The following is a 57,671-nucleotide window of genomic DNA, read 5'->3' as shown; positions in this document are numbered from 1 at the left end:
CAATCTTCCGTAAAGCAGTGAATCACGCCGCCTACAGATTGATCTGCTTCACTACGAAGTAGCGCTAATGTATCTTCATTAGCATCCCGAGTATGAATAATAACAGGCTTTTTTAGGTGCTTAGACAGCTGTAAATGCGCTACAAATGCTTGTTGCTGTATGTCCGTGTTATCTTTTTGGTAGAAATAGTCCAACCCAGTTTCACCAATGGCAACTACCTTAGGGTGCTGAGCTTGTTGTTCTAACACGCTAAAATTGTCCAAACTTTTAACCCCCAGTGGATGCAATCCAGCTGAAGCATGGATAAAATTATAAGGTTCAATTTGACGCATCATTGGCTCAAAGTTCTCGGTATCAACACTAATGCATAACATTTGAGAAATACCGTCTGCTTGAGCTGCAGCAATTAGGCCTGGAAAACCATCTTCATAATGACTCGTGTCAAGTTTATCCAAATGGCAGTGAGAATCAATAATCATAGTGAAGTGTCAGACCTTACTAGCAAGTACCATTGGTGCAACAGTTCTTCACACACCAACTGGTTATTTAAATTACGCCGTTGATTAATAAAGCTAAGCTGCTCAGTTAGTCGATGTAATAAACGATACATCGCCTTAATACTGCTGCGCTGAGCTACGGCTTGGAGTAGTTTAATAATATCTGGGTTGGCTAAATGTGCCGTATTACCCGTCATTTTTAGTTTAATCAGATCATTAATCCACTCTATCCACCAGTTAAGCATTTGCTCTAGTGGTTGCTTGTGCCAGCTTTGGGCTACTTCTAAGGTGCTTGCGTTACCTCTGAGAATAGCGGTCAGTTGAACTAACATTTGATGACGTAACTCATGGGCTTTAGAGGCATGCAGTTGCAGTGCTTTTAGTGGGCCTCCATTTGCCAGCGCTATTAGCTTTTCAGCTGCAGCCCTAGGGTTTTTCTCATCCTCAGGCAACTGCTCCTCTAGCCAGCTTAACGCCTGCTCTGGCCTAGGAATAATGATATCTAACAACTGACAACGGCTGCGAACAGTCGGTAAAAGCATTTTTGGCCATTGATGTAGCAGCAAAAAAAAGCTGTTATCACCGGGTTCTTCTAACTGTTTTAATAAAGCGTTAGCAGCATTAAGGTTGAGGTCTGCAGCTCCATTAATAATAACCACGCGAGCACCACCTTGCTGCGCAGTAGTTGCCATGGCGTGTTGGATATTTCGGACTTGATCCACAAGAATTGCTTTACCCAACTCTTCTGGCTGCATTAATTTAAAATCAGGGTGACTGTGGGCTGCTAATAACTGGCAGGATTTACACTGGCCACAAGCATCGCTTCTTTCTCCTTGCTGACATAGCAAGGCAGCCGCGAGGCGTTTAGCAAAAGTTAATTTTCCAAGCCCCGGAACTCCACCGATAATCAGTGCGTGGGGCAAACGTTTCTGCCTCATCATCTGGCTCACCTGATGCCATTGATCTTGGTGCCACGGGTAGGTGTGTAATAATATATTGGGTTCTTTAGTCATATCGCTAGTCTCCAGAAGCAACTAACAATGGCGCAAGAAAATGGTCTAACTGATGTTCAACGTCAGCAATGGGTTGGGAGGCGTCAACAATACGATATCGTTCTGGCTCTTCTTCGGCTTGAGTTAAATAACCTTGTCTAACACGCTCAAAAAAGCTCATTGTTTCAGTTTCAATACGATCAAAATTAGCACGTTTACCTGCTCGTGCCATGCCTATAGTGATATCTAAATCGAACAGAACTGTCATGTTTGGATTTAAATCACCATGCACGTAGTGTTTAAGACTAGAAATAAACCCCTTGTCTAAGCCTCGGCCAAATCCTTGGTAGGCGAATGACGCATCTGTGAAGCGATCACAAATCACCCATTTCCCTGCTGCCAGAGCTGGCCTAATTACATTTTGTACATGTTGTCGACGCGAGGCAAACATTAGCAAAAGCTCAGTATATGGGTCGACAACTTCATCCCGGTGTTGCAACAACAGTTGGCGAATATCCTCTGCCATAGGTGTGCCACCTGGCTCACGCGTGACTAGGCATTCAATACTACAGGTTTCGAGTTTTTGTCTGATGTACTCGATACTTGTAGACTTGCCAACGCCCTCTCCACCTTCGATTGAAATAAATGATGCAGCCATGAAAAGTCTCTTAGTGTTTTAACTGGTATTTACGCACATTAAGCAGATGCTCTGGGTACGTATTGGCAAATTCGTGACTACCATCACCCCTTGCGACAAAAAATAAGCTCAGACCATCCGCTGGATGCAGCGCTGCATATATAGCAGCCCGGCCTGGCAAGGCTATGGGTGTAGGAGGCAAACCACGGTGAACATAGGTATTGTAAGGAGTATCTTCAGTTAGATCAGAACGACGAATGTTACCGTTAAACTTGGCTCCCATGCCATAGATTACAGTGGGGTCAGTTTGTAGCTTCATACCTTTTTGTAAGCGCCTTACAAACACTCCCGCAATAATTGGCCTTTCACTAGCCAAACCTGTTTCTTTCTCAATAATAGACGCCATTATAAGCACTTCATAAGGCGTCTTGTAGGGTAAATTTTCTGCTCTTTGGGCCCATTCCGATTGTAAAACCTGTAATTGCTTTAAGTAGGCCTGTTCAATAATGTCTATGGGCAAATTGTGACTAGCAAACCGATAAGTTGAAGGAAACAGCAAGCCCTCTGGATGCAGCCAGCGGCTGTGCATTTTACTTAGCCAATCTTGGGCATCAGGAACCGGTTTGCCTATCATTGCTGGATGTTGGCTTAAACGTGTCACAAAATCTCTATAGCGAAGCCCTTCTGGAACCGTAAACTGGTACTCCAAAACTTTACCAGAGACTAGTTGCGCAAGCACTTCTACACTATTTATAGAGCCATTGAACTGATATTCACCCGCCTTTATAAAACGATCTAACTGACGCCATTTGGCATAATACTTAAAACTATCAGCATGGGCAATAACACCTGCTTTGTACAAATTAGTGCTTATTTTTCCTAGCCCAGAACCAGCAGTAACCGTGACTAGTGTGGGTTCTGCTAACGGCATAGGTTCATACAACCACACCTGTATCTGTCGTATCATGCCATATGTAAACAATGACATCACTACAATGAGCATCATAAGAACCCAGAACCATACCCGCTTTATCATAAGTCAGCTACAGTCATTTGGGTTGACAAATGTTGTGAAATAATTTTTTGAAGTTTATTGATAAGTGGAGATATAGGCCAAAATGTAGCCACTGCATTAGGCTCAGTCTGTGCCGTATCAGGGGTAAATTCTATGACAGGCCAAATACCATTGAGGCTATTGGTGATAAAGACTGCATCGGCATTAAGGAGAGCGTCAAAGGTCACATCACGTTGGACTAGCTTGATGCCAGATTGCTTAGCAATAGCGCCCACTAATTCAGCCATAGTGCCATTAATACCACATTGGTCTAGCTTTGGTGTAATGAGCATACCATCTGCCTCTATGAATAGATTGCTCATTACACCAGAAATTACCAGGCCGTCTTGGTCGAGCATGATCCCTTCGTGGATATTTACATCATTCCACTCACTGCGAGCGATTACTTGATCTAAACGATTGAGGTGCTTAATGCCTGCTAAAGCAACATTGCTAGACCAGCGATGTTGGCATAGTCGAACGCGAACGCCTTCGCTAGATAACTCACTTCGACCCGATGGCTCGGGCATCATATAAACTATGCGTGTGGGCTGGGGCAACATTGGCACTGCATAGCCCCGCCCACCAGAGCCCCTGGTAACAATGATTTTAATCACTCCGTCAGAACGACCAAATAACGAGTAAGCCGCTTTAATGTCATTAATAATAGCATTAACTAAGGTTAGGGCAGCAGTTTCATCAGCAACAATACTTAAGGCTAATAACCCAGTGGCCAGACGTTGGCGATGGGATGGCCACAACTGTACCTGACCTTGTTTTAAAGCAATGGTTTCAAACACTCCGTCACCATAGGCTAAACCACGGTCACGAACATCTAACGCAGGTGATGACTGGCCATTAACTAAGGTTGTTATATCCATAGCGCCAGCCTCATTTGTCGGTTAAATTTTAGAGAAAATCAAAGTGCCGTTAGTGCCACCAAAACCAAATGAGTTAGACATTACTGAGACTATCTGCGCTTCTTGTGGCTGGTGTGCAACGTAGTTAAGGTCACACCCTGGTGAAGGGTTGTCCAAATTGATGGTGGGCGGTGCAACTTGATCTCGGATCGCCAAAACCGAGAAAATAGCTTCCACAGCGCCAGCGGCGCCTAGCAAATGGCCAATCATTGATTTAGTTGAGCTCATGCGCACATTTTCTGAAGCAGAACCTAAAACTAATTTAGCCGCATTAGACTCAGCAATATCTCCAGCTGGCGTAGACGTACCGTGGGCATTGATGTATTGAATGTCGTCACCATTCAAACCAGCATCTTTCATAGCATTACGCATTGATGCTGCGGCACCGCGGCCATCTTCTGGTGGGGAGGTCATGTGGTATGCATCACCACTCATGCCAAAGCCAGTAAGTTCAGCATAAATTCTAGCCCCACGAGCTTTAGCCAGTTCATATTCTTCCAGCACCATCACCCCAGCGCCATCACCCAAAACAAAACCATCACGGTCTGCATCCCAAGGACGACTTGCGGCTAAAGGGTTATCGTTGCGTGTTGACAGTGCACGAGCTGCACCAAAACCGCCTAAACCTAATGGCGTAGTAGCCATTTCGGCTCCACCACACACCATCACATCGGCGTCTCCATAAGCAATCATACGTGCTGAAGCACCTATATTGTGAGTGCCCGTAGTACACGCCGTAGTAATAGCTATATTGGGGCCACGTAGGCCATACATAATCGACAAATTGCCAGAGATCATATTGATGATGCTGCCGGGCACAAAGAACGGCGAAATGCGGCGAGGACCACTTTTATTAAGCGCATCATGACACTTTTCAATTAAAGGTAAACCACCAATTCCAGAACCAATCGCAACACCAATTCTGTCTGCATTTTCTTCTGTCACTTCTAAGTTTGCATCCTTAATAGCCTGAATGCCTGCAGCCATGCCATATTGGATAAACAAGTCCATTTTCTTGCCTTCTTTTGGTGGCAAGTAGTCGCTAAGGTCAAAGTCTTTTACACCCGCAGAGAAGTGCGTACCAAAACCTTCAGTATCAAAATGAGTAATATTTGCTACACCACTTTTTGAAGCGATTATATTGCTCCACGTTTCGTCCATGGTGTTTCCAACAGGAGTCAACATACCCATGCCAGTCACTACAACGCGTTTACGACTCATTTGAATCTCCTTTCAATGATAGCCTAGGTTAATTTCGCAACTAATGCTTCTATTATGGCATTTTTGAGCGATCAAACATCTGTTTTAAAAGCTATAGATGCAGAAAAGCCGCACCAAGTGGCGCGGCTTTTCTGACTTCAATTCGAAGTGCAAAAACTAAGCTAGCTTATTGGTTAGCATTAACGTAGTCGATTGCAGCTTGAACAGTGGTGATCTTCTCAGCTTCTTCATCTGGAATCTCTGTTTCGAATTCTTCTTCCAAAGCCATTACTAGCTCTACAGTGTCCAAAGAATCAGCGCCAAGGTCGTCAACGAAAGAAGCTGTGTTAGTGACTTCATCTGCTTTAACACCTAGTTGTTCAGCAACAATTTTTTTAACGCGATCTACAATACTCATAGTTTTTCCTAATGGGTTCTTATACGCCATCAACATTTAACAAATGTCAACGAATGTCCTAGAAAACAGTGGCCGGAGAATTCCGCTACATCTTTCTATTTTCTACTCAGTATAGAGTGGTGCTATTATCTACAAATCAGCCAAAAAAGCAACCTTAAAACAATAATATGTGCGACACAAGATGACTAAATAACGCTAAAAGCAAAACCGGGTGGTTTAGCTCATATACATACCACCATTGACGTGAATAGTTTCCCCAGTAATATACGCACCTGCATCACTGGCCAAAAAACCAACCAGCTGGGCAATGTCTTCTGGTGTACCTAGACGCTGTAATGGAATCTGCGTACGTAAGGCGTCTTTTTGCTCATCTCCTAACGCATCTGTCATATCCGTAGCGATAAAACCCGGGGCAATGGAGTTTACCGTTACATTACGTGATGCAACTTCGCGTGCCATAGCTCGGCTAAACCCTTCAACACCGGCTTTAGCAGCGGCATAATTTGCCTGCCCCATGTTACCCATGGACCCTACGACCGAACTAATGTTAATCACCCTGCCCCAGCGCGCTTTGGTCATACCACGCAAACACCCTTTGGACATCCGGAAAATCGAACTCATATTAGTATTAACCACATCATCCCATTCGTCATTTTTCATGCGCATTAATAAATTATCGCGAGTAATGCCTGCATTATTGACCAATATAGTGGGTGCACCGTAAGCTTCAACAATAGCTTTTAGCGCACTGGTTACTGATTCTGAATCCGATACGTTAAGCACCATGCCCATACCTGTATTACCTACTGCATTGAGTGCTGTAGAAATAGCATGAGCTCCTGCTTCAGACGTCGCTGTACCTATCACGACTGCACCTTGGGAGGCCAGTTGTAGCGCAATAGCTTTACCAATGCCACGTGTTGCGCCTGTAACCAATGCTATCTTGCCATCAATTGCCAACATAATTTAATCCGTCTTAGAGTTTTAGTGTGGCTGCAAGTGACGCAGCATCATTAATGGACGCAGATTGTAACGTCTTGTTAATACGTTTTGTTAAACCATTTAAAACTTTCCCTGGGCCGCATTCTACCACAAGGTCGACACCGCTCGCTGCAATAGACTCGACACACTGGGTCCACAGCACTGGTTGATGTAACTGAGCGACAAGATTGCTAATAATTGCCTCACTGGAGGAAGCTAATTTGGCATCTACGTTATGTACCACAGGTATCATGGGCAGGCTCATCTTTACCCCTGCAAGTATGGTGCGCAACTTTTCGGCTGCAGGCAACATTAGCGCACAGTGCGAGGGGACGCTTACCGGCAACGCTAAAGCGCGCTTAGCTCCTCCCGCTTTACAAGCAACCATGGCACGCTCTACTGCTAATTTAGAACCCGCAATTACTACTTGGCCTGGCGAATTATAATTTACAGGCGCCACAGTCTGCCCTTGCGCGCTAACTTCACAGGCTAAAGCAATAGCATCATTATCCAAGCCAATAATGGCAGCCATCGCACCCTCTCCTGAAGGAACTGCTGCCTGCATAAATTGGCCACGAGCTTCAACCAACCGAATAGCATCAGAGAAACCTAACGCTCCGGCACAAACTAACGCAGAATACTCTCCTAAACTATGACCAGCTAGCATAGTGGGTGTTCTGCCACCCTTCTCCAACCACAAACGCCACAAGGCAACGCTAGCGGAAAGTAACGCAGGCTGAGTAATATAGGTTTGGTTAAGCTGACCACTTTGATCATGTTGTACCAACTGCCATAGGTCATAACCTAACGCCTCGCTAGCTTGGGAAAAAGTCTCAACAACAACGTGATGATTAGCGCCTAACTCAGCTAACATGCCCACACTTTGGGACCCTTGCCCTGGGAAAACAAATGCAATATTAGCGCTCATTACGGTACCTTTTCTAAATTCAATATTATTTAAGTGTAAGCCTAACAGTCTTCCAGAAGGCGCTCTGTAACCTGCATTTCAACATAATCTTGGGTGGCCTCGATAGCATATTGCAACGCAGTGGCATTAGCATAACTGTGGGACTTAACAACTAGACCTTGTAAACCTAGTAAAAACGCACCATTTAAACGATCAGGGTCAAACTGCAGCTGCCAAGCTTGCATGATTTTGCCAATTTGAGTAGGCGTCAGATCACTGCTCGTTAAATTTTTTCTAAAGCTGTGAGCCAGCATATTGCTAACCCCTTCGCCTGATTTAATCAAAATATTGCCAGCATAGCCATCACAAACAACAACACTCGCCAAACCATCAAAGACTTCTTGTGGTTCTATGTAGCCTAGGTAGTTAAGTTTAGCATCTGATTCGAGCAGGTTATGAGCTGCTTGCACTTGGGCCTGTCCAGTGCCTGACTCAGTAGCAATGTTGAGTAGTTTTAAACTGACTTTAGGGTTTTGTTGCAAACTAGCTTCTAATGCCTGACCTAACTGACCAAATTGATACAATTGCTGGCCAGTGGAAGTAAGGTTAGCACCCATATCAAGCACTAAACACATGCCCTTGCGGGTCGGGATATGACTAGCAAATGCGGGTCTTTCATAACCCGGCAACATTCTTATTAAATGACGGCTGAGGGCCATAAGGGCTGCAGAACTTCCACAACTAACGCAACCATTAGCTTTACCTTGAGCTACTAGGGATAAAGAAATGTACATAGAAGAGTTTTGTTTTTGACGTAAAATTACCATCAAGTCGTCTGTTTTTTCCACAACTTGGGGAGCATCAATGAAGTATAGTCGCTGCAAGAGCGGCGCTTGTTTGTCAGTGACTGCAGCTATTAATGGTGCAAGTATGTCCTGAGGTCCGACCCAGAAAAGGCTCAAGCGAGGGTGGCGCTCGAGGCTAGCTAACGCCGCCTCGAGGCTGGTGCTGGGACCTGAGTCCCCACCCATAGCATCGACTGCTAGGGTGTAATACGACGACAAATTACTCGGCGTCTTGATTAACTACCTGACGGCCTTTGTAAAAACCATCAGCAGTTATATGATGACGACGATGCGTCTCACCCGTGGTGGCATCTACAGACAGAGTAGCTGTTTCTAATGCATCGTGTGAACGACGCTGCCCGCGCCTAGAACGGGTTACTTTGCTCTTTTGTACAGCCATGACTAAAAACTCCTAATTGGTAAACTAATCTTTTTGCAGTAAAGCCTGCAATCCCATAAAAGGATTTGGCTTTTCCTGCACGGTTTCTTTGTGACCATATTCAATTGCAACTTCGCAATCTGAATGATAAGCCACAATGGGTATATTCAAAATCATTTCGTGGTCAATAAGCTCACGCATATCAAGCTTCTTATCTTCCAATAACCAAGGGTCATATTCAGTCGGAAGTTTCTCAGCCTGCTCTTCGTTAAGCACTATAGCCACACTCATGTCGCCCATTATATCAATGCTAACGGCATCTAGACAACGCTGACAGCTAATTTGTACGTTTTTTATTTCGGCACTGCCCTTAATGATTGGGCGGTGAGCATTATCACGTGAAAAGTGCAGCTGCACACTCACTTGCCCTTGGTCCGATTGTAGGTAGCTACAAAAACCAGTTAACGTTGATAATTCAACGGCACCAGTAATGGTTTGCTGACCATCGCATAGCTTGCGCGGATCTAAAAAACGAGGTAATTCTGTTTCAAACATGGCGCGATATGATATTCATGTACCTTCCATATGTCAAAGAAAAAAGCCATTAAAAGTAAAATATATACACTTTTTAGGTGCGTTTTTTGTAATTAATGCTAAAAGTGTGGAAATATTACGTTTATCAAAGGTTTACTGGATTACCAAGGTTGGATTTAAGCCCCAGGTAATCGCAGTTTTAGTTTGTGCACCTAATTCGTCCATCACTGCTTCAAGAGGGGTTTTTTCGGGCGAATACCAAATCATATTAGCGCCACCAGCTTGATCTCTTGCCACAGTATGCAAACTACCTAACCCATCAATTAAACCTAACTCTAGTGCACGGGCGCCATTCCAAACGGCACCAGAGTACAAGTCTTCATGACGGATTAAGCGATCGCCTCTTCCCAGCTCTACTTGGGAGATAAACTGCTGATGAATTTGATCAAGCAAGCCCTGGAACATTTCTTTTTGTTGCGCTTTTTCTGGCAAAAACGGATCCAAAAAATCTTTATTGCCGCCAGCAGCATACGTTCGACGCTCTACACCCAATTTAGCAATCAACTGATCAAAACCAAAACCACTGCCAATAACACCAATTGAACCAACAGTACTGGCTTTGTCGGCATAAATATAATCTGCCGCAGCCGCAATGTAATATGCCCCTGAGGCACCCACATCTCCGATCACAGCGTAAAGGGTTTTTTCTGGGTGAGCCTGCTTTAAAAGCTGTAATTCATCGAACAATATACCCGCTTGCACGGGGCTGCCTCCAGGGCTATTAATATTAAGCACTACTGCCTTAGCATTTGGGGCAGCAAAGGCTTCCACTAAGGCCGGCAATAAACGCTCTGAACTGGCCTCACCACCCGCCATAATTGGGCCAAATACGTTCACCACTGCTACATGGTCTTGCGATAATGACAAGGTTTTAACGTCATCATCTGATAATACGATTGCGAGTATGCTAAACAGAAAAATAAAGCCTAAACTTTTAAAAAAGATACCCCAACGCCTCGACCTACGCTGCTCATCCTGAATACTAGTCACTAATTTACCAATCACTTGCCATTCTGGTTTGTTCGATTCTTCGTTCATTGACCCAGCCTGTGTAATATATCTTTCAATAACTATTTAATGGGCCCAAATGTTTGTTTTAAAAGCCCTCATGTTTGTATTTTTCTCTGTTATGCTAATGACCAAAGCCCACAGACAAACACATAAACCAAGACTCACTCAACGCCAGTGAAGTAAAGGAACTATATGCACACCATTGATGCCCTAATTTCGCCCCAGGGGAGCTTAGACATACTCACCCTAGAAGAGATCAACCAGCTACACAAATCAGCCTCTACTGGCTTACATGAGCTATTTAGGCAGTGCTGCCTTGCCATCCTAAACTGTGGCACAGAAGAAGATGACATAGAAGCATTACTGCAACGCAATAAGCAGTTCGACGTAGAGGTAGTGCCACAGACCCGTGGCGTGTTACTGCAGCTTAATAATGCTCCTATTAGCGCTTTTGTAGACGGCGAAATTATTTTAGGTATTAAGGAAAACCTTTATTCAGTGCTGCGTGACATTATTTATCTCAACAATAGTCTGCTCCATAACGATGAAAGTCACACTGGTACTCAGCTTACGGCGCTTGTATTTCAAATACTTCGCCACGCACAGGCCTTGGCGCCAAGGCGCAAACCTAACATTGTGGTTTGCTGGGGTGGGCACTCCATCAAAACTGTAGAGTACGACTATACTAAAAAAGTGGGTTACGATTTAGGGCTAAGAGGTTATGACATTTGCACAGGCTGTGGCCCAGGAGCAATGAAAGGCCCAATGAAAGGTGCCCATATAGCCCACGCTAAGCAACGCTGTCACGATTACCGCTATATCGGCATTACTGAACCTGGAATTATTGCAGCTGAGTCTCCTAACCCAATGGTGAATGAACTCATCATCATGCCTGATATTGAAAAACGGCTTGAAGCCTTTGTAAGACTTGGCCACGCCTTCATCGTGTTTCCTGGCGGCGTAGGCACAGCGGAAGAGATTTTGTATTTATTAGGCATTTTATTACACCCAAAAAACGATCAACTTACTGTACCCCTAATTTTTACAGGCCCAACCAGTGCAAAAGCATACTTTGAGCAAATTGACGCCTTTATTGGGGCCACACTTGGGGCAAAAGCACAGTCGAAATACCAGATCATTATTGAAGATCCAAGCGCTGTAGCTATCGCTATCAAGGCCCAAATGGAAGACGTAGTGGAACATAGGCAAAAAGTTGGTGACGCCTACCACTACAATTGGCAATTACACATCGAAGAGGATTTCCAACGTCCGTTTATTCCCACTCACACAAACATGGCAGATCTTAAGCTTGAATCCAGCTTGCCCACAGCAACACTTGCTAGCAATTTACGCAAAGCCATGAGTGGCATTGTAGCAGGCAATGTGAAAACATTTGGATTGGAACAAATACGCTTACATGGCCCGTACCAGCTTAAAGCAGAAGCTGAAATGCTTAATAAACTCGATGTATTATTGCAAAGTTTTGTCGCACAGGATCGCATGAAACTGCCTGGCAGCAAGGTTTACCAACCCTGCTACACAGTAAGTTAGGGCTAGACTAGGCTAAGCAATGGCCTGAGCACTTAACAAGGCTTTAAACTCAGGTTCTTTCATGGCCAGCCAGTCCTGTAAAACCTCATGAGTATGCTCTCCCAACATCGGTGGAGCTTGGTTATACTGTAATGGCGTTGCCGAAAGCTTAATAGGGTTAGCGACGCTTTCAACCCAACCCAGTTGGGTATGTTCAAGGGATATTTTCATTTCCCTCGCTTGAACTTGTGGGTTATCAAACACTTGGTCAATAGTGCAAATAGGCCCACAAGGAACACCCACTTTATTCAGTTCGGTTAACCACCATTGAGTATTTCGCTGCTTTAGCAAGCCAGACACTTCTGGCACCAGTGTATTTCGGTTAGCGACTCTAAGTGCATTACTTGCATATAGGGTACTAGTTGCCAACTCTTTTTTGCCAGCCACTTGGCAAAATCTTTGAAACTGGGCATTATTACCTACTGCCAAAATTAGATGTCCGTCACTGGTAGCAAAGGCCTGATAAGGAACAATATTAGGGTGTGCATTGCCAAGGCGCTGAGGGTTTTCATTGGTGGCTATGTAATTCATGGCTTGGTTTGCCAAGGCAGCCACCTGTACATCCAGCAAAGCTAAATCAATATGTTGGCCTTGCCCTGTGCGCAACTGGTGAATGAGGGCACCCTGGATGGCGTTAGAGGCATACAAACCGGTCATAACATCAGCCACTGCCACACCTACCTTCATTGGCTCACCATGTTCACTGCCAGTGACACTCATTAAACCGCCCATAGCTTGAATCATAAAGTCATACCCTGCACGATCTTTATAAGGTCCAGACTGACCAAAACCAGTAATAGAGCAATACACCAAACGTGGGTTAATGGCGTTTAACGTAATAAAGTCTAAGCCATATTTAGCTAACCCTCCTACTTTGAAGTTTTCAATCAACACATCAGCCTTAGCTGCCAATTGTTTTATTAGCAACTGACCCGCTGGCACAGAAATATCCACGCATAGCGAGCGCTTACCGCGATTTGCTGTTTGAAAATAAGCCGCTTCACGGGCTTCATTGGCTTCAAAACCCACAGCACACGGCATGTAAGGAGGCCCCCATGAGCGGGTATCATCCCCTGCCCCTGGACGCTCCACTTTAATCACATCAGCCCCCAGATCTGCCAACATTTGTCCAGCCCAAGGGCCAGCCAAAATACGACTAAGATCTAACACTTTAATGCCCTGCAAAGGCGTGGTGATGCTCATAGTTAAGGGCCTAGTAAAACGCTTGAATGCCAGTTTGAGCCCGGCCTAAAATCAACGCATGCACATCATGGGTGCCTTCATAAGTGTTGACCGCTTCTAGATTCATCACATGGCGAATAACACCAAACTCATCACTCACACCATTACCACCATGCATATCACGCGACTGTCGAGCAACGTCTAAAGACTTACCACAGTTGTTTCGCTTCATTAACGAAATAAGCTCAACAGGACAGTTATCATCGTCCATTAAACGACCCATCTGCAAGCAACCCTGCAAACCAATAGAAATTTCTGTTTGCATGTCAGCAAGCTTCTTTTGGATCAACTGGGTGGCTGCCAATGGTCGGCCAAACTGGGAGCGGTCTAAAGTATACTGACGGGCTGCATGCCAGCAGAATTCAGCAGCACCAAGTGAGCCCCAAGCAATGCCATATCGGGCTTTATTTAAGCAACCAAATGGTCCTGCAAGGCCTTTAATGGTGGGGAATAGGTTCTCTTGGGGCACAAATACATTATCCATGACTATTTCACCCGTCACAGAGGCTCGCAAAGAAAACTTGCCTTCAATCTTAGGCGTGGTTAAACCTTTCATACCACGCTCTAATATAAAGCCTCGAATGACACCCTCAAGCTTGGCCCAAACTACCATAACGTCTGCAATAGGCGAGTTGGTAATCCACATCTTGGCACCTGTAAGCAAATAACCACCATCTACAGCCACCGCACGTGTTGTCATACTGGCAGGGTCAGAGCCCGAATCGGGTTCAGTTAAACCAAAGCAACCCACCCACTCACCTGTAGAAAGCTTGGGTAAATATTTCATACGCTGCTCTTCAGTGCCGTAAGCATGAATAGGATGCATGACTAACGAAGACTGCACACTCATGGCCGAGCGATAACCGCTGTCTACGCGCTCTACCTCGCGGGCCACCAAGCCGTAGCTGACATAATTTACGCCAGCACAGCCATATTTCTCTGGAATAGTAGCACCTAGTAGGCCTAGCTCACCAAATTCAGTCATTATTTCGCGATCAAAAATCTCCTCTCGGTTGGCCTTTAGCACTCTACTTACAAGCCCATCTTGACAATACTCTCGCGCAGCATCACGAATCATGCGCTCTTCTGAGGTCAGTTGCTGTTCTAAAAAAAACGGATCTTGCCAAGAAAATTCGGTACGAGTTGCCATGATTAAGTCTCAAGTTTATTTATGTCAGTTAGTTTGTTCGCCATCCATAGTATGAATATATCGCCATTTAATAAAAATGTCGACATTTTTATTAAATGGCGAATAAACGCGAATTAATCGTATAGGCTATTTATCCACTAGAATTAGAACCTTAAACCACCGTCAAACTCTATCAACCTGCCGTTCATATAGTCATTTTCAATAATAAACATAACGGCGTCGGCTAGCTCTGTTCGGTCACCTAAGCGGCCTACGGGTATAACCTTTTCGATGCGTTCTAGGGCTTCTGGCTTCATAGAGTCGGTCATGTCTGTAGAGATGACCCCTGGAGCAATACCTACAGCCCGAATGCCGAACCTGTTAAGCTCTCCTGCCCACGTAGTGACAAGGGCAGCCACGCCTGCTTTGGTGGCGGCATAGTTGCTTTGGCCAATGTTACCTGCCTTTGCAATGCTGGAAATATTAACAATAACACCACCATTGCCCGCTTTTGCCATGGCGATAGCGCCTTCACGGCCACACAAAAAGGTGCCTGTAAGGTTGACGTCGATGACTGATTGCCACTGGCTAAGGCTCATCTTGCCCTGCACTTGGCCATCTTTAAACTTGATTAACATGCCGTCACGCAGCAGACCTGCGTTATTAACTAGCCCATCTAAGCGACCAAAATCGGCTAATACCTGCTCAAATAACATTTCTACTTCAGGCTCTTGAGTGATATTGCAGACATAACCCTTGCTTTGGGTGCCACAAGAAGCAGCGGCTAAGTCGACTGCGGCTTGGTCTAAGTCGACCAAAGCACAAATGCCGCCTTTGTGAGTAATCGCTTGAGCAATGGCCAAACCTAAGCCGCGTGCGCCACCAGTAATAACAAATACCTGACCTTCAACCTTCATGAATCAAACCTTTTTACTGGAATAGTGTTGATAAATACTCGAAAAATCTAACCTGCCGTGGCCTTCTGCACCATGGTCTTTAAAAAGCTCGGCTGCTTTTTGACCCATAGGCACTGCAGAGTCTGACGCTTGGGCTGCTGCTAGCGCTAGGCCTAAGTCTTTGTTCATTAGATCGACCATAAAACCGCCTTGATAGTCATTACTTGCTGGCGTGCCATCCATTACGCCAGGCACTGGGTTATAAATTTCTAAGGCCCAGTTGCGGCCTGAGCTTTTTACCATAATATCTGACAACACTTTGGCATCTAACCCATTTTCTACACCCATACGCAGCGCTTCTGAGGTGCCTGCCATCAACACACTTAATAACATGTTGTTACACATTTTGGCCACTTGTCCGGCACCTGCTGGGCCAGCATGGAAAATATTTTTGCCCATGGCATTGAGGATAGGCTCAGCTAGTGCAAAAGCCTCCACTTCACCACCTACAATAAAGCTTAAGGTGCCAGCTTTGGCACCTGCTGTGCCACCAGAAACGGGGGCATCTACAAATTTTATGCCTAAGTCATTGGCGCAAAGGCCTACACTACGGGAGGTTTGCGCATCTATGGTACTAGAGTCTATTACTAAGCATCCCTTAGCAAGCAGCGTTAAAAGGCCATTTTTTTCTTGTTCATTACCTAAATAAAGGCCTGCTACGTGCTTTCCTGCAGGCAACATACTGATCACTACCTGGGCATTTTCAACCGCGTTGGCTGCAGACCTTGCTGCCACACCACCAATGTTTACAAACTCGTCTAAAGCAGTTTTCACTAAATCAAAGGCAACAACATTATGCCCCGCTTTTAGCAAGTTTGCGGCCATTGGGCCACCCATGTTACCTAAGCCTATAAATGCTATGTTTGTCATAATTATTACCCTAATTCGCTAAAAATGGGCCTTAGCCACATTCTCTGTTACAAAAAATTTTGCTATCCAAGCTTCTGGCGTGTTTTCAACAGTGTCGTAACGCCAAGCAGGATTACGGTCTTTATCAATGAGTAACGCCCTTACCCCTTCTTTAAACTCACCTAAGCGTGTTGCGTTGACACCTACTATGTATTCATGCAGCAGTGCGTCTGCCACATTGGTAAAGTTTTCATTGAATGCACGATAAAACAGATGCAAGCTGGTGGGTGAACCGTTGGCCATCGTTTGCAGGGCTTTATCTAGCCATTTATCTTGGCCCTTAAGCCCCGCCAAGCTAGTGACAATGGCAGCAAGGTCGTTTTGGCTTAGGGCAGATATAATATTTTGCCTGTGGGCTGCTAGATTAGACGCTGGTGCATTTGCACTTGCATCAGCCTCAAGGGCTGCGATTATTAGTGTGAGATGGCTTAGCGTGTCTGCATTAGACTGCTTAGGTATTTGGGTTAGTGACTGTATTACCTGTGAGTAATGGTTATCATCTAACAAACCATCTAATAGTCCTAGCTCACGAGCGTCTGTGCTATTTAACATCGCGCCTGTTAGACCCAAAAATAGCCCTATATTATCTGGCACCTGTCGTAGAAAGTAACTGGCTCCCACGTCTGGAAATAAACCAATTGTAATTTCTGGCATCGCTAAACGGCTAGAATGGGTGCCAATGCGCAAAGCAGCGCCTTGCAAAAGGCCCATACCACCGCCGATCACATAGCCGCTTCCCCACACCAACAAAGGTGTAGATAGCTTGTGCAACATTAAATCCATTTCATATTCGTGGTTGAAGAAAATTTCCCCAACGTTTTGGCTGCCTTTGGCCATTTTATGATACAGCTGGCGTATATCGCCACCTGCACAAAATGCTTTGGTGCCAGCACCTCGCATAATGATGGCGATCACATTTTCATCAGCTTCCCATACAGGCACATGCAACAATAGTAGGTCTACCATGTCGCCGTTTAGGGCGTTAAGGGCTTCTGGCGTGTTAAGGGTCACCTCTACCACATGTTGCCCAGCATCTGTGGTGTGGGCTTTTATCAGCAATGGTCCCTGGTTTAATTCGGTGATCATTATGAGTTAGTCCATTGTGGTTTGCGTTTTTCTAAAAAGGCTTGAACCCCTTCTTTTTGATCGTTGGTGTCAAACAAGTTAATAAACTCATCCCGCTCATACCCCATGCCTGCAAACATAGGCTGTTTACGCGCGTTTTGAATTAAGCGTTTGCATGCTGCAATGCTGGTAGGGCTTTGCCTTTGCGACTTTTCCGCCCACTCCATCGCCTTAACTAAGCCTTGGCCTCGTTCGGCTACCGCCTCTACTAAGCCAATGTCTAGCGCTTGTTGTGCGGTGACTCGCTCGCCACAAAGAATCATGCGCTTGGCCCAGCCTTCACCTACTAGCCATGCTAGGTTTTGCGTGCCTCCGGCACACGGCAGCAGGCCTACAGCAGCTTCTGGTAAGGCCATTTGGGCTTGGCTTTCAGCGATGCGCAAGTCACAGGCTAGCGCCACTTCTAGGCCACCGCCCATGGCAAAGCCATTGATAGCTGCAATACTTAAGCCTCTAAATTGGCTTAGCACTTCAAAAGCGCGACCAAAGGCCGTAGACATGTCTGCTGCGGTTTGTTTGTCGCCATCGGCAAACAACTTAAGGTCTGCTCCTGCGCTGAAAAACTTGTCCCCTTCACCGGTGATGACTAGGCTGTAGATGTTTTTATCCACATTAAACGCTTGTATCAGTTCCGCCAAGGCGTCTAGGCTTACACGGGTCCATGTATTGGCTGGTGGGTTTGACATAGTAATGACAGCGACGTGCCCTTCAATAGTATGTGGTATTGATGTGTTCATGGTTGATTCCTAAATTGGGTCCACAGCTTACTTTTAGCAGGTTTATGAGCCAAGCAAGCAGTTATAAAATGGCCTGTGAATCTTTAAGCAATATGCGTCTGGCAATGATCACGCGCATTATCTCATTAGTACCTTCCAAAATGCGATGTACTCGACTGTCTCGCAAATAACGCTCCATAGGGTATTCTTTAATGTAACCACTGCCGCCAAAACACTGCAATGCTTCATCACACACCTGGTAGCCAATATCTGTGGCAAATCGTTTGGCCATAGCACAATAGGTGGTGGCGTCTGGGTGTTTATTATCTAGCTTAAAGGCGGCCAAACGCACCATTTGGCGCGCAGCTACTAACTCGGTATTCATGTCGGCAAGCTTAAACTGAATGCCCTGAAAAGCTGCAATAGGCTTACCAAACTGTTTTCTGTCATTCACGAAGGCCAGGGCCTCACTTAGGGCTTGTTGTGCCGTCCCAAGACCCACTGTAGCGATATTTATACGGCCGCCATCTAAACCTTTCATCGCGATTGTAAAGCCATCACCTTCTTTGCCTAGTAGGTTGGCTGCAGGCACACGCACTTGGTCAAAATTCACCATGCGCGTAGGCTGTGCGTTCCAGCCCATTTTATCTTCTGCGCGCCCAAAGCTAATGCCAGCACTGTCTGCATCTACAACAAACGCTGAAATACCCTTAGCACCAGATTCACCAGTGCGGGCCATCACTACTAATACTTCAGTTTCGCCAGCGCCAGAAATAAAGATTTTATTACCCGTAATGACATACTCATTGCCAGTTTTTACCGCTTTAGTCCTTAAGGAAGCTGCATCGGACCCTGCATTAGCTTCTGTAAGGCAATAAGATGCCAACCAACGGCCACTAGTAAGCATTTCACCATAGTGTGCCTTTGCAGTTTCGGTGGCGTTGGCTGATACCATCCACGTGGCCATGTTGTGGATAGTCAACATAGCTGTGGTAGTAGTGCAGCCCATGGCTAGTTGTTCGAAAATAAGTGATGAGTCTAATCGAGACAAGCCCAGCCCACCCACTTCTGGGTCGCTGTATAAGCCACAAAAACCCAGCTCTCCTGCTTGCTTGAGCGTGGCTTTAGGGAAAATAGCCTCTGCGTCCCACAAGGCTGCATGGGGTGCTAGCTCATTGGCAGAAAACTGTGCCGCTAGCTCTACGTAAGCAATTTGGTCATCGTTTAAGTCAAAATTCATGTCTATTCCTAGTTAACTATTTGCGCTTTAAAACAGCTCTACCGCCACAGCAGTGGCTTCACCACCACCGATACACAGTGCAGCAACACCTCGTTTGAGGCCTTTATTCTTAAGCGCAGTGATAAGGGTAAGAATAATGCGAGAGCCAGTAGAGCCAATAGGATGCCCTTGGGCGCACGCACCGCCATATACATTTACTTTACTCGCATCGATACCCAGCTCTTGGGTGGCAAGCATAGTAACCATGGCAAAAGCTTCATTAATCTCAAACAAGTCTATATCGCCTACTTGCCAATCTAGCGTGTTTAAAAGCCCTTTAATGGCTCCAATAGGCGCAATGGTAAACTCACCAGGCTCGCGGGCAAAGCTTTGCACACCAAGTATACGGGCCATAGGTGTTAGGTTGTTTTGATCCACTGCATTTGCACTAGCAAGTACAAGTGCAGATGCGCCATCAGAAATGGAGCTGGCGTTAGCAGCTGTGATTGTGCCATCTTTTTTAAAGGCTGCTCGCAGTTGTGGTATTTTGTCGATACGAGCCTGACCTGGCTGTTCATCGATGGTCACCCTAGTGGTGCCCTTTCGGCTGGTCATTACTACAGCTTCAATTTCGTCTTCTAGCACACCATCTGCTATTGCTGCGTTGGCCTTAGATAATGAGTTAATAGCAAAGTCATCCATTGCCTGGCGCGTTAAACCATATTCATCAGCAGTGGCTTGAGCAAAGCTGCCCATTAAGCCACCTTCATAGGCATCTTCAAGGCCATCTAAAAACATATGATCTAACATTTGTCCGTGGCCCATACGCAAACCTTGGCGCACCTTAGGTAATAAATAAGGCGCATTAGTCATGCTTTCCATGCCACCACATACCATAATGTCTACAGAGCCTGCTTTAATTGCATTAAAACCCATAATGGTGGCCTGCATGCCAGAGCCACACATTTTATTTACTGTAGTGGCGGGTGTGCTTTTGGGTAGCCCAGCACCTAGAGCCGCTTGGCGAGCTGGTGCTTGCCCTTGCCCTGCTGCCAATACACAGCCCATATATACTTCGCTCACTTGTTCTGGGGTTATGTTTGATCGTGTTAAAGCGCCTTTTATTGCTACTGCACCTAGCTGTGCCGCAGTTTGACTTGCAAGGCTGCCATCAAGGCCTCCCATTGGTGTGCGGCTGCCACCGAGGATATACACGTCTTGACTCATTTGAAGGCTCCAATAAAAGCAAATTAAACAGAATGAACATTTTGCTTGACCTTTACGTCAACGTCAACCAAAATATGCACTATAAATCATAACTAGGGCGCATTATCCATGTCAGCCACCACATACACAATTAGCGAATTGTCGAAAGAGTTTGTCATTACTACTCGCAGCATCCGTTTCTATGAAGACCAAGGTTTGCTGTCGCCTGCGCGTGAAGGCCAAAAACGCATTTACTCTGCCCACGACAGAACTTGGCTAAAGCTAATACTGCGTGGCAAGCGCCTAGGCCTCACCTTGGCTGAAATTAACCAAATATTAGATCTTTACGACTCGTCTTCCACAAATAATGACCAACAACTACTTGTTTTTATTGAAAAAATAAATATTAGAAAACTGGCATTACAACAACAAATGGAAGATATCAAAGCCCTACAAGATGAGCTAAATGCCGCACACCTGCGCTGCACTAACGCCCTTTCTAGCACTCAATCTCTGGAGACTCAAGCATGATAAGCACCTACACCAGCCTCAATTTTGACCTAGGCGAAACTAATGACATTTTGCGTGATCACGTCAATCAGTTTGCTGCTGATCAAATCGCACCTTTAGCTCAGGCTACAGATCAAAATAACGAGTTTCCTAACAAGCTGTGGAAAAAAATGGGCGACATGGGTTTGCTAGGTATCACCTGTGATGAGCATTATGGTGGCGCTGGCATGGGCTATTTGGCCCACACCATAGCCATGGAAGAAATTAGCCGAGCTTCAGCAAGTGTTGGTCTAAGCTACGGCGCACACTCTAACCTGTGTGTGAACCAAATTCACCGCCATGGTACAGACCAACAAAAATCTACATACTTGCCTAAGTTGATTAGTGGTGATCACATTGGCGCCCTTGCTATGAGCGAGCCAGGTGCTGGTTCAGACGTAGTGAGCATGCAACTTAGAGCAGATATAAAGGGCGATAAGTATGTGCTTAACGGCAACAAAATGTGGATTACCAATGGCCCCGACGCTAATACTTATGTGATCTATGCGAAAACAGATATGTCAGCTGGAGCTAAAGGTATTACTGCATTCATTGTAGAGCGAGACTATCCGGGCTTTAGCCGCTCACCAAAGTTAGACAAGCTCGGCATGCGCGGTTCTAACACCTGCGAATTAGTATTCATAGATTGTGAAGTGCCAGTCGCAAACATTTTGGGCCAGTTAAATGGTGGTGTGCGCGTGTTGATGAGTGGCCTAGATTATGAACGTGTTGTGCTTTCTGGCGGGCCATTAGGCATTATGCAGGCATGTATGGATTTGGTAGTGCCCTACGTGCATGACCGCAAGCAGTTTGGTCAGGCCATTGGTGAGTTTCAGCTAGTACAAGGCAAGCTAGCCGACATGTACACCCAAATGAACGCTGCTAAATCATACGTTTATAACGTGGCAAAATCGTGTGACCGTGGCGAAACCACGCGCAAAGACTCAGCTGGTGCCATTTTGTATGCTGCTGAGCTTGCCACAAAAATGTCTTTAGATGCTATCCAGCTTTTAGGTGGCACAGGCTACACTAACGAATGCCCTACTGGCAGGCTTCTGCGTGACGCCAAGCTTTATGAAATTGGTGCGGGTACGTCAGAGATTAGGCGTATGTTAATTGGCCGTGAATTGTTTAATGAGTCGCACTAACATGGCCACTTTATCCAGCAGTATTAATACCCAAAGTGAAGCGTTTAAGCTTAAGTCTGACGCTATGCAGGTGTTGGTAGATGATCTACAGCAGCAGGTGGCAAAGCTGCAACTAGGCGGCGGCGAAAGCTATCAGGCCAAGCATTTGAGCCGTGGCAAGATGCTACCGCGCCATCGTATAGATGCCCTACTAGACCAAGGCTCACCCTTTTTAGAAGTGGGCCAACTGGCTGCCCATCAAGTGTATGACATGGCGGTGCCTAGTGCAGGCATTATTTGTGGTGTGGGCTTAGTGAATGGCCGTCATTGTATGGTGATCGCTAATGATGCCACGGTAAAAGGTGGCACCTACTTTCCACTTACAGTGAAAAAGCACCTACGTGCACAAGACATCGCTTTGCAAAATAACCTGCCTTGTATTTATCTAGTAGACTCAGGCGGTGCAAACTTACCGCAACAAGATGAGGTATTTCCAGACAAACTCCATTTTGGACGCATCTTTTACAACCAAGCCACTATGTCTTCCCAAGGTATTCCACAGATCGCTGTAGTGATGGGGTCTTGCACTGCTGGTGGTGCTTATGTGCCTGCTATGGCAGATGAATCCATTATTGTGAAACAACAAGGCACCATATTTTTAGCGGGCCCACCTTTGGTAAAGGCCGCCACAGGTGAAGAAGTAAGTGCTGAAGAGCTAGGTGGTGCAGACACCCACTGCCGTGTATCAGGAGTGGCGGATCATTATGCGCAATCAGATGAACATGCATTATTGATCGCCCGCCAGTGTATTTCCAACTGCCCAAAGACTGCAGGCAATCCCTTGTTACGCAGGCCCAGTTCGCTACCTCGTTACTCAAGTGAGCAAATATATGGCGTGGTGGGCACAGACCTGCGCAAGCCTTTTGATGTGCGCGACGTAATCGCACGGGTGGTAGATGACTCTGCGTTTGATGAATTTAAAGCTTTATATGGCACTACTTTAGTGTGTGGATTTTCTCATATTGATGGCTATCCTGTAGGCATTGTCGCCAATAATGGGGTTTTATTCTCTGAGTCAGCTCAAAAAGGCGCTCACTTCATAGAGCTGTGCTGCCAGCGCCAAATTCCTTTAGTGTTTTTGCAAAACATTACAGGGTTTATGGTAGGTAAAAAATACGAAGCACAAGGGATCGCTAAACACGGTGCAAAAATGGTAATGGCTGTTGCTTGTGCAAAAGTACCCAAGTTCACAATAATTATTGGTGGTAGCTATGGTGCGGGTAACTATGGCATGTGTGGCCGTGCCTTTGAGCCCAACTTTTTGTGGATGTGGCCCAACAGTCGTATTTCTGTAATGGGGGGCGAGCAAGCTGCTGGCGTGCTAACTCAGGTTAAACGCGATCAGCTGGCTGCTCGTGGTGAAGCGTTTAGCGACGCTGATGAAAAATCTATGCGCGAGCCTGTGCTGCAACAATACGAGCACCAAGGGCATCCTTATTACGCCAGCGCACGTTTATGGGACGACGGCATCATCGATCCTAAAGACACACGCAGCGTACTTAGCGTCGCTTTGGCAACTGCCCTCAACAAACCTGCACAAGACACACGCTTTGGCGTGTTTCGTATGTAATTTGTACATCACTTAAGGCGCCTAACATGACATCTTCTTCAACATCTACACACCCTTTTGCGCATTGGTTAAGCTGCACGCTAAACCCTTCTGGCATTGCGACGCTTACCCTTAACCGGCCAGAAAAACACAACGCCTTTGATGACCAGCTGATACAGCTTTTTATTACCCAGCTGCAACGCTTGGCTTTAGACACTAACGTGCGTGGCCTTATTATAACCGGTGCTGGAAAAAGCTTTTCAGCGGGTGCAGACTTGGCTTGGATGCAACGCATAGCAGGTTATGACGAGGCAGCTAATATTGCAGATGCCCAACAATTAGCGTTATTAATGCAGCTGCTGAATGAGTTTCCAAAACCTACTCTGGCTGTTGTTAACGGGGCGGCATTTGGTGGCGCGGTAGGCCTTATCGCTTGTTGTGATAGTGTGATCAGCGCAGACCATGTTTCTTTTTGTTTAAGCGAAGTGCGCATTGGTCTTATCCCCGCAGTTATCAGCCCATATGTGATGAATAAGGTCGGCATATCTTGGGGCCGCCACCTCATGACTAGTGCTCAGGTATTCACGGCAGAACAAGCCTTGGCTATGGGTTTAGTGCATGAGGTGGTGGCAGCCAGGGAATTAGAAAAGACTAAAGATCAATGGATTGTTGGCACAATAGGCAATAGCCCAGAGGCAGTAGCACAGATTAAACAGTTGCTTAATCGCGTAAATAACCACTCCCCCATAACTAAACAATCCTTAGTATATACCACAGCGCTCACCACGAGTGCTATTTCTAAAATCCGTGTCAGTGCCAGTGGTCAAGCAGGTTTGAAGGCCTTCCTTACTAAAACTCTCGCCCCTTGGAAATAATAAATACTATGCTAAAAACTGTACTAATTGCCAACCGTGGGGAAATAGCCTGTCGTGTAATGCGCACAGCTAAGGCTATGGGTATGCGTACCATTGCCATTTATTCGGATGCAGACGCCAACGCTTTACATGTAAAAGAGGCAGACGAAGCGTGGAATATTGGCCCAGCCACCGCCGCCCAGAGCTACCTTAGAGCAGATAAAATATTAGCTGTTGCGCTTGCAAGTAAAGCTGACTGCATTCACCCAGGCTATGGTTTTTTATCTGAAAACGCAGACTTTGTAGCCGCATGCCAAGCTAAAAACATCATATTCATTGGCCCCGATGTGCCTGCCATAGAGCAAATGGGTAGTAAGAGCGCTGCCAAAATAATTATGACCGAAGCAGGCATTCCTCTGGTGCCTGGTTACCATGGCACAAGCCAAGATGATGCATTGTTGCAGTATGAAGCTGACCAAATAGGCTACCCTTTACTCATCAAGGCAGTTGCAGGCGGCGGCGGTAAAGGCATGCGTGTAGTGGATAGGCCTGAAGACTTTCTTACTCACCTAGCAGGAGCAAGGCGCGAGGGCTTAGCCAGCTTTGGCAACAGTGATGTGTTAATAGAAAAATACCTCATTGCCCCACGTCATGTTGAAGTGCAGGTTTTTTGTGATCGCCATGGCCATGGCGTTTACCTTGGCGACCGCGATTGCTCTGCCCAAAGGCGCCACCAAAAAGTGATCGAAGAAGCTCCTGCTCCTAGCTTATCGGACGATTTGCGTCAAAAAATGGGTACTACTGCGGTAGAAGCAGCCCAAGCAATAGACTATGTGGGCGCAGGCACTGTAGAGTTTTTGCTAGACAGTAATGGTGGCTATTATTTTATGGAAATGAATACTCGCTTGCAGGTAGAGCACCCTGTTACTGAAATGGTAACCGGTGTAGACCTAGTAGCTTGGCAGTTTAAAGTAGCAGCCGGGCAGCCTTTGCCTCTAACTCAAGAGCAAGTATGTTTGCAGGGTCATTCTTTTGAAGCGCGTATCTATGCAGAAGACCCGACCCAAGATTTTCAGCCATCTACTGGCCATATTGGGCATCTGCGCACACCTAAGCAAGATGCCACTATTCGTATTGACACAGGGGTGGGCCAAGATGATGAAATAAGCCCTTTTTATGACCCCATGATCGCCAAGCTCATTGTGTGGGCACCAAACCGTGAAGAGGCACTAGCCAAGCTAGACATCGCTTTGCAAGACTATCACCTAGAAGGCATTCACACTAACATCGACTTTTTGCGCCGTTTAGCCAAATTACAAGACTTTCAAGATGCAAAGTTGCACACTAACATTATAGATCAACACCAAGACTACCTCCTGTCACCTTCGTTACAAAATGAACAGGTAATCTTAGCCATGGCAGGCTTAGTATTGGGCACACAGGCCTATAAAACCTATGGAGACTGCGCAGGGCTTAGGCTGAACATGCCACGAATAAGCCTTGCATTACGGGCACAGTATTTAGGTAAAAACTGCGTAATTACCACTCACACTTTGGGTAAAGTAGGCCCACATTCATTAGTGTTAGATTATGCTGGCAGCTTACATAAAGCAGGGTTTTGCTTAATGGGTGACCAGTTAAGCTTGTTTACACCACAAGGTAAAGCTGTGGTGTCCCTTAAAATCCCTAAAATTGGTGATTTTTTAGATAACAATGACCATAATACAGGCCAGATTACAGCGCCTATGAATGGTTGCCTGATAGCCTGCTTAGTCACCCCTGGTATATCTGTAGTGGCTGGAGATGCCCTTATGGTAGTAGAGGCTATGAAGATGGAACATACCATTGTGGCGCCCTCAGATGGCGTTATTGGCGAAATCTATTTTAAAGTAGGCGATTTGGTCGATGCAGATGCCCAACTATTAGATTTACAAGAGTCATAAGACACACAATAAACAAAAAAGAAGAATAAATAACATGCCTTTAAATACGTATAGCCCATCAACCACGACAAGGTCTCTAGCAAAGCACGTGAAGGTAGTGGAAGTAGGCCCAAGAGACGGCCTGCAAAATGAATCTGGCCCAATGCTCCATGCTGCTGTAAAAGCGAATCTGATTGATCAGCTAGCTGCAGCTGGGCTTACACACATTGAAGCTGCTGCTTTTGTGCACCCTAAATGGGTGCCACAGATGGCTAATAGCGCTCAGGTGCTGCAACTCATCACACGTCATAAGCATGTTTCCTACAGTGCCCTTACACCCAACATGAAGGGCTTAGAGCGCGCGATAGAGGCTGGTGTAGATGAAGTGTCTGTGTTTGGCGCAGCCAGTGAAAGCTTCAGCCAACGCAACACCAATTGCTCTATCTCCCAAGCACTTGAGCGTTTTAAGCCTGTGGCTAAGGCGGCATTAGATGCTGGCTTAAAAGTGCGTGGCTATGTATCTGTGGTAGTAGACTGCCCCTATGAAGGCCCCGTTTCTTCCTCTATCGTAGCCGATGTGGCTGAGCAACTGATAGATATGGGCTGTTATGAAGTGTCTTTAGGCGATACGATCGGTACGGCCACACCAGGGCGGATGTTGGAGATGGTTAATGTGGTGAGCCAACATGTGCCTGTGAGGCAACTTGCAGGCCATTGCCACAATACCTATGGCCAAGCACTTGCCAATGTGCTGATGCTGCTAGAAGCAGGGGTCACGACATTTGATAGCTCAGTGGCAGGCCTGGGTGGCTGTCCGTATGCTAAAGGCGCTAGCGGCAACTTAGCCACAGAAGACTTAGCCTATATGCTGCACGGTTTAGGTATAAAAACGGGTATTCACCTTGATCGATTAGTGCGAGTTGGCCAAAACATTAGTGATCTATTGGGCCGCACCAACGGCTCAAACGCTGGTCAAGCATTGAACGCGCAAGCGTGTTAATTTTAATCTTGGTGCTGATGACTTAATTTGTATAAGTTGTCAGGCTTTAGTACGCTTAAATGCGCAATTTTCCAACTAATTAAGGAGCAGTATGACTCAGCCTATGTGGCAGCCAAGTCAAAGCCGTATTGAACAGACTAACCTGTGGCGTTTTATACAATCCATCAATGCAACACACCAACTGGACATTACTGACTTTCATCAACTACACCAGTGGAGCATTGACTTTAGTGATCTATTTTGGGAGCAGATTTGGCATCAATGCAACCTTGTCACAAGTCATAAAGGCAACATTATTCTGCACGACAGTAGCAAAATGCCTGGGGCCTTATGGTATCCCGAAGCCAAACTGAACTTTGCAGAGAACCTTCTTAAGTTTCGTAATTCCTCAACTGCGCTGATTTACTGTGGTGAAGATGGAGAGCGTCAAGAAATTAGTTATGCAACGCTCTATCAAAGAGTAGCTGCGCTGGTAAGCGGTTTAGAAAAGTATAACCTTCAGCCTGGCGACCGTGTTGCAGGCTTTATGCCTAATGTTATTGATACTGTAGTGGCGATGCTGGCCACTACCAGTTTAGGCGCAGTATGGAGTTCCTGCTCGCCAGACTTTGGAATTAACGGTGTACTTGACCGTTTTGGCCAAATAGAGCCACGTATTCTTTTCACCACGGATGGCTACTTTTATAACGGTAAAACACTAAACTCACTGGAACGGGTAGCTGGCATTGCTGCTCACCTGCCGTCAATAGAAGCAATCGTAGTTTGTGACCATATCACTAAGACAGCAGACTTAAACCTATTGCATGAGGCCGTGCCTGGTAAAGCTGTTCATCTTAAAGATTTTATAGACCTGACGGCTACTGAAATTGCTTTTGTTGACTGTCACTTTGATGACCCTCTATACATTATGTATTCATCAGGCACGACAGGCGTGCCTAAGTGCATCGTTCACGGTATCGGTGGTACGTTGCTGCAACATAACAAAGAACACTTTTTACATACTGATGTAACCCCTAATGACGTCTTATTTTACTACACAACGTGTGGCTGGATGATGTGGAATTGGCTGGTTAGCGGCCTAGCGTTAGGGTGTACCGTATTACTCTACGACGGGTCACCGTTTAAGACCCCCAGTATTCTTATAGATATGGCAGAGCGTGAAAAAGTAACTATTTTTGGCACCAGTGCCAAATACATTGCTGCTATTGAAAAAGCAGGTGTTAAACCTTCTCAAAGCCATAATTTACAATACTTAAAGACAATTCTTTCTACGGGTTCGCCCCTGTCCCATGAGAGTTTCGACTTCGTTTACCGTGATGTTAAGCAGGACCTACTCCTTGCCTCTATTTCTGGTGGCACCGACATCGTCTCATGTTTTGCTCTGGGCTGCCCTATTCTTCCAGTATACCGTGGGGAGCTTCAATGCCGAGGTTTAGCGATGGCTGTCGATATATTTGACGACGATGGTCAGCCATTGCGCCAAGCCAAGGGCGAGCTGGTGTGCACTGCACCCTTCCCCGCCATGCCTATCTATTTTTGGCAAGACAAGGATGGTAAAAAATACCATGATGCTTACTTTGGTCAATATAAAAATGTCTGGGCACATGGTGATTATGGCGAGATAACTGAGCATGGGGGCGTCATTATTCATGGTCGCTCTGATGCAGTGCTCAACCCAGGCGGTGTACGTATTGGCACTGCAGAAATATATCGTCAGGTAGAGGTTGTTGAAGAGGTATTAGAGAGTATCGTCGTTGGCCAAACATGGCAGCAGGATGTGAGAGTTATATTGTTTGTTGTTTTACGGCCAGAACTAGTGTTAAGTGAGGACTTAATCCGAACCATTAAACAACAAGTACGTAGCAACACAACACCCCGCCACGTGCCCGCAAAAGTGATACAAGTGAGTGCTATTCCTCGCACCATCAGTGGTAAGATTGTAGAGCTTGCTGTCCGCAAGGTTATCCATGGCGAAGCAGTGACCAACAAAGATGCCCTAGCTAATCCTGAGGCGTTAGACTTGTTTGTTAACCTTCCTGAGCTGTTGAGTTAATTAAGGCTAATGCTCAGTACGTTATCGTTGTTACTTGAAAAAAGACCGCACAAACAGTGGCAAATCGAAGATTTTTCAGGCATTGATCAATTACATCTTGGGGGAATCCCTGCAACCCTTGCACTACTTGACTGGTTACCAAATGGAGCTAAGAGTGGCTTGGATATAGGTTGTGGCTTAGGTGGCACGAGTAGACTGTTATCAAATGAGCGTGACTGCAATATGGTGGGGTTAGACCTTAATCATCAATATATCCGCGCCGCCATGCTGCTAAATCAAAGCATTCAACCTGAACCACAGTGTCAATTCGTGATAGGAAACAGCCTGCGCCTGCCATTCTCAGAGCACAGTTTCAATTTTGTCATCAGCCAACACTCCACCATGAACATTAAGCAAAAAGAAGCCTTACTAAAAGGTTTGTACAGTGTTCTTAAACCTCAGGGTCACTTGTTGATCCATGAAATTATGTTACAACCACACGCTAGTGAAAATGATATCCTTTACCCAACGCCGTGGGCTCACGAAAAAGGTGAGAGTCACTTGTGTCATTGGCAGCTATTTAACGATTTAGCGCTGGCTATAGGCTTCAAAGTAGACCATTTTAAGGATGATACAGACGCTGCACTAACTTGGATACGGCAAACCCGTCAGCAAAAGGCACCACCCCCATTTAGGCCAACTTTAGCACTTGGAGCTAATGCAGCAATGATGAGCGCTAACGTTTTAGGCAACATAGAGGCCGGCTATTTACACGTTATCAGTGCGAGATTGTGCAAGCTATAGCCAGCTACTCCATGACCAGCACTGGGGTTAAACAGTCTTTTGAGGGCGCCAGTGGTTCACTAAGTTAGCCAGCAACATTAGCCCACCACCCAAGATCACTGAAACTTCAAAAGGTTCTCCATATAGCAGCATACCGATAATGGCAATAATAGGTAAGCGCAAGAAATCTAGACTAATAACTACACTTACTTCCGCAATCTGCATCGCTTTAACCATACAATAGTGAGCAGACAAGCCAGTTAACGCAATAGCCATCACCCACGGCCACATCCACGGTTCCGGCATAGCCCAATCAGGACCAGCCATCAATGCGCCTAGAGGTAACTGAATTAAGGTCATGTAAAACACTACAGTAAGCGGATGTTCAGTGGTGAGCAGTGACTTGCTCAAAATAAAAGTCACAGCAAAACACAAAGATGCAATGATCATCACCAGACCACCAACATCTATAATTTGTACACCAGGCTTGACTATAACTGCTACACCTATTAAACCTAAAGCGACAGAGACGAGCTTGCGCCTTGTGATGGCTTCACTAAGAAATATAGACGCTATAATCAACACCCACAATGGCACCGTAAACTCGATGGCAAACACTTGTGCCAAGGGCAACAATCCGATGCCTACAAGCCAACTGAACTGACCAATAAAGTGAAAAAAGTTACGCCAAAAATGGGTCTTCATGCGGCGACTGAACATCAAAGTAGGACGTTTGATAACGTTCATAATAATTACCAACAGCACAAAACCCACTAGGCTGCGAATCGCTAATAATTCAAACTTATCAATCTTGCCATCTAACTCACGCGCAGCGATAGCCATAAGGCAAAATGAGGCGATGGCGCCCAACATCCAAAACACAGCGCGCATGGTCGTTTCCTATCAGTGGTAGTGGGCAGATTTAGGTAGTTCCGGATTCACTAGGCTTGCACCCGTGCGCATGGCAACTAAGATATACCATCCAGTCACTGTTGCACCCCACAAGAGGCCAACAACAACACCCGCATCCATTATCGGCCGCCAAGGTTGAGGAAGATTTACAGCAATGGTTATAAATACCAAAACCATAATCAGAATGCTGTAAGAAATAATAATACGCTTCTTCGAGGCATAGATGAAACCCATAGCATATAAAGGCGCAAGCACCACGAGCCAAGCCTTCGGGTTCTGTTTAAGCCATATCAAACGGGCAGCGACTCGGGGAGAAAATGCTTGCTGGAAGCCCTTATAGCCCTCGGTATAAGCCATAAATGCAACCCAAATTATTAGCGCAAACCAATGCCAAATATTTACTGGGTAAAGGAAAAACTCTAGCGCTATGTTAGACAAGCGAACGGCAGACGCCATCAGCAAACCAACCACCCCAAGGCTGCCCCACATAAATCCAATGCGACCTAACATTAACAATCTACCTAAACTCAAAAAAGACAAAGTATTCTAACACACAGGCCTTTCCTGTGCGCTTAAGTCAGGCCATAATAGCAGCTTGAATATTAGCTAGATTCTTCACTATGCGCCGTCGACCACGCCCTATACGCAACATTGATAACACTATTCCCTCACCGTGTATAAAAGTGTGTCAGTTTAAAAAAGGCGAACTGGTCTGTAAGGGCTGCTATCGCAGTCAAGATGAGGTTCGCAATTGGATGATTATGTCCAAAGAAGATAAACAAGCTAGCCTAGCCCAAGTAAAAATTAGGCAAGCAACGGCACAAGGGTTAAGTTAAGTCGTTAAAAAACGCTTTTTACGACGATACGGGAATACATCTTTTACTTGGCCATCTTCAATATCTGCCTGTAAAGACTTCCAATAGTTAGCATCAAAAATATTGCTGTGTATTTGCCGGAATATTTTTGCAATCCGAGGCCTACCCGCTAAAAACACATGAAATTCTTCAGGAAAGACATCAAATGGCCCTACGGAATACCAAGGCTCACTAGCAAGTTCTTGTTCAGGGTACATTGCTTCTGGAATTTTACGGAAGTTACATTCTGTTAGGTAGCAAATTTCATCGTAATCGTAAAACACGACACGTCCATGGCGAGTAACACCAAAATTTTTAAATAACATATCACCGGGGAATATGTTGGCAGCTGCAAGCTGTTTTATAGCATTACCATATTCATCAATAACGTCGTACAACTGTTCATCACTGGCGGTATCAATATAAATGTTAAGCGGTATCATGCGTCGCTCAACATAGAGTTGCTCAATCACCACATATTCATCAACCATTCTAATCATGCTGGGTGCTACGGCCAGAAGCTCATCAATTAACTCTTCAGAAAACCTGTGTTTAGCAAATGCAAAGTGCTTAAATTCTTGAGTATCAGCCATACGGCCTACGCGGTCATGAATTTTCACCAAACGATACTTCTCTTTTACTACAGCCTTAGTCATATTTTTTGGTGGCGCAAACTTGTCTTTAATAATCTTAAATACAATGTCCAATGAGGGCAGAGTAAATACACTCATCACCATACCTTTGATACCAGGTGCAATAATAAACTGATCTTCAGAATCTTCCATATGCTGAAGATAATCCCGCATGAACACAGATTTACCATGCTTAAAAAAACCAATATTCGTATAAATTTCTGCTAAAGGTTTTGCTGGCAAAATTTGCTGTAAAAACCCAACAAACTCCGCAGGAACAGGGGCTTCCACCATAAAATAGGATCGCGTAAAACTAAAAATAATACTCACGTCATCAGAATCTGTAATCAAGGTATCTGTATATATACCCTGGTTTTCATCGTTCATCAAAGGGATTATGAAAGGCTGATGATGAAGTGGATTAACTAACTGCCCTACCAAATAAGCACCTTTATTGCGATAAAAAACAGACTTCAAAATTTGCACCCGAGTGCCTGCACTAATAGCCATTCGAAAATCAGTGTTTTCTTTAATATTACGAACTAAGTTAACGACATCCAAGCGTTTGTTTGCATAAGGTATGCTAAAGCTGTAATCCTCTAGTATTTGATTCACCATGCGGACCACCCCTTTATCAGCATAGTATTCACGATACATGTCTTGCGCCAACACTTTAGGCGCAGAATCTGTAGAGCTAAACAAAAACATTCGTTGTTCACGCAATGCACGGTGCCTAAAGGTGCGACAAAATATAGAGTTATAAAAGGTTTCCGCTAGCTCTGGGTCTGTGCGCTGGGGCATAAGCTGTTCAAATTTAGCTTTAATACCCTCCCACTCTTGGGCTTTTTCTTGGCCAATATTTTCAGCACGACGAAATTGGTCCACTCTTTGAGTAACTTCGTTAACCATTTCGCCATATAGGTCAATTCTTTGCATTCCACTTGCTTGGACGTCTTGCCATAACGCTTGCTCGAAACGCTGTTTTGCTCCCGATGAAATATCTTCAAACTGTCTTCGGTACTCACTAAAACCAGTGTCAATAATTTGAGCAATTTGGCTGCTTTGGTTATTATTCAAAGACATAATCATTCCCTATAATTCAGCTCGAAGTCGTTGTTGCTTAGCAACAATCTTATCTAAAACTCGAGCCACTGCAATAAAAGCGAAACTGCCTGTAACAAAACTCACAGCGCCAAAACCTCGGCTACAGTCCATTTTTGCTCCTGCAACGTTAGCACTTTTAGCCCAGTCCACACTACCATCAGGTTGCGGATAATATAACTGCTCAGTTGAGCACACACATTCAATACGGAACCGGCTTTTAAGGTTTTTACTAAATCCGTATTGGCTACGTAACACAGACCTTAACTTCGCAGCCAAAGGGTCTACCCGGGTCATGGCTAGATCCATAATTTTAATTTTGCTCGGGTCTTTCTGCCCACCCGCTCCACCAATAGTAATAATGGGCACACGCCTATGTTTACACCAAGACACCATCATAGCCTTGGCTTTAATTGAATCACAGGCATCAATAACGTAGTCATAACCTCTATTCAAACATGCCTCAAGGTTATTTTCGCCAACAAAATCTTCAATTAAATTAACTTTACAATGAGGATTAATATCTTTAATTCGATCAGCCATGACATCAATCTTAGATTGATCGATAGTTGACAAGAGTGCCACTAATTGCCGATTAATGTTAGATTCGGCGACATCGTCCATATCAATTAAGGTAATCTGTCCTACTCCAGAACGAGCTAGAGCCTCAGCTACCCACGTGCCAACACCACCAATACCCACTACGCAAATATGGGCTTTGCGAATCGCAGTGTAGTCTTCAACACCATATAATCTTTCGACGCCGTCGAAACCTTGTTGCTCTTGAGTCATTAATTAAATTGCATGTCTATGAAACTAAGCTGTATTGTACCTTTTTGTTAAGGCATACCACCAGAATACAAGCGCATTTTGAAAGTATTTAAACAATAAACTTAAGGCCTATTTTGAGCTATCAGATTCCACAATTGCACGGCAAAGACCTAGAATTGACACTCGTCATCAAAAATAGTCACTTTATTGCTAACTTACGCCATACCGTTGGTCGAGGAGAGTGCGATATTCACTTAAATGACATGCGTAAAAAATACCCAGATGCCAGCCACCATTGTTGGGCGGTAGTCGCGGCTTCACCCGAAAACAGTACTTTTTGGGGTTTAAGTGATGCTGGGGAACCATCGGGTACTGCAGGAAAACCTATGCTACAAGTACTTAGCCATTGCGGTATTGGTGAAGTGAGTGTGGTGGTATGCCGCTACTTTGGTGGCACTAAGCTTGGCACTGGAGGCTTAGTGAAAGCCTACTCTGATGCGGTAAAATTAGTTGTGGACGCTTGCCCTAGAGAAGTTAAGCGCCAACTTAGCCATATTAAGTTAATTTGCCCTTATGACCTTAGCGGTCGCATTGAGCATTTGTGCCACAAACATGAGGCTATTATTGACGAGTGGATATACGCCGATGAACTCACTCTAGCCTTGGTCATACCCACAAGCAACATTCCTGCCTTGCAAACAGACCTTGGCCCTATGCCACTGGCCAATATTTTACCTGCACAGAGCATATAGCTGGCTATCAAAGTTAACGCTTAGGGGCAACAGCTATTGTTTTTTAACAAACTGCGACTTGAGCTTCATAGCGCCAATACCAGGAATTTTGCAATCAATGTCATGATCACCCTCGACAAGGCGAATACCTTTCACCTTTGTACCGACTTTAACAATTAAAGAAGAACCTTTAACCTTGAGGTCTTTAATGACGGTAACCGTGTCACCATCCTTTAAAAGGTTACCATTGCTGTCGTGGATTTCTTTGCTATCTGTTTCATCGTCAGGCCCATCCATAGACCATTCATGGGCACATTCTGGGCAGACGTATTGTCTACCATCTTCATAGGTGTATTCGGAACTACATTTTGGACACTTAGGTAAATCAGCCATAGTAATATCTCAGTAAATGTATATAAAATGGCCAAGTGACTTGATCATAAAAGTAATAGTGCAACTCTACGAACGGCCCTTAAGTAGCTTGTAATGCCTAAACTGCAATGCTGCTATGGCAGCAGTGTACATAGCAATTACAAATGTCACTCTTATACCTAGTGGATCAATAATAACTGCATCTGCACTAATAAGTGCAACTGTAAGCACGGTCCAACCATAACCACCCATGACAAAGAATAATACCTCATGGGGCTTAATCTGTTGACGTAACGATGCGACCAACAAGAGAACTCCATTAACCACTAAAATGATGCCAATGGAGTGCATCAACATGGTCTTTTCAGTACCAATAAGCAGGTTGACCGAATCTGTTTTGAGCAACATTACTAGGCCAAGGATTAAACAGGACGAACTGTTAATGCGTAACAACAGATTTAAACTCATACTAACCTCGTAACCGTCTTACTTTAAAATTGCGCCCTTTAAGCTTGCCTTCACTTAGCTTATTAAAGGCTGTGTTGCCATAAGCTTGAGTAACAGCCACATAGGCCCACTGATCGCCCACTTGTATGCGGCCAATTTCTGCACCTGGAATACCATCAGCACCTGTTAATGCACCGACAATGTCCCCTGCTCTAACTTTTTGCTTTTTGCCACCACCAATTTGAATGGTCACCATTGCAGGGGAAAATGCTGGCTGGCGTAAAAGCTTAATTGGTGGCAAGTCGTCACGCTCAAGCTTTTGCTTTAAGTAATCTTCTAACAAACCAATTTTGTGATTTTCTTTTTGCGTATGCAAAGTGCAGGCTAAACCTTGAGCACCCGCGCGGCCGGTTCGACCAATACGGTGAGTATGCACCTCTAGTTCACGAGCCACCTGATAGTTAATCACTAAATCTAGCGCTTCAATGTCTAAACCTCGCGCTGCCACATCAGTAGCCACCAGCACAGAAGCACTTCGATTAGAGAATCGCACTAAGGTTTGATCACGCTGCTTCTGCTCTAAGTCGCCATGTAACGCTAAAGCTTCATAACCCACTGCACGTAATTCGTTGGCAACCTGATCAGTTTCAACTTTGGTATTACAAAAAATTAATGTTGTCTCAGGCTGATGTGCTTGCAATAACAACCGCACTGCCTCTATGCGAGCGTCATCACTTTCGACCTGATAGAGGGTTTGTACGATACTTTGTTTGCTGTGGCTATCTTGTACTTCCACAATAACTGGTAATTGCATGATGCGTTTGGCAATGTTTTCAATCTTAGAAGGATAAGTGGCGCTAAACAGCATAGTTTGACGCTTCGTAGGCATGTAACTAATAATATTGTCTAGGGCTTCCTGAAAACCCATATCTAACATTCTGTCTGCTTCATCCAATACTAGCGTGGTGAGGTTATCAAGGTTAAGGTTAGACTTACGCAGGTGTTCTTCAACCCGTCCTGGTGTCCCTACAATAATATGAGCACCGTGTTCTAATGAACCCACTTGAGGCCCAAAGGACATACCGCCGCAAAGTGTTAGTACTTTAATGTTATGGATGCCGCGGGCCAATTTACGTATTTCTACAGACACTTGGTCTGCTAGTTCGCGAGTTGGGCATAGCACCAGAGTTTGCACACGAAAGCGTTTTACATCAAGCTTGTTGAGTAGACCTAGAGCAAAAGTAGCCGTTTTTCCAGAACCTGTTTTGGCCTTGGCAATAACATCTTTGTTAGCCAAAATAGGTGGCAAACCTTGCGCCTGAATTGGCGTCATTTCTGAGTAGCCTAAGCTTGCAAGGTTATCTAATAGGGCAGAGTCTAAACCCAAACTGGCAAAATCATATTGTGACAAGTGAATTCTCGTGTATTATTGAGGGGGATATTAAGGCCCTTATTCTAACAGAATAACGTCTCATTAGTTGCTTATCATCTCGTCCAACAACTGCGTTCGCTGATCTACTTGATCACCCTGTAAAACAAAACCACATACTTTACCTTCCAGGTTATTAAATCGAGCGATCATGCCCTTTTTACTATGCCGTACCTGCCATTGGCCAAGGAGACCTATAGGAGGCGGCAGTATAGTAATCGGGCAAACTGGCGTCTTAACCACTACGGTCATTTGTGGATAACTTACCTCGGTAAATACACCAGTAAGGGTTTGTGATAAAGCTTGGATACCCCAGTAAATCGGCGCAATATACGGTTGCAACTGGCCGTCAAACTCAATGCAGTCTCCTAAGGCATAAACGTGAGGCATGTTGGTCATTAAACGAGCGTCAGTTTTGATACCCACACCGCAGGTAATTCCATTATTGATTGCAAGTTTGGTACGCGCTTTTAGGCCAACCGCCGAAACAATGACGTCTATCTCTAAAACATCACCTGTTTTTAGTGTCACCGAGTAACCAGCCTGTGGGTGTGTTGGGTCAATATAATTGACAGTCTTAACCTCATTATCCAACCACCAACTCACCCCTATCTCAGATAATGAATCCTGTAGTTTCTTACCCACAGCTTCTGGCAACAAACGATCCATAGGCCAAGAGGTAAGCCCTACAAGGTTCACTTTTTTACCGACGGCAGCCAGATCATTAGCAAATTCACAACCAATTAATCCATTTCCGATCAACAATACGCGCTGTTTATCTTCTAGCAAGTTCCTATAGTGGTGATAGTCTTGTAGGCTGTTAACACTAACAACATCTGCGCTAGCATCACCTTCAAAGGGTATTTTAATTGCTTGCGCTCCCTGAGCTAAGACCAACTGGCCATAGGGTTGCTGGCCGATATCAGTAAATAATTGTTTAGATTGGGGGTCTATGCGCTCAACAGTACACTGGGTAACAATACGAATATTCAAACGATTCGCTCGATCTAGCGGCAGTTCTATCACCAAACTTTCGGCTGTTTGCTGCATTGTTAAGCCGGTTGATAAAGCGGGTTTGGAATAGTGTTTACCTGCATCTTGGGTTAATACAACTACCTCTACCTGCGCATCAAGCTTGCGAATAGCTTCGGCAAGATTATAGCCAGCATAGCCTGACCCTACAATAACAATAGGGCCTTGAGGCTTATCTAAAGCTGACAATACTGATGCTGCTGCAGTTGTATTTGCGCCTGATTGGATCGGTTCTGGAGGCAATTCAATCATTTCAAAATCTTCTTTGCCTACCAGGCAGTCAGGGCATAACCAATCATCAGGCACATCGTCCCAACGAGTTCCAGCCTCTATACCATCATGAGGCCAGCCTATGGCTTCGTCATAGATAAAACCACAAATAATACAAAGCCATTTTTTATAAGGCACAGATTGCTCAGCAGAAGACATACAAAATTCTCTAGGGTGTTAAACGAATTGCTATGTTTTTAGTACGGACATAATTATACAAAGCTTCTTGACCTTTTTCACGCCCAAACCCAGATTTTCCCACACCGCCAAAAGGAGTGCTAATACCGCCAGCAAACCATTCATTAACAAAAACCTGGCCAGCAACTAACGCACGACTAGCCCGCAACGCTAAACTCAAATTCTGAGTAAATACCCCAGCTACCAAACCAAAATCGGTGCCGTTGGCTATATCATAAGCTTCTTGAGGCGTATTGAATTTCATTAACACCAGTACTGGCCCAAACACTTCTTGTTGCGCTATTTCTGTGTTGGCATCGGCTTCTATAAGAGTTGGGGGCATAAAATAACCCGCTTGGTCCAACGGCATACCTCCCACTAAACAATGTGCACCCTGTTCTTTTGCCCGCGCACACATGCCTGCAATTTTATCAAGCTGAATGTTGGTAAGTATGGGAGTGACATCAGCTTCATCCATACCAGCTCCTATAGACTTAGTTGAGAAACAGGCAACTAAACGCTGTTTTACCTCTTCATAAACGCTCTCATGCACAATAAGACGTGACATGGCAGAACATACCTGCCCTGAGTTAAATAAATTACCCACATCAGCGCTGGAAATAACTTGGTCTAAATTGGCATCTGCAAAAACAACACCAGCAGACTTGCCACCTAATTCCATAACACATGGCACAACATGCTCTACCGCAGCCTTCATAATAGACTGCCCCGTTGCAACAGACCCTGTAAAGACGATTTGGTCAATATCACTATGGGCTGCTAATGCCACACCAGTGTCATGGCCATAACCACACAAAATATTCACCCCCCCTGGCGGCACCTTTGCATTAACCATAGCCTCTCCTAACAAGGCTACTGCCAAGGGCGTTAACTCAGGTGACTTTATTACCACACTATTACCTGCTGCTAAAGCAGGTGCTAAGGACCTAGCCACTAGGGACACTGGAAAATTCCATGGAATGATTTGAGCTGAAACACCAAATGGCTCGTACTCAGTAAAGTCTACTAGCCCTTCACCCAAGGGAATAGATTGACCTTCAATTTTGTCTGCCATACCAGCGTAGTATTCAAAGTAACGTGCTGCTTCCTCAAATTCCCACTCTGCTGCACTTAATGGTTTACCATTCTCCAAACACAAAAGCTTGCCACCGCGTTTAGCTAAGGTTCTAATTTGCTCAGCAATAGCATGGAGTAATTGCATGCGTTGATAGGGAGCCATACCTGCTATGAGGCGATCATTATGACATTGCCGGGCTGCGCTTACTGCCTGATCTACATGGGTCGGCATAGCACGCGCAATAGTGCCTACCAACATACCGTTGGCTGGGTTTTCTACCTTTATACGCTCATCGCTATCTACCCATTCGCCATTAATAAAATTGGTACTATGGGTAATGCCCTGTTGACGCTGATTCATAGCTTTAAACTCCGGTTGTTTGTATGCTTTCAATTAAGTGTTTCGCTGCCCATTTGTGAAAGTAGTGGGTAGGGTTGTCTAACACTGGGGAGAATTGACCTCCGTTAAAGCCAGGCGACGATCTACCAAGCTGCATGCCTTCCACCACCATGACGTCTTCTTGAAAAACTTCCTTCCACGCTGATAAAGTAGCATCTCTGCAGCCTTTATATTCAGGTGTAATAGCCTCATCACCCACGTACATTAACCTTAAGTGCTCAACAGTTTGATTATTAGCTACTGGCTCTAACACAATTGCAAAGGTGTGGTCGGCTTGGATACCCAGCAATACATTGGGGAATACGGTAATGTATTCGGCTTCTTTCATACGGTTTTGTTGCCATTCGGGGAACACTGGCAAACGTGTCCCTGCAGAATCAGCTAGGTTATAAACCATAGTACCCTGGCCAGCAAACTCATTGGCAAACATTATATGGTAATGATCTTGAATGCGTGAATAAACATTTAGGTTTGGATGTATCCATGGCAAATGGTAGCTTTCACAATAATTTTCTACAGCTAGCTTCCAATTACATGCCACTTTTAAGGTGAACTCACCTTGGGTTTGTCCTTCGCTGGGTATTTCTCTACGCATCCGGCTATAGCCAGTATCTCCCATGAATGGTTGCCAACGCTCCACAATGGGTGCAATAAACTCTTCAAAAGAGTTCGCACTGCCATCTAGATTTACAAACACAATATCAAACCAAACCGCGCTAGCCACTTCCTTTAAACCATGCCTGTCGTATACCAAGCTATTTACTTTGTGTACCCCTAACCCACCGATGTGGGGGGTGCCTTTTAGCTGACCAGTTAGATCATAGGTCCATGAGTGATAAGGGCAGCGGATACTCCCCTTAATAGGCCCTTCTTTATTGATTAATAACATACCACGATGGCTACAGACGTTATGGAACACGCGGATAATATTGTCATTATCACGGATAATTACCAGTGGTAACCCCATAAAAGAAACTGGCTTGACATAGCCTAGCTGTGGCATATCTCCAGCAAAACCAACGCCCGCCCATGTTTTACCTAGTAAAAGATCACGTTCGTGAGCAAACATGTCTGGGTCGTTGTATAAGGGGCTGGGCAGGCCACTGGCTTCTCCAATCGGAAGCATGGCTTTTTCTAGACTTGTGATAGGGATAAGGTCATAGGCGTTCATTGGTGGTCCTTAAGTTGACGTAAGGCAAATTATATAACCACAATGCCTGAAACCAGAGACAGCAACAAACGATTATTTATCATTCATTTCATGAAATAAACTCATAGATTAACTTATAAATTATTCATTAACCACAAGCGAAAATTATCTAAAGCTTGCTTCTTGCTACCCATCACAGACGTCATAAGATAGAAGCTAGCTTCGGTATCCAAAGTTTGGTCAAAAGCCTTAACTAAGCTACCTGTTGCCAAATAATCAGACAATAAATGATCCCATGCCAGTGCGACACCTTGGCCTTGTTGAGCTGCTTGAATCAACATATTGTAATGACTAAAAATCACTTTATGTTGCGGCACTACTGGCAACATATCCATGCCCTTAAACCAGTCTGGCCAGTTAAACCAACCAATGGTCGGGTTATCCAACACTAGCTGCCTTGTGGCTAGTAAATCCCTTGGAGAGAGCGACTTATGTTGGGCTAAAAATTCTGGGCTGGATACCACAAACACACGTTGTGAAAAAAGGTGATCGACCCTATAGGCAATAGGCTCAACTGCACTAAAACGGATGTTGCAGTCAAAGTCAGCTGCGTCCACCTCTAGCACGTTATCGGCTACTAACAAGCGTATATCAGTATCTGGATACGCACGCAGGTACTCGGTGATGCGTGGCATAAGCCACAAGGAGGCAACAGCATGACTAGCAGCAATAGTAATTTGTTTGGTTTGCACTGGGTTTTTAATCGCAAACGTTGCCATTGATATCTCACTTAAGGCATTAGCGATGTGCTGATGGTACTCACGGCCAGCCGCAGTCAAGCGCACTTGACGTTTTTTGCGATCAAATAAATCAATACCCAGACTTTTCTCTAAACTACATATTTGGCGACTTATTGCACCTTGTGTTACAAACAGTTTAGCTGCAGCTTGAGTAAAACTTGCACTCGTTGCAGCCACATCAAAGGCAACTAGAGCATTTAGAGGAGGTAAAGATTTTATGTTCAATGGCATGACTAAAACTCATTTGTTATCCGCTATTAGAGTATGACGTCACTTTGGTATTTATTAAACCTCAATGGATTAATTATTTTAATAACTTTTTATTCAACATTAATTTGTTTTATAATTTAATGATGAAAAATATCCCCACAGAACTTTTACGCACCTTTGTCACCATTGTAGATCTTGGAGGCTTTACCGTAGCTGGCACATTTTTAGGGCGCTCTCAACCCGCCATAAGTTTGCAAGTAAAGCGTCTAGAAGAACTGCTAGACATCACAGTATTTCAAAGAAATAACGGTCTTGAAGTAACAGAAGAGGGTGAAGTGCTACTTGGTTTCGCCAGACGACTGTTAGACATCAACGATAGCGCAGTAACTCGCTTAGCCAAAAGTAGAATTTCTGGACAAGTACGTTTAGGCATACCCAATGATTTTGAAGTGTCATTTTTGCCGCGACTACTGAGCCAGTTTGGCCAAGCCCACCCGGAAGTTACTCTGGAAGTGAACTGTGACTTAAGTGTGACGTTGTTAAAAGATTTTCAACAAGGGCACTATGACCTAGTTTTGGCCACAGATAGCCTAGCAGAAACACTACCCATTAGTTTGGGTGATGAATTTTATGAAACCATCGTTTGGGTTACCAACGGTCACTTTGACTGGCCCGAAGACCAACCCGTACCTTTGGTTGTTTACCCCAGTGGTTGCCGCTACCGCCAACAAATCATTAGTAAGCTCAATGCCGCTGGCATCGCCTGGCGTATTGCTTATAGCTCATCTAGTTTATTGGGCATTCAAGCTGCTATAGAAGCTGGCCTAGGCATTAGTGCCCTAGCCCGCAGCACTGTGCCTGATGGGTTACAAAGCCATCTGCAAATACACAATAACCCTCTATTGGGCCATGTGAAACTGGTATTCAAGCATGACAAAGGTAACCAAACAGATGCTACTAAGCGCCTTTATGAATACCTTTATGCTGGCCTAGAGCAATCAGCGAGTTAAGATAAGCAGCCCTGCAGTTGCCATAAGACCTGCTATAACTTGGTTTAAACGCTTTACTGCGCTATTTTGACTGAACAGTTTTCGAGCCTTACTTGCACTGTAGGCAATCAGTAATAACCCCAACATTAAGGCAATAAAGTTTAGCCCAACAACGAGTACAACACCTTGAGTGGTTAGCAGGGTTAAATCTACAAAAGTAGGTAAAAATGCAATATAAAATAGCATTACCTTGGGGTTGGTAGCTGAAATCAACATCCCTTCGGCAAAACTTAGCATAAACCCGGCAGCCTTATTACGAATTGGGGTAAGGTCTACTATGCTAAGGTCGATAGGAGCGTGCCAAACCTGCCAAGACAAATAAAATAGGTAGGCGGCACCGCACCAGCGAATTAGCGTAAAGATAATTTGATATTCACTAGCAATGTAAGCAAGCCCCCAAACGACCAATAATAAATACACAATATCGCTCACCGTCATGCCTAGTGCCAATCCCCAACAGCCATGTCCCCCATTTTTTAAGGCTTTAGCAATCAGTGCAAAAACACCTGGCCCAGGGGTGATAGAGAATATAAATACAGCCACAAAGTAGGCTAAAGAAAATTCCAATGTCATGTGCCCACCCGCTAACTAAATAATAAATCTAGACGCGACATATTACCTCATTTTTAACAGACTATGACACTATTTAAGATTGACGCATTTAATCAATAACGTTAATATTTTGGCCAATAAATGACCAATTTTTATGAGTTATTGGTTAAAAATTTACCCCGATACGCACACATAAAACACGTATGTGTCAGCTTTTCAGAAATCATTTTAAGGGATACCTACCTATGTCAGAATTCATCACAGGAACGGTAAAGTTTTTCAATAATACCAAAGGATTTGGCTTTTTAGAGCAGCCTGATGGTGCAGATGTATTTGTTCACTTTAGCGCAATAATAAAAGAAGGCTACAAAAGCCTAGAACAAGGCCAACAGGTACGATTCACTATTACTGATGGTGAAAAAGGATTGCAAGCTGCTAACGTTTCACCTGTTTAAAGGCTTTAGAAAATAGGCCGCTAGAATGACCCAACGCCCATTAGCTTTACCTGCACTGACGCAGGTAAATATTTATCTCATATAGGCTGGGCCCTTGCCATCTGCGCTAGGTTGAAAGTGTACTGAAACTTCACCTAATTTAGCTAGCGCTTGCAATGCGTCTTGGTCTTCTCGCAACTCAAAGGCGTTGAAACCTACTCGGGTCATAAACTCAATGCGATCCATGGCCACATCCCCTACTGCACGAATTTCGCCTTGGTAGCCGTCTCGACGCAGCATTCTGGCCATGCTAAAACCACGACCGTCGGCGAAGGTTTCAAATTCAATTGCAATAACAGATAACTTATTGGCATTGGCTAGCAAGCACGCTAAATCATCCGCACCGTTGGTTAGTACAGCATCACTTATCACTAGGTCATCATCAAGCCAATCGGCGAACCTAATGTGCGGTGTTGCAGCATGGCTAAGGCTAAGCTGCTGATCTTTGATGAGTGCCATAAACACGCTCCTTAAATGGTGCAAAACCAATGCGGCGCACAGTTTGTAAAAATGTTTCATCCGTTTTTCGCTGCTGTACGTAAACGTCTAATATTTGCCCAATCACCACGACTACTTGATCTTGATCTATAGAGCGCCCAAGGGTTTTACCCAAACTTGCATCGTTAGAAGCAGAACCCCCAAGAGTAAACTGGTAAACTTGCTTGCCACCTTTCTCGACACCTAAAATACCAATGTGGCCAACATGGTGGTGGCCACAGGCATTGATACAACCAGAAATTTTTAGCTGAATTTCACCAAGCTCATACTGATAATCCATGTCGTCAAAGGTTTCATTAATTTGGCGAGACAGAATTAGAGTTTCTGCATTGGCTAAGCTACAAAAATCTAGCCCAGGACAGTTAATCATATCTGTGAGTGTGCCTATATTAGCGCGGGCCATACCCAAGTCAGTTAACTTTAACCAAAGACTTAATAGATCACGTTGGGCTACGTCGGCTAGTACTAAATTTTGATCGTGTGTTGAGCGCAACTCTGCAAAGCTAAACTGGTCTGCCAATGTGGCTATGCCGTCCATTTGTTGGTGGCTTACATCGCCAGGGGCTTGTAATTGATTTTTAAGAGCCACTACCACAATGCGGTAGCCTGGTTGCTTGTGATCACGGGTATTTTGTTTATACCACTTAGCAAACTGGGGGTGTGCTGCCATTTCAGCTTTTAGGCTACTTTGAGCATTTTCAACTGATAAATAATTAGGGGGTTTAAAAAAGCCTTTTACACGCTCTATTTCTGCCGTTGGCAAACGCAAGTCCTTACCCTTTGTAAACTGCCATTCCGCTTCAACCATTTCTGCAAACGCATCAATGCCTACAGCATTTACTAAAATTTTGATGCGGGCTTTGTATTTATTGTCACGACGACCATTAAGGTTGTAGACCCTCAGCACAGCGTCTAGGTATGACAGCAGTTCTTGTGGCTCAAGAAATTTTCGTACCGTTTTACCAATAACTGGTGTGCGGCCCAGACCACCTCCCACTAATACTTCAAAACCCATTTCACCCTGTTCATTATGATACAAATGTAGACCAATATCATGAACCTGAGAAGCTGCGCGGTCACTGGATGAACCCGATACTGCAATTTTAAATTTACGGGGTAAGTAGGCGAACTCTGGGTGCAGGGTACTCCACTGGCGGATCATTTCACACCAGGGGCGGGTGTCTTCTATCTCGTCAGCACTCACGCCAGCAAACGGGTCAGTTGTGGTATTTCGAATGCAGGCACCACTAGTCTGAATAGCATGCATCTGCACCTTAGCCAAATCAGCTAAAATGTCTGGCACAGACTCTAGTGTGGGCCAATTAAACTGCATATTTTGACGTGTAGTAAAGTGGCCATAACCCTTATCATAAGTCCGTGAAATTTGTGCTAATGTACGTAACTGGTCGCTTTTCATCAGACCGTAAGGAATTGCCACACGAAGCATAGGGGCAAGACGTTGGATATAAAGTCCGTTCATGAGCCTTAGCACGCGAAATTCGTCTTCTGGAATTTCTCCAGCTAAATACCGACGGGTTTGATCACGGTACTGATCCACCCGTTGGTCAACGAGTGTTTGGTCAAATTGGTTATAGGCGTACATTATAAGTCCTAGGCAGGCTTTACGGCATTATCGGATTATAATAACTTAATATACTTATAACACTAAATACTAAAAACTGATTTACTTATACTTTAATGGAATATACAATCCTGCAAAATGAATGCTCTGAAGTAGCGTTTTAGGCAGCTTTTTGCGTTACAATTGGCTTAGACGAATTTGGTTAGATTTTACCCTTGCCAATCTGTTGTGGGCACTAAGGATTTAAAGACAAAATGGTAGACTATTTACTCATCCTAGTTAGCACCGTGTTAGTGAATAACTTTGTATTAGTTCAGTTTCTTGGGCTTTGTCCTTTTATGGGCGTTTCTTCACGCTTAGAAACTGCGATGGGTATGTCTTTAGCGACGACTTTTGTACTCACTCTTGCTTCTTTGTGCAGTTACCTTACCTATACATATCTACTAGAACCTTTTGGGTTAGAGTTTTTACAAACCATAAGCTTCATTTTAGTGATTGCTTTTGTAGTGCAGTTTACGGAAATGGTAGTTCACAAAACCAGCCCTCTATTGCACAAAGTGCTGGGTATTTTTCTACCTTTAATTACTACAAACTGCGCAGTGCTGGGTGTTGCCTTACTTAATATTAAAAAAGCCAATGGGTTTATAGAGTCTATTTTATATGGTTTTGGTGCAGCTGTAGGTTTCTCCTTAGTACTCATTTTATTTGCTGCTATGAGAGAACGAATTACTGTTGCTGATGTACCAGCTCCGTTTAAGGGTGCGGCTATAGCAATGATTAGTGCTGGCATTATGTCCCTGGCCTTTATGGGCTTTACTGGTCTGGTAGCTATATAAATGCAGACACTTTACCTTGCTATCGTCATTCTGGCTTTGCTCGCCATTGTTTGTGGTGCAATTTTAGGCTTTGCTGCGATCCGCTTTAAGGTTGATGGAGACCCCATCGTTGATCAAATAGACAGTTTGCTGCCACAAACTCAGTGTGGCCAATGCGGTCACCCAGGTTGTAAGCCCTATGCCCAAGCCATTGCAAACGGAGAGGCTATAAACCGCTGCCCGCCTGGTGGTGAAACCACTATTAAGGCCCTTGCAGACCTGTTAGATTTAGAAGCTATCCCACTGGACGCAGAACACGGCAGTGAGGCAATACGTACCATTGCATACATTCGAGAAGACGAGTGCATCGGCTGTACCAAATGTATTCAAGCTTGTCCTGTAGATGCCATTCTTGGCGCCGCTAAACAGATGCATACGGTTATTGTTGACGAATGTACCGGCTGTGATTTGTGTTTAGAGCCCTGTCCAGTAGATTGCATCGACATGCTTCCTGTCGAAGTCACTTCTGCAAGTTGGCACTGGCAACAGCCAGAGCAACTCATCGCCACCAGTAACTTGCCCCATAGCCGTGGAGAATCTGATCATGCATAAAATCTGGAACTTTCACGGTGGAGTTCATCCGGTAGAAAATAAAACGCAGTCTAATCAACTGCCGATTATCGTGATGCCAATACCCGCACAATTGACAATGCACCTAAGCCAACATATTGGCAAAGTGGCAAAAGCCATAGTTGAAACTGGTGACTATGTTCTTAAAGGACAGCTTATTGCGTGTGCCCAGGGTTTCGTCAGTGCTAATGTTCATGCACCAAGCTCTGGTCATGTGAGCGCCATAGCAGACCGAACTTTGCCTCACCAGTCTGCTTTATCAGGCCCGTGTATCGTCATCGATACTGATGGTAAAGATCAGTGGGCCACACTAAGCCCCACAGCTAACCCCGAATCACTTTCTAAGCCCGACCTGCTAAACCTAATACAAGCAGCAGGCATTACTGGCATGGGCGGTGCCGGCTTTCCGAGTGCAGTTAAGTTACAACCGAAGATCAACATTCATACTCTTGTTATCAATGGTGCGGAGTGTGAACCATATATTACTGCTGATGACCGCTTGATGCGTGAATACGCCGCTCAAATTATTGCTGGCATCCAATTAGTACAGCAACTCATTGATCAGCCTCATTGCCTCATTGGTATCGAAGACAACAAACCAGAAGCGGTCGCTGCACTCACCTATGCTGCTGACCAACACACCAACATTGAAGTCTGTGTTATTCCAACTAAGTACCCCTCTGGCGGTGAAAAGCAGCTCATTGAAATACTTACAGGGAAACAAGTTCCCCATGGAGGTATCCCTGCCGATATTGGCATGGTGTGCCAAAACGTAGGCACTGTTAAAGCTATTTTTGATGCCATTATTTTAGGACGGCCACTAATTAATCGCATTACTACGGTCACTGGAAAAGCTGCAGCTAATGCAGGTAATTATGAGGTGCTTTTAGGCACCCAAGTTGCAGACATATTAGCCTTTGCCAAGGTTGATCTTGCTAAAACGTCTCGTTTAGTCATGGGCGGTCCAATGATGGGATTCACGATACAAGATACTCACACACCGATCATAAAAAGTAGTAACTGTATCCTAGCTGCGGCTGACTTAGAGCTAGCGCCAGTAGCTGACCATCATGCATGTATACGCTGTGGTCAATGTGAAGTCGCATGTCCAGCTCAGCTGTTGCCGCAACAGTTATTTTGGTTTGCTAAGGCTGAAGAGTTTGAAAAGGCCCAGGATCATAACTTATCTGATTGTATAGAATGTGGTGCTTGTGCATGGGTTTGTCCTAGTCAAATCCCCTTAGTTCAGTATTATCGTTACGCTAAGGGCCGATTAAAGACCATTAACAGTGAGGCCCAATTGGCTGAAGTTTCACGCCTTCGTTTTGAAAACCGTGAGCAACGTTTAGTTGATGAAAAATTAGCTAAAGAAGAAAAGCGTAAAGCTAGAGCCCTAACTGCTGCTGCAGCCCAAGCGGCAAAACGTGCAGCCAACCCTTCCGCGGAAGACCCAGTTGCTGCTGCGTTGGCGCGAGTGAACTTAAAAAAGCAAGCCAAGACTAATGCTGCAACGCAAAAAAGCACTGAAGATGAGTATAAAGAGCTTAAAACTGCTGCAGCTATCACTCGAACTAAACTTAATAAGACCCGCAAAGCTCTAACTAATGCTCAAGCCCAAGACCATGAGCAAGCGCAGGAGTTACAACAAACTGTTATAGCGCTTACCACCAAAGCAGCTGCAGCTGCAGCTGAGTTACACGCTTATGAAGTGAAACTGGGCCTTGATCCAGAGAAGGAAAAGACCTTACAGCTTGCAGTTGCAAAAGCTAATGGAGTAGTCCGTAAATTGGAAAAATCCTTAGCTACTGCAGAAAATTTGCAGCAGTTAGAAGCAGAAATATTTAATGCTAAAGCGATTCACGAAGCGGCTGGACTTGCCTTAGAAGAGCACCAGGCTAACGCCAAAGAAAAACCCACATCGACTCAGGAATCATAACCATGGCCTTAGTTAATATATCCTCGCCCCATCACCATGGTTTAAGTAAAACTTCTCGCCTAATGGGCTGGGTATTGCTGGCTACTCTTCCGGGTTTAGCCGTGCAAAGTTACTTTTATGGTTACGGCACTTTAATCAACTTATTGTGGGCCAGTGTTCTTTCCCTTGGTTTTGAAGCGATAGTATTAGGCTTGCGACGCCGGCCTATTATGCCCTACCTAACCGATGGCAGCGCTTTAGTAACTGCCTTTCTTTTAGCCTTGGCACTACCTCCGTTCAGCCCTTGGTGGCTAACTTTAGTAGCTGTTTTGTTCTCTATCGTTTTTGCTAAGCATCTTTATGGCGGTTTAGGAAGCAACCCATTTAATCCTGCCATGGTAGGTTATGCGTTGTGTTTAATCGCATTTCCTGTATCAATGACTCAGTGGGCTGGTACAGAAGCCACGCTAAGCTTTAGTCAACAGTGGCAGTGGTTTTGGTTAGAGTATATAGATGGGGGCATTGATGCTTGGACCAGAGCAACGCCTCTAGATTTAATGCGCCATACGAAAGGCCTCACATTAAATGAAGTTGCTAGGACTAACCCACAGCTAGGTTTAGGCCTGATAGCAAACATGTGGGTTAATGTGGCTTATCTTTTAGGTGGTCTATTTTTGCTAGCTATAAGAGCATTTACCTGGCACGCACCTGTGGCTATGTTGGCTGGTTTAGGGCTTTGTGCTGGGCTATTCCACATGGGTGAGCCAGACCTTTATCCAAGTGCCTCTAAACACCTATTAACTGGTGCAACCATGCTATCAGCTTTCTTTATTGTCACCGACCCTGTCAGTGGCGCTACTAGTCGTAAAGGAAAGCTAGTGTTCGGTGCGGGAGTTGGCATTTTAGTATTTATAATTCGTAGCTATGGAAGTTATCCTGACGCCTTTGCTTTTGCCATACTATTGATGAACTTGGCTGCACCATTAATAGACACTTATACCAAGCCAAAAGCTTATGGACACCAACCTAAAAAACCTCATTCTCAAGGTGATAAGTAATGAGTTTAAAAGCTCCAACTAGTTTAATGGCGTCTATTCGCGCTGGTGCCATTAGCTTAGGTTTATTTGCAATTATAACTGCGGCCGCCATCAGTCTCACCTATATTGCGGGTAGCGAAAGTATTGCTGCCAATAAAGCTGAAGCTAAAGCTCGTGCACTGTCAGCTGTCATGCCACCTCACCTTTATGATCAAAGCTTATTATCTGCTCCTTTAAAACTAGTAGATTACGCACCACTCAACCTTGAGCCAGAGGCCGTTGGTTATGCTGCAATTAGATCTGGAATCACTCAGGCAATAGTACTGCCTGTCGTTGCTAAGGATGGCTACAGTGGTGATATTTCCCTATTAGTGGGCATAGATCAATACGGTTCAATACAAGGAGTGCGCACCATAGAACACAAGGAAACACCTGGGTTAGGCGATAAGGTAGACCGTAAAAAATCATTATGGATTGACAGTTTTAATGGTAAGTCGCTCGCCAATACTCCAGCAGCTGATTGGGCTGTGACTAAAGATGGGGGGGTGTTTGACGGTTTTACGGGGGCGACAATTACCCCTCGCGCAGTAGTCAACGCTGTACATCAAGGCCTGCTGTATCATCAACGTCAGCAAAGCGTGCTTTATTCCGTTGCAAAGGAGAATTAACATGGCTACAGAGCAAACAAAACTAGTGATGGATGGTCTGTGGAACAACAACCCAGCGCTGGTGCAGTTATTAGGCCTGTGCCCACTGTTAGCAGTCACGGGCAGTGTAGTTAACGCTTTAGGCTTAGGGTTTGCCACACTACTTGTGTTAGTTGGGTCAAACTTACTGGTCTCGTTAATTCGTAACCGTGTGGCCGACGATATTCGCTTACCCGTGTTTGTCATGATCATTGCTGCCCTAGTGACCATTGCAGAGCTCACCATGCAAGCTTTAACGTATGAGCTGTATCAGATACTTGGTATTTTTATTCCATTGATCGTGACTAACTGTGCCATTTTAGGCAGAGCGGATGCCTATGCTCGAAAGAACCCTCCACATTTGGCTGTGCTAGACGGTTTAAGTATGGGCCTTGGGTTTGGCGCGGTACTTATTCTACTGGGTGCAATGCGTGAATTTCTGGGTCAAGGAACCTTGTTTGCAGATATGCACTTATTACTCGGGCCAATGGCGCAAAACTGGACTTTAGTTATTATTGATGACTATAGAGGTTTCTTATTTGCTGTGCTGCCACCGGGTGCATTTGTTGGTATGGGATTAATCATTGCTGCAAAAAATACCTTTGATCAATACCAAAAAATTCAGCAACTTAAAGCTCATCCCCTTAATGAAGCAGGCAGCAAGCGGGTGCGGGTAACAGGAACCATCGCTTAACGCATAAACCTCAGGTGCAGTAATGAACAAAGCTAAACGTGAAGAAATTTTTGCCAGGCTAAAAGCAGATAACCCTCATCCAGAGACTGAGCTAAACTTTAGTAGTCATTATGAACTTTTGGTAGCCGTTGCGCTCTCTGCCCAAGCAACAGATGTGAGCGTTAATAAGGCGACTAATCATTTGTTTAAAGTCGCTAATACACCTCAAGGTATGCTCGACCTTGGTTTAGAAGGTTTAAAGCATCACATTAAAACCATTGGTCTTTACAACAGCAAAGCTAACCATGTCATTCAGGCTGCCAATTTACTAGTGTCACAACATAATGGTGTGGTACCAGACTCTAGAGAGGCCCTAGAGGCCTTACCTGGAGTTGGCAGAAAAACAGCCAACGTGGTTCTTAACACTGCTTTTAGGCAAATTGCCATGGCGGTTGATACACATATTTTCCGTTGGTCTAACCGCACCCGTGTGGCGCCTGGCAAAGATGTAGTTGAGGTGGAAAAAAAGCTAATGAAGTTTGTGCCTAAGGAGTACTTGTTGGATGCTCATCATTGGATGATACTTCATGGGCGGTATGTTTGTATTGCCAGAAAACCACGTTGCGGTGCTTGTACCATAGAAGACCTTTGCGAATTTAAACAAAAAACGTCAGATTAATTTTTTATAATCACAACTTGGCATTTGCCCAAAACTGAACCATACTTATCGTCTATTTATCATAAACCCATTCTAAGACTGCGACCTATGCTCAGGCTTTTGTTCCGTTATGCACTGCTACCTATTATTGCAATTGTACTGCTTTGCTATGCAGCTATTCCTCTATGGGTGCCTATTCTTGCAACGGCGCTACTCAAACCCTACCAGTGGCAAGACATTGAATTAACTGTTGCATACCCAACTCATGACAACTGGCACATAAAGCAGGTAAGTTGGCGCCAAGAGGGGGGTGCTGGTACCTATGTTACCTCCCTTACTGACGTATCCTTAAACTATACATGGCAATCAATAAAAGCTAGGCAATGGCCTCAGTTAGATATTGGTGTGGCGAAAAGCGTGATTCAAACAGACCCAAAGCATCTGTCTCTAATACCCAGCATCGCATTGTTACCGAGCCAATGGTTATCTGCTTGGCCAAAATTTACTGTTGCCAAATTTAACTTAAATCTCGCTGCTCAAGGGCAACAGTTTGCATTATCTGGGCAATTAAGAAATCAAACTGAGGGCTTAAGTATTTTAAGCAAAATTTCGACGCCGCTCCAACAGCAACTATACCTAGATGCCACCTTAGGCATAGATGATCAAGTAGAAGCGAAGTTATTTGCAACGCAAAATAGTGCCCCTGTAGCAAAGCTCACCTCAGGCATGAAGCGCCAAAGCACAGGTTACGTTTGGCAGGGCCAAGGCGCAGTTAACCTAGCCTATACCCAGAAATTGTTAATAGACTTATTACCCCTTGATCTAGTACAAACTACTATTAACCAAGGCAAGCTTAACAGCCACTGGAAAATCACCTTACCCACTGGCGCTGGTAAGGATAATTATGTCAATTTTGAGAGTTGGTTAAGCCAAGCCCAAGGCCAGCTGCAAAGCCAAATACAAATGGCTGCTAGTAATCCTAATGTGAAAGAACTTTACGTTGACGCAAGCCTAACCCAAACACTAGAGCCTAATAATGCACCACAATGGCGTATTAACGAAGGCAGCATGGTGCGAGTGTCCCCTGCTTGGAATCATACAAAAATAGATCCCAATTTGTACCAATCACTGCGCCTGGAGCAAGCACAACTAACGTTTAGTGCAGCTAGCCCAGTGGTCATTGAAAGCTTGAAAAAAACAGATTTAATGGGGTCAAAGACAGGCCTGCGCTTGCATGGCGATATTAATGCCACATTAGAAAATACCCACTCAGTGTACCAAGTCTTTGGCCAGTTATCACAACTTCAGGTACACGCCCTCAACCATTGGCAGGGCGTTGCCAATTTAAGTGGTTACTACCTTGCACAAACTGATGCTAACCCCTGGATGGCGCAGCTCCCCATTGATTTGCGCCAACTCCAGTTTTTGAGTAATGTAGCGTTTGATTTTGATCCCAAACAATGGCAGTTTAAGGTTCAGCCCAATAGTAAAATCTCAGCAACACAAGTGGTAAGCCGCCGTGAAGCTGGCACAGTTCAACTGTTTGCTAGCGACAAACTTAACCTCACTAATGACCAAGGCATTAACCTTGCGTACCTACCAGATCAAGACTATTGGACCTGGTCAAAGGCTTCTGTTTATTTAAGGCCAGAGTCCATTCCTAGCCAAGGTCTTGAAATACACCTTGGTGAGGGGTCAACCTTACTAACTAACAGACCCATTGAGGGTTCGTTTGAACTTCGTCCTACGTCTGTAAACCTGCCTAATTGGCCAGCTTTTCAAGCACTCTCTAAGGGTCAATTAAGCTGGCTTGACGGACAACTTAATGTCAACTTTACATCTCAACTTCCACCTTATATCAGCTCTTTGAATGGCCAATATACCTGGCATGCTGATAACGCAGATCACCAATTATTGGTAAAAGTAGAGAAAGTAAATTTACCGCCATTAATGCCTCAACTTAAACAACTTGAAAATGCTTCCGGGCTGCCAGCTCCGCTATTGGTTAACGTCACCTCTGGATTAGCAAATTATGAAGCAGATTGGCGCTGGAACTCGAAACAGTTAGTAGCCATTCAAAAAATCAATTACTCCAAGGTAGATGCCCGCAGCACCCACCTAAACATTAAAGGTTTAACAGGCCAAAGTGAATTTAACTATAGTCGTAACCGCAGCAAAGATAAGCAAAGCGGCATCATTAATGGCACAACTTCAGGCCAACACCAGGTTAAAGCGAATTACGTCAGCTGGGCTCCTGACAAAGGCAAAAGTCTGCTCAACTCAGAAGTAACGTTTAGTACTGAAGGCTGGTCGGGCATGCGGTATCAAATAGAACGCATTAATGCAGGTTGGTTAGGAGGTCGCGCTGTGGGAACAGCGGTTTCAATACTCACAGAACGCTTGAACACCTTACCCATTACCTTACAGGACATCCCATTGGGCCGCCTGGTAGAGTTAGCGAAGATTCCATCACTAACTGCAACGGGAGAAGTTTCGGGTGGGGTAAATATAACGATAGATTTAACCCCTGGATCTCATCAGACATGGGGGGTGGCCAACGCAAACCTATCCACCAGCAAAGTAGGCACTATTCAATATAAGGGTAATGACGATCCAGACACTTCAGATAAAGCCGCCTATCTACAAGAAATTCTTAGCGAGTTTGAATTCCAAAACCTTTCAGCAAAACTCACTCATAATGATGATAATGAACTGCAATTATTAACCCGTTTTGTTGGCTCAAATAAGCAGTTTGAAGAAGGTAATAAAGTTGATTTTAGCCTAACACTTAATCCTCAACTTGATTAAATAATTGATTAAGGTAGTTGAGCGGATGCTGTGGGCTAGCACCCGTTTTTTGATGTATTTGACTGCGACATGAATAACCTGTTGCCAATACGGTACCCGTGTTGATTAGTGCTTCTTCTGCTGGCTTATGCCAACTCATTTGGTAGAGTTTAGCAGATATCACTTGATGCTTTGCCTCATGACCAAATGTGCCTGCCATTCCACAACAGCCTACGGCAGGTGTAGCGAGATCTACCGAAAATTTCGCAAAAATATTACGCCAAGAATCTAAGCTATTCGTGACTAAGGCATTTTCTGAGCAGTGCCCCAGCAAAGTGGCCACTTGCTTCGTGTTATTCGATCTATTTGGCACCTTTAACTCCTGTAAATGATTGGTTAACCACTCTTGGAGTAACAGCACCTGGGGAACTTCTTTGACACCAAACCTTTGCCGATACTCATCACGATAGGTTAGACCCACACTTGGATCAACGGCAATTAATTCAAAGCCCTGATCCATGACAGTGGTTAACTGTTTAAGCACCCTACTGGCTTGTCGATCAAACGCTTTTAAGAATCCTTTAACATAAAGGGGCTTACCCGAAGGCATCATTGGCATAACAAGGGGGGAGAATCCCATATTGACCAGACAAGACAAAATCCCTTCCATTTGTGGTAAATCATAACAACTACTGAATACGTCTTGCACTATAACAGGGTGACGTAGCTTATCTAATTTAGACAAGCCTGAAAACTTATCTATATGCCACATATCAACACCATCAATACGAGCTAATTGGTTGATACTATACCCATGAACTTGAGGCATATTTACCAGACCAAAAACCTTCTTGATTAACCACTGACTCGGCTGCAGTTGAGTTAGTGCATTACTAAGCCAAGCGGCCTTACTCGTATAGAGTCCAAAATATTCTACCAGACCGACGGCATAATCACCCAAAGGCCTTCTATGGCGATTGTAATAGTGTTGCAAAAAACGACTTCGATAAGTAGGGATATCGACTTTAATAGGACACGCTGTAGTGCATGCTTTGCAAGCCAAACAGCTTTGCATAGATTGATAAACCTGATGTTCTAACTCGGGGTCAGCACCTCCCTGAGACTCTTGTCGTAACCATTCCCGTAGCAAGCTTGCCCTGCCCTTAGGCGATTGAACACGATCTTTAGTCGCTTTGTAGGAGGGGCACATAGCCGATTCAGGTTGATAGTTAAAACAAGCACCATTGCCATTACAAGCAACAACAGGTTGCCACTGTTCAACGATATGTTCACCCATCTGGCGATCTTGGGACCCCCTGGTTCTGGGATCATCAACCTTAACAGTTGATTTTTCTGATCCCAATGGTCTGCATATTTTTCCAGGGTTAAGTTGGTCGTAGGGGTCAAACCATGTTTTTATGCGACGCATGTCTTGGTAAAGCTCTGCGCCTATGGTTTCTTCAGTGTATTCACTTCTAAACCCTTTGCCATGCTCACCCCACATTACACCTTGGTATTTTTGAACTA

At 44.8% G+C, this 57,671-nt stretch carries 57 protein-coding genes (2 of these 57 running past the window's edge); 21 read left to right on the top strand and 36 right to left on the bottom strand.

Annotated elements, in window-relative coordinates; translation table 11 throughout:
- The 13 genes from ABXT60_RS06765 to ABXT60_RS06705 all read right to left on the bottom strand — a co-directional run.
- Nucleotides 1-479: the 5' portion of a TatD family hydrolase gene (locus ABXT60_RS06765; RefSeq protein WP_443631972.1), read on the bottom strand. 298 nt of this gene lie to the left of the window's left edge; the window shows 479 of its 777 coding nt (coding positions 1-479); it begins with the start codon at nucleotides 477-479; the stop codon falls past the left edge of the window.
- Nucleotides 476-1,510 carry a DNA polymerase III subunit delta' gene (locus ABXT60_RS06760; protein ID WP_443631971.1) on the bottom strand — a complete coding sequence of 345 codons (1,035 nt, stop codon included), beginning with the start codon at nucleotides 1,508-1,510 and terminating at the stop codon, nucleotides 476-478. The genes ABXT60_RS06765 and ABXT60_RS06760 overlap by 4 nt, the downstream gene beginning before the upstream one ends.
- A gap of 4 nt (nucleotides 1,511-1,514) precedes the next feature.
- Nucleotides 1,515-2,147, bottom strand: coding sequence for a dTMP kinase (gene tmk / locus ABXT60_RS06755; RefSeq protein WP_443631970.1), 633 nt, complete (start codon nucleotides 2,145-2,147; stop codon nucleotides 1,515-1,517).
- Nucleotides 2,148-2,157: 10 nt separating this feature from the next.
- The gene (gene mltG / locus ABXT60_RS06750; protein ID WP_443631969.1) at nucleotides 2,158-3,132 is read right to left on the bottom strand and encodes an endolytic transglycosylase MltG; all 975 of its coding nucleotides are present in this window, start codon (nucleotides 3,130-3,132) and stop codon (nucleotides 2,158-2,160) included.
- A gap of 26 nt (nucleotides 3,133-3,158) precedes the next feature.
- The gene (gene pabC, locus ABXT60_RS06745) at nucleotides 3,159-4,061 is read right to left on the bottom strand and encodes an aminodeoxychorismate lyase (protein WP_443631968.1); all 903 of its coding nucleotides are present in this window, start codon (nucleotides 4,059-4,061) and stop codon (nucleotides 3,159-3,161) included.
- Between the two features lie 21 nt (nucleotides 4,062-4,082).
- Nucleotides 4,083-5,321, bottom strand: coding sequence for a beta-ketoacyl-ACP synthase II (gene fabF, locus ABXT60_RS06740; RefSeq protein WP_443631967.1), 1,239 nt, complete (start codon nucleotides 5,319-5,321; stop codon nucleotides 4,083-4,085).
- Between the two features lie 166 nt (nucleotides 5,322-5,487).
- Nucleotides 5,488-5,718, bottom strand: coding sequence for an acyl carrier protein (acpP, locus tag ABXT60_RS06735; protein WP_046483788.1), 231 nt, complete (start codon nucleotides 5,716-5,718; stop codon nucleotides 5,488-5,490).
- Between the two features lie 216 nt (nucleotides 5,719-5,934).
- Nucleotides 5,935-6,678, bottom strand: a complete 744-nt coding sequence (gene fabG, locus ABXT60_RS06730; RefSeq protein WP_443632079.1) for a 3-oxoacyl-ACP reductase FabG — start codon at nucleotides 6,676-6,678, stop codon at nucleotides 5,935-5,937.
- Between the two features lie 16 nt (nucleotides 6,679-6,694).
- Complete coding sequence (gene fabD / locus ABXT60_RS06725) at nucleotides 6,695-7,627, bottom strand: ACP S-malonyltransferase (protein ID WP_443631966.1); 933 nt, start codon at nucleotides 7,625-7,627, stop codon at nucleotides 6,695-6,697.
- A 41-nt stretch (nucleotides 7,628-7,668) separates the two neighbouring features.
- Entirely contained in the window at nucleotides 7,669-8,670 is a 1,002-nt protein-coding gene (gene plsX, locus ABXT60_RS06720; RefSeq protein ID WP_443631965.1) for a phosphate acyltransferase PlsX, read from the bottom strand.
- Nucleotide 8,671: 1 nt separating this feature from the next.
- Nucleotides 8,672-8,851 carry a 50S ribosomal protein L32 gene (rpmF, locus tag ABXT60_RS06715; RefSeq protein ID WP_443631964.1) on the bottom strand — a complete coding sequence of 60 codons (180 nt, stop codon included), beginning with the start codon at nucleotides 8,849-8,851 and terminating at the stop codon, nucleotides 8,672-8,674.
- Nucleotides 8,852-8,875: 24 nt separating this feature from the next.
- The gene (locus ABXT60_RS06710; protein ID WP_443631963.1) at nucleotides 8,876-9,385 is read right to left on the bottom strand and encodes a YceD family protein; all 510 of its coding nucleotides are present in this window, start codon (nucleotides 9,383-9,385) and stop codon (nucleotides 8,876-8,878) included.
- A gap of 132 nt (nucleotides 9,386-9,517) precedes the next feature.
- Nucleotides 9,518-10,462 (bottom strand): S49 family peptidase, encoded by a 945-nt coding sequence (locus ABXT60_RS06705; protein WP_443631962.1) that lies wholly within the window; start codon nucleotides 10,460-10,462, stop codon nucleotides 9,518-9,520.
- Between the two features lie 165 nt (nucleotides 10,463-10,627).
- On the opposite strand from ABXT60_RS06705, the gene ppnN reads away from it, so the two are divergent.
- On the top strand, nucleotides 10,628-11,986 hold the full coding sequence (ppnN, locus tag ABXT60_RS06700) for a nucleotide 5'-monophosphate nucleosidase PpnN (RefSeq protein ID WP_443631961.1): 1,359 nt from the start codon (nucleotides 10,628-10,630) through the stop codon (nucleotides 11,984-11,986).
- A 12-nt stretch (nucleotides 11,987-11,998) separates the two neighbouring features.
- On the opposite strand, the gene ABXT60_RS06695 is transcribed toward ppnN, so the two are convergent.
- The 8 genes from ABXT60_RS06695 to ABXT60_RS06660 form a co-directional block, all read right to left on the bottom strand.
- Nucleotides 11,999-13,228, bottom strand: a complete 1,230-nt coding sequence (locus ABXT60_RS06695) for a CaiB/BaiF CoA transferase family protein (protein ID WP_443631960.1) — start codon at nucleotides 13,226-13,228, stop codon at nucleotides 11,999-12,001.
- A gap of 10 nt (nucleotides 13,229-13,238) precedes the next feature.
- Nucleotides 13,239-14,417, bottom strand: coding sequence for an acyl-CoA dehydrogenase (locus tag ABXT60_RS06690; protein ID WP_443631959.1), 1,179 nt, complete (start codon nucleotides 14,415-14,417; stop codon nucleotides 13,239-13,241).
- A gap of 143 nt (nucleotides 14,418-14,560) precedes the next feature.
- Complete coding sequence (locus ABXT60_RS06685) at nucleotides 14,561-15,313, bottom strand: SDR family oxidoreductase (RefSeq protein ID WP_443631958.1); 753 nt, start codon at nucleotides 15,311-15,313, stop codon at nucleotides 14,561-14,563.
- Between the two features lie 3 nt (nucleotides 15,314-15,316).
- Nucleotides 15,317-16,222, bottom strand: coding sequence for a 3-hydroxyisobutyrate dehydrogenase (gene mmsB / locus ABXT60_RS06680; RefSeq protein ID WP_443631957.1), 906 nt, complete (start codon nucleotides 16,220-16,222; stop codon nucleotides 15,317-15,319).
- An 18-nt stretch (nucleotides 16,223-16,240) separates the two neighbouring features.
- Nucleotides 16,241-17,347, bottom strand: coding sequence for an enoyl-CoA hydratase/isomerase family protein (locus ABXT60_RS06675; RefSeq protein ID WP_443631956.1), 1,107 nt, complete (start codon nucleotides 17,345-17,347; stop codon nucleotides 16,241-16,243).
- Entirely contained in the window at nucleotides 17,347-18,123 is a 777-nt protein-coding gene (locus tag ABXT60_RS06670) for an enoyl-CoA hydratase (protein ID WP_443631955.1), read from the bottom strand. Before ABXT60_RS06670 ends, ABXT60_RS06675 begins: the two co-directional genes overlap by 1 nt.
- Before the next feature lie 61 nt (nucleotides 18,124-18,184).
- Nucleotides 18,185-19,342 carry an acyl-CoA dehydrogenase family protein gene (locus ABXT60_RS06665; RefSeq protein ID WP_443631954.1) on the bottom strand — a complete coding sequence of 386 codons (1,158 nt, stop codon included), beginning with the start codon at nucleotides 19,340-19,342 and terminating at the stop codon, nucleotides 18,185-18,187.
- A 27-nt stretch (nucleotides 19,343-19,369) separates the two neighbouring features.
- Complete coding sequence (locus ABXT60_RS06660; RefSeq protein ID WP_443631953.1) at nucleotides 19,370-20,548, bottom strand: thiolase family protein; 1,179 nt, start codon at nucleotides 20,546-20,548, stop codon at nucleotides 19,370-19,372.
- A gap of 108 nt (nucleotides 20,549-20,656) precedes the next feature.
- Between ABXT60_RS06660 and ABXT60_RS06655 the strand changes: the two genes are divergently transcribed.
- The 8 genes from ABXT60_RS06655 to ABXT60_RS06620 all read left to right on the top strand — a co-directional run bounded on the left by ABXT60_RS06655 (nucleotide 20,657) and on the right by ABXT60_RS06620 (nucleotide 30,424).
- Nucleotides 20,657-21,058: a MerR family transcriptional regulator gene (locus tag ABXT60_RS06655; protein ID WP_443631952.1), complete on the top strand. Its 402-nt coding sequence runs from the start codon at nucleotides 20,657-20,659 to the stop codon at nucleotides 21,056-21,058.
- Complete coding sequence (locus ABXT60_RS06650; RefSeq protein ID WP_443631951.1) at nucleotides 21,055-22,224, top strand: isovaleryl-CoA dehydrogenase; 1,170 nt, start codon at nucleotides 21,055-21,057, stop codon at nucleotides 22,222-22,224. Before ABXT60_RS06655 ends, ABXT60_RS06650 begins: the two co-directional genes overlap by 4 nt.
- A 1-nt stretch (nucleotide 22,225) precedes the next feature.
- Nucleotides 22,226-23,833 (top strand): carboxyl transferase domain-containing protein, encoded by a 1,608-nt coding sequence (locus ABXT60_RS06645; protein WP_443632078.1) that lies wholly within the window; start codon nucleotides 22,226-22,228, stop codon nucleotides 23,831-23,833.
- 26 nt (nucleotides 23,834-23,859) lie between these two features.
- Nucleotides 23,860-24,687: an enoyl-CoA hydratase-related protein gene (locus tag ABXT60_RS06640; protein WP_443631950.1), complete on the top strand. Its 828-nt coding sequence runs from the start codon at nucleotides 23,860-23,862 to the stop codon at nucleotides 24,685-24,687.
- Between the two features lie 8 nt (nucleotides 24,688-24,695).
- A complete protein-coding gene (locus tag ABXT60_RS06635) occupies nucleotides 24,696-26,609 on the top strand; it encodes an acetyl/propionyl/methylcrotonyl-CoA carboxylase subunit alpha (protein ID WP_443631949.1) in 1,914 nt (637 codons plus the stop codon).
- A 34-nt stretch (nucleotides 26,610-26,643) separates the two neighbouring features.
- On the top strand, nucleotides 26,644-27,588 hold the full coding sequence (locus ABXT60_RS06630) for a hydroxymethylglutaryl-CoA lyase (RefSeq protein ID WP_443631948.1): 945 nt from the start codon (nucleotides 26,644-26,646) through the stop codon (nucleotides 27,586-27,588).
- A gap of 91 nt (nucleotides 27,589-27,679) precedes the next feature.
- Nucleotides 27,680-29,641, top strand: coding sequence for an acetoacetate--CoA ligase (locus ABXT60_RS06625; RefSeq protein ID WP_443631947.1), 1,962 nt, complete (start codon nucleotides 27,680-27,682; stop codon nucleotides 29,639-29,641).
- A 9-nt stretch (nucleotides 29,642-29,650) separates the two neighbouring features.
- Nucleotides 29,651-30,424: a class I SAM-dependent methyltransferase gene (locus ABXT60_RS06620; protein WP_443631946.1), complete on the top strand. Its 774-nt coding sequence runs from the start codon at nucleotides 29,651-29,653 to the stop codon at nucleotides 30,422-30,424.
- Between the two features lie 27 nt (nucleotides 30,425-30,451).
- Here the strand turns inward: ABXT60_RS06620 and ABXT60_RS06615 are convergent, their stop codons facing one another.
- On the bottom strand, nucleotides 30,452-31,294 hold the full coding sequence (locus ABXT60_RS06615) for a DMT family transporter (protein WP_443631945.1): 843 nt from the start codon (nucleotides 31,292-31,294) through the stop codon (nucleotides 30,452-30,454).
- 12 nt (nucleotides 31,295-31,306) lie between these two features.
- Nucleotides 31,307-31,825: a hypothetical protein gene (locus ABXT60_RS06610; protein WP_443631944.1), complete on the bottom strand. Its 519-nt coding sequence runs from the start codon at nucleotides 31,823-31,825 to the stop codon at nucleotides 31,307-31,309.
- A gap of 110 nt (nucleotides 31,826-31,935) precedes the next feature.
- Between ABXT60_RS06610 and ABXT60_RS06605 the strand changes: the two genes are divergently transcribed.
- On the top strand, nucleotides 31,936-32,151 hold the full coding sequence (locus tag ABXT60_RS06605) for a DUF1289 domain-containing protein (protein WP_443631943.1): 216 nt from the start codon (nucleotides 31,936-31,938) through the stop codon (nucleotides 32,149-32,151).
- On the opposite strand, the gene aceK is transcribed toward ABXT60_RS06605, so the two are convergent.
- Together aceK and tcdA are read right to left on the bottom strand one after the other, a co-directional pair.
- Nucleotides 32,148-33,884 (bottom strand): bifunctional isocitrate dehydrogenase kinase/phosphatase, encoded by a 1,737-nt coding sequence (gene aceK, locus ABXT60_RS06600; protein ID WP_443631942.1) that lies wholly within the window; start codon nucleotides 33,882-33,884, stop codon nucleotides 32,148-32,150. The two genes, ABXT60_RS06605 and aceK, sit on opposite strands and share 4 nt — an antisense overlap.
- A 9-nt stretch (nucleotides 33,885-33,893) precedes the next feature.
- Nucleotides 33,894-34,694, bottom strand: coding sequence for a tRNA cyclic N6-threonylcarbamoyladenosine(37) synthase TcdA (tcdA, locus tag ABXT60_RS06595; RefSeq protein ID WP_443631941.1), 801 nt, complete (start codon nucleotides 34,692-34,694; stop codon nucleotides 33,894-33,896).
- Between the two features lie 113 nt (nucleotides 34,695-34,807).
- On the opposite strand from tcdA, the gene ABXT60_RS06590 reads away from it, so the two are divergent.
- Nucleotides 34,808-35,425: an IMPACT family protein gene (locus ABXT60_RS06590; RefSeq protein ID WP_443631940.1), complete on the top strand. Its 618-nt coding sequence runs from the start codon at nucleotides 34,808-34,810 to the stop codon at nucleotides 35,423-35,425.
- 33 nt (nucleotides 35,426-35,458) lie between these two features.
- Here the strand turns inward: ABXT60_RS06590 and ABXT60_RS06585 are convergent, their stop codons facing one another.
- From ABXT60_RS06585 to ABXT60_RS06555, 7 genes are all read right to left on the bottom strand, one after another.
- Nucleotides 35,459-35,797, bottom strand: coding sequence for a zinc ribbon domain-containing protein YjdM (locus ABXT60_RS06585; RefSeq protein WP_443631939.1), 339 nt, complete (start codon nucleotides 35,795-35,797; stop codon nucleotides 35,459-35,461).
- Between the two features lie 66 nt (nucleotides 35,798-35,863).
- Nucleotides 35,864-36,244, bottom strand: a complete 381-nt coding sequence (locus ABXT60_RS06580) for a hypothetical protein (RefSeq protein ID WP_443631938.1) — start codon at nucleotides 36,242-36,244, stop codon at nucleotides 35,864-35,866.
- Nucleotide 36,245: 1 nt separating this feature from the next.
- On the bottom strand, nucleotides 36,246-37,634 hold the full coding sequence (gene dbpA, locus ABXT60_RS06575) for an ATP-dependent RNA helicase DbpA (RefSeq protein ID WP_443631937.1): 1,389 nt from the start codon (nucleotides 37,632-37,634) through the stop codon (nucleotides 36,246-36,248).
- Nucleotides 37,635-37,697: 63 nt separating this feature from the next.
- Nucleotides 37,698-39,113 (bottom strand): FAD-dependent oxidoreductase, encoded by a 1,416-nt coding sequence (locus ABXT60_RS06570; RefSeq protein WP_443631936.1) that lies wholly within the window; start codon nucleotides 39,111-39,113, stop codon nucleotides 37,698-37,700.
- Nucleotides 39,114-39,123: 10 nt separating this feature from the next.
- Nucleotides 39,124-40,569 (bottom strand): aldehyde dehydrogenase family protein, encoded by a 1,446-nt coding sequence (locus ABXT60_RS06565; RefSeq protein ID WP_443631935.1) that lies wholly within the window; start codon nucleotides 40,567-40,569, stop codon nucleotides 39,124-39,126.
- Between the two features lie 4 nt (nucleotides 40,570-40,573).
- Entirely contained in the window at nucleotides 40,574-41,779 is a 1,206-nt protein-coding gene (locus ABXT60_RS06560; RefSeq protein WP_443631934.1) for an aromatic ring-hydroxylating oxygenase subunit alpha, read from the bottom strand.
- 113 nt (nucleotides 41,780-41,892) lie between these two features.
- Nucleotides 41,893-42,789, bottom strand: coding sequence for a LysR substrate-binding domain-containing protein (locus ABXT60_RS06555; protein WP_443631933.1), 897 nt, complete (start codon nucleotides 42,787-42,789; stop codon nucleotides 41,893-41,895).
- 119 nt (nucleotides 42,790-42,908) lie between these two features.
- On the opposite strand from ABXT60_RS06555, the gene ABXT60_RS06550 reads away from it, so the two are divergent.
- Nucleotides 42,909-43,778 (top strand): LysR substrate-binding domain-containing protein, encoded by an 870-nt coding sequence (locus ABXT60_RS06550; protein ID WP_443631932.1) that lies wholly within the window; start codon nucleotides 42,909-42,911, stop codon nucleotides 43,776-43,778.
- On the opposite strand, the gene ABXT60_RS06545 is transcribed toward ABXT60_RS06550, so the two are convergent.
- Entirely contained in the window at nucleotides 43,767-44,390 is a 624-nt protein-coding gene (locus ABXT60_RS06545; RefSeq protein WP_443631931.1) for a LysE family translocator, read from the bottom strand. The genes ABXT60_RS06550 and ABXT60_RS06545 overlap by 12 nt on opposite strands.
- A gap of 224 nt (nucleotides 44,391-44,614) precedes the next feature.
- On the opposite strand from ABXT60_RS06545, the gene ABXT60_RS06540 reads away from it, so the two are divergent.
- On the top strand, nucleotides 44,615-44,824 hold the full coding sequence (locus tag ABXT60_RS06540; protein ID WP_443631930.1) for a cold-shock protein: 210 nt from the start codon (nucleotides 44,615-44,617) through the stop codon (nucleotides 44,822-44,824).
- A 72-nt stretch (nucleotides 44,825-44,896) separates the two neighbouring features.
- Here the strand turns inward: ABXT60_RS06540 and ABXT60_RS06535 are convergent, their stop codons facing one another.
- The gene (locus ABXT60_RS06535; RefSeq protein ID WP_443631929.1) at nucleotides 44,897-45,322 is read right to left on the bottom strand and encodes a DUF934 domain-containing protein; all 426 of its coding nucleotides are present in this window, start codon (nucleotides 45,320-45,322) and stop codon (nucleotides 44,897-44,899) included.
- Nucleotides 45,294-46,964 (bottom strand): nitrite/sulfite reductase, encoded by a 1,671-nt coding sequence (locus ABXT60_RS06530; protein WP_443631928.1) that lies wholly within the window; start codon nucleotides 46,962-46,964, stop codon nucleotides 45,294-45,296. The genes ABXT60_RS06535 and ABXT60_RS06530 overlap by 29 nt, the downstream gene beginning before the upstream one ends.
- Nucleotides 46,965-47,197: 233 nt before the next feature.
- Here ABXT60_RS06530 and rsxA point away from each other — a divergent pair, with 233 nt between their 5' ends.
- The 8 genes from rsxA to ABXT60_RS06490 all read left to right on the top strand — a co-directional run bounded on the left by rsxA (nucleotide 47,198) and on the right by ABXT60_RS06490 (nucleotide 56,165).
- Nucleotides 47,198-47,779: an electron transport complex subunit RsxA gene (gene rsxA, locus ABXT60_RS06525; RefSeq protein ID WP_046483849.1), complete on the top strand. Its 582-nt coding sequence runs from the start codon at nucleotides 47,198-47,200 to the stop codon at nucleotides 47,777-47,779.
- Nucleotides 47,780-48,370: an electron transport complex subunit RsxB gene (rsxB, locus tag ABXT60_RS06520; protein WP_443631927.1), complete on the top strand. Its 591-nt coding sequence runs from the start codon at nucleotides 47,780-47,782 to the stop codon at nucleotides 48,368-48,370.
- Nucleotides 48,363-50,324, top strand: a complete 1,962-nt coding sequence (gene rsxC, locus ABXT60_RS06515; RefSeq protein WP_443631926.1) for an electron transport complex subunit RsxC — start codon at nucleotides 48,363-48,365, stop codon at nucleotides 50,322-50,324. Before rsxB ends, rsxC begins: the two co-directional genes overlap by 8 nt.
- 2 nt (nucleotides 50,325-50,326) lie before the next feature.
- The gene (locus ABXT60_RS06510; RefSeq protein ID WP_443631925.1) at nucleotides 50,327-51,361 is read left to right on the top strand and encodes an RnfABCDGE type electron transport complex subunit D; all 1,035 of its coding nucleotides are present in this window, start codon (nucleotides 50,327-50,329) and stop codon (nucleotides 51,359-51,361) included.
- Complete coding sequence (gene rsxG / locus ABXT60_RS06505) at nucleotides 51,361-52,008, top strand: electron transport complex subunit RsxG (RefSeq protein WP_443631924.1); 648 nt, start codon at nucleotides 51,361-51,363, stop codon at nucleotides 52,006-52,008. The genes ABXT60_RS06510 and rsxG overlap by 1 nt, the downstream gene beginning before the upstream one ends.
- 1 nt (nucleotide 52,009) lies before the next feature.
- A complete protein-coding gene (locus ABXT60_RS06500; protein ID WP_443631923.1) occupies nucleotides 52,010-52,720 on the top strand; it encodes an electron transport complex subunit E in 711 nt (236 codons plus the stop codon).
- A gap of 22 nt (nucleotides 52,721-52,742) precedes the next feature.
- Nucleotides 52,743-53,378, top strand: coding sequence for an endonuclease III (gene nth / locus ABXT60_RS06495; protein WP_443631922.1), 636 nt, complete (start codon nucleotides 52,743-52,745; stop codon nucleotides 53,376-53,378).
- Between the two features lie 87 nt (nucleotides 53,379-53,465).
- On the top strand, nucleotides 53,466-56,165 hold the full coding sequence (locus ABXT60_RS06490) for an intermembrane phospholipid transport protein YdbH family protein (protein WP_443631921.1): 2,700 nt from the start codon (nucleotides 53,466-53,468) through the stop codon (nucleotides 56,163-56,165).
- Here the strand turns inward: ABXT60_RS06490 and ABXT60_RS06485 are convergent.
- Nucleotides 56,146-57,671 carry the 3' portion of an FAD-binding and (Fe-S)-binding domain-containing protein gene (locus ABXT60_RS06485; RefSeq protein WP_443631920.1) on the bottom strand. Its footprint extends 1,432 nt past the window's final position, so only the last 1,526 of its 2,958 coding nucleotides appear in the window; the start codon falls outside the window, past its right edge; its stop codon occupies nucleotides 56,146-56,148. The two genes, ABXT60_RS06490 and ABXT60_RS06485, sit on opposite strands and share 20 nt — an antisense overlap.

It is taken from the genome of Candidatus Njordibacter sp. Uisw_056, assembly GCF_047730085.1.
Taxonomy (GTDB): domain Bacteria; phylum Pseudomonadota; class Gammaproteobacteria; order Pseudomonadales; family Balneatricaceae; genus Njordibacter.
This window is presented reverse-complemented; position numbering and strand designations above follow the sequence as displayed.

Bases quoted from the DNA above. Each gene is read 5' to 3' on its own strand.
- ABXT60_RS06545 (WP_443631931.1), bottom strand. From the start codon at position 44,390: ATGACATTGGAATTTTCTTTAGCCTACTTTGTGGCTGTATTTATATTC.
- ABXT60_RS06685 (WP_443631958.1), bottom strand. From the start codon at position 15,313: ATGAAGGTTGAAGGTCAGGTATTTGTTATTACTGGTGGCGCACGCGGC.
- rpmF (WP_443631964.1), bottom strand. From the start codon at position 8,851: ATGGCTGTACAAAAGAGCAAAGTAACCCGTTCTAGGCGCGGGCAGCGT.
- ABXT60_RS06705 (WP_443631962.1), bottom strand. From the start codon at position 10,462: ATGAACGAAGAATCGAACAAACCAGAATGGCAAGTGATTGGTAAATTA.
- ABXT60_RS06665 (WP_443631954.1), bottom strand. From the start codon at position 19,342: ATGAATTTTGACTTAAACGATGACCAAATTGCTTACGTAGAGCTAGCG.
- ABXT60_RS06615 (WP_443631945.1), bottom strand. From the start codon at position 31,294: ATGCGCGCTGTGTTTTGGATGTTGGGCGCCATCGCCTCATTTTGCCTT.
- ABXT60_RS06560 (WP_443631934.1), bottom strand. From the start codon at position 41,779: ATGAACGCCTATGACCTTATCCCTATCACAAGTCTAGAAAAAGCCATG.
- ABXT60_RS06660 (WP_443631953.1), bottom strand. From the start codon at position 20,548: ATGAGTCAAGACGTGTATATCCTCGGTGGCAGCCGCACACCAATGGGA.
- ABXT60_RS06630 (WP_443631948.1), top strand. From the start codon at position 26,644: ATGCCTTTAAATACGTATAGCCCATCAACCACGACAAGGTCTCTAGCA.
- mltG (WP_443631969.1), bottom strand. From the start codon at position 3,132: ATGATGCTCATTGTAGTGATGTCATTGTTTACATATGGCATGATACGA.
- ABXT60_RS06580 (WP_443631938.1), bottom strand. From the start codon at position 36,244: ATGAGTTTAAATCTGTTGTTACGCATTAACAGTTCGTCCTGTTTAATC.
- ABXT60_RS06640 (WP_443631950.1), top strand. From the start codon at position 23,860: ATGACATCTTCTTCAACATCTACACACCCTTTTGCGCATTGGTTAAGC.
- ppnN (WP_443631961.1), top strand. From the start codon at position 10,628: ATGCACACCATTGATGCCCTAATTTCGCCCCAGGGGAGCTTAGACATA.
- fabD (WP_443631966.1), bottom strand. From the start codon at position 7,627: ATGAGCGCTAATATTGCATTTGTTTTCCCAGGGCAAGGGTCCCAAAGT.
- nth (WP_443631922.1), top strand. From the start codon at position 52,743: ATGAACAAAGCTAAACGTGAAGAAATTTTTGCCAGGCTAAAAGCAGAT.
- ABXT60_RS06510 (WP_443631925.1), top strand. From the start codon at position 50,327: ATGGCCTTAGTTAATATATCCTCGCCCCATCACCATGGTTTAAGTAAA.
- pabC (WP_443631968.1), bottom strand. From the start codon at position 4,061: ATGGATATAACAACCTTAGTTAATGGCCAGTCATCACCTGCGTTAGAT.
- ABXT60_RS06565 (WP_443631935.1), bottom strand. From the start codon at position 40,569: ATGAATCAGCGTCAACAGGGCATTACCCATAGTACCAATTTTATTAAT.
- mmsB (WP_443631957.1), bottom strand. From the start codon at position 16,222: ATGACAAACATAGCATTTATAGGCTTAGGTAACATGGGTGGCCCAATG.
- rsxC (WP_443631926.1), top strand. From the start codon at position 48,363: ATGCATAAAATCTGGAACTTTCACGGTGGAGTTCATCCGGTAGAAAAT.
- ABXT60_RS06710 (WP_443631963.1), bottom strand. From the start codon at position 9,385: ATGTTTGAAACAGAATTACCTCGTTTTTTAGATCCGCGCAAGCTATGC.
- ABXT60_RS06490 (WP_443631921.1), top strand. From the start codon at position 53,466: ATGCTCAGGCTTTTGTTCCGTTATGCACTGCTACCTATTATTGCAATT.
- ABXT60_RS06550 (WP_443631932.1), top strand. From the start codon at position 42,909: ATGATGAAAAATATCCCCACAGAACTTTTACGCACCTTTGTCACCATT.
- aceK (WP_443631942.1), bottom strand. From the start codon at position 33,884: ATGTCTTTGAATAATAACCAAAGCAGCCAAATTGCTCAAATTATTGAC.
- ABXT60_RS06535 (WP_443631929.1), bottom strand. From the start codon at position 45,322: ATGGCACTCATCAAAGATCAGCAGCTTAGCCTTAGCCATGCTGCAACA.
- ABXT60_RS06695 (WP_443631960.1), bottom strand. From the start codon at position 13,228: ATGAGCATCACCACGCCTTTGCAGGGCATTAAAGTGTTAGATCTTAGT.
- ABXT60_RS06540 (WP_443631930.1), top strand. From the start codon at position 44,615: ATGTCAGAATTCATCACAGGAACGGTAAAGTTTTTCAATAATACCAAA.
- ABXT60_RS06675 (WP_443631956.1), bottom strand. From the start codon at position 17,347: ATGATCACCGAATTAAACCAGGGACCATTGCTGATAAAAGCCCACACC.
- ABXT60_RS06555 (WP_443631933.1), bottom strand. From the start codon at position 42,789: ATGCCATTGAACATAAAATCTTTACCTCCTCTAAATGCTCTAGTTGCC.
- ABXT60_RS06635 (WP_443631949.1), top strand. From the start codon at position 24,696: ATGCTAAAAACTGTACTAATTGCCAACCGTGGGGAAATAGCCTGTCGT.
- fabF (WP_443631967.1), bottom strand. From the start codon at position 5,321: ATGAGTCGTAAACGCGTTGTAGTGACTGGCATGGGTATGTTGACTCCT.
- ABXT60_RS06530 (WP_443631928.1), bottom strand. From the start codon at position 46,964: ATGTACGCCTATAACCAATTTGACCAAACACTCGTTGACCAACGGGTG.
- ABXT60_RS06625 (WP_443631947.1), top strand. From the start codon at position 27,680: ATGACTCAGCCTATGTGGCAGCCAAGTCAAAGCCGTATTGAACAGACT.
- ABXT60_RS06645 (WP_443632078.1), top strand. From the start codon at position 22,226: ATGGCCACTTTATCCAGCAGTATTAATACCCAAAGTGAAGCGTTTAAG.
- tcdA (WP_443631941.1), bottom strand. From the start codon at position 34,694: ATGACTCAAGAGCAACAAGGTTTCGACGGCGTCGAAAGATTATATGGT.
- ABXT60_RS06585 (WP_443631939.1), bottom strand. From the start codon at position 35,797: ATGGCTGATTTACCTAAGTGTCCAAAATGTAGTTCCGAATACACCTAT.
- ABXT60_RS06670 (WP_443631955.1), bottom strand. From the start codon at position 18,123: ATGAACACATCAATACCACATACTATTGAAGGGCACGTCGCTGTCATT.
- acpP (WP_046483788.1), bottom strand. From the start codon at position 5,718: ATGAGTATTGTAGATCGCGTTAAAAAAATTGTTGCTGAACAACTAGGT.
- rsxA (WP_046483849.1), top strand. From the start codon at position 47,198: ATGGTAGACTATTTACTCATCCTAGTTAGCACCGTGTTAGTGAATAAC.
- ABXT60_RS06610 (WP_443631944.1), bottom strand. From the start codon at position 31,825: ATGTTAGGTCGCATTGGATTTATGTGGGGCAGCCTTGGGGTGGTTGGT.
- ABXT60_RS06760 (WP_443631971.1), bottom strand. From the start codon at position 1,510: ATGACTAAAGAACCCAATATATTATTACACACCTACCCGTGGCACCAA.
- ABXT60_RS06690 (WP_443631959.1), bottom strand. From the start codon at position 14,417: ATGGCAACTCGTACCGAATTTTCTTGGCAAGATCCGTTTTTTTTAGAA.
- ABXT60_RS06655 (WP_443631952.1), top strand. From the start codon at position 20,657: ATGTCAGCCACCACATACACAATTAGCGAATTGTCGAAAGAGTTTGTC.
- ABXT60_RS06620 (WP_443631946.1), top strand. From the start codon at position 29,651: ATGCTCAGTACGTTATCGTTGTTACTTGAAAAAAGACCGCACAAACAG.
- ABXT60_RS06570 (WP_443631936.1), bottom strand. From the start codon at position 39,113: ATGTCTTCTGCTGAGCAATCTGTGCCTTATAAAAAATGGCTTTGTATT.
- ABXT60_RS06650 (WP_443631951.1), top strand. From the start codon at position 21,055: ATGATAAGCACCTACACCAGCCTCAATTTTGACCTAGGCGAAACTAAT.
- rsxB (WP_443631927.1), top strand. From the start codon at position 47,780: ATGCAGACACTTTACCTTGCTATCGTCATTCTGGCTTTGCTCGCCATT.
- tmk (WP_443631970.1), bottom strand. From the start codon at position 2,147: ATGGCTGCATCATTTATTTCAATCGAAGGTGGAGAGGGCGTTGGCAAG.
- ABXT60_RS06500 (WP_443631923.1), top strand. From the start codon at position 52,010: ATGGCTACAGAGCAAACAAAACTAGTGATGGATGGTCTGTGGAACAAC.
- ABXT60_RS06605 (WP_443631943.1), top strand. From the start codon at position 31,936: ATGCGCCGTCGACCACGCCCTATACGCAACATTGATAACACTATTCCC.
- rsxG (WP_443631924.1), top strand. From the start codon at position 51,361: ATGAGTTTAAAAGCTCCAACTAGTTTAATGGCGTCTATTCGCGCTGGT.